The sequence below is a fragment of the Saccharopolyspora sp. NFXS83 genome (genome assembly GCF_026241095.1).
Lineage (GTDB): Bacteria > Actinomycetota > Actinomycetes > Mycobacteriales > Pseudonocardiaceae > Saccharopolyspora_C.
Map to the genome: position 1 here is coordinate 1 of NZ_JAPFGB010000001.1, position 56332 is coordinate 56332.

The 56332-nt window shown below is 70.9% G+C and carries 55 protein-coding genes, 1 tRNA gene and 1 pseudogene; 42 read left to right on the forward strand and 15 right to left on the reverse strand.

Annotated elements, in window-relative coordinates:
* Positions 1-282: 282 nt before the first annotated feature.
* Positions 283-747, reverse strand: coding sequence for a universal stress protein (locus tag OOZ19_RS00005; protein ID WP_266086799.1), 465 nt, complete (start codon positions 745-747; stop codon positions 283-285).
* A gap of 223 nt (positions 748-970) precedes the next feature.
* On the opposite strand from OOZ19_RS00005, the gene OOZ19_RS00010 reads away from it, so the two are divergent.
* On the forward strand, positions 971-1540 hold the full coding sequence (locus tag OOZ19_RS00010; RefSeq protein WP_266086801.1) for a hypothetical protein: 570 nt from the start codon (positions 971-973) through the stop codon (positions 1538-1540).
* A 105-nt stretch (positions 1541-1645) separates the two neighbouring features.
* Positions 1646-2290, forward strand: a complete 645-nt coding sequence (gene trmB, locus OOZ19_RS00015; RefSeq protein ID WP_266087711.1) for a tRNA (guanosine(46)-N7)-methyltransferase TrmB — start codon at positions 1646-1648, stop codon at positions 2288-2290.
* Positions 2291-2305: 15 nt separating this feature from the next.
* Here the strand turns inward: trmB and OOZ19_RS00020 are convergent, their stop codons facing one another.
* Positions 2306-3028 (reverse strand): ABC transporter ATP-binding protein, encoded by a 723-nt coding sequence (locus OOZ19_RS00020; protein WP_266086803.1) that lies wholly within the window; start codon positions 3026-3028, stop codon positions 2306-2308.
* Positions 3029-3206: 178 nt separating this feature from the next.
* On the opposite strand from OOZ19_RS00020, the gene OOZ19_RS00025 reads away from it, so the two are divergent.
* The 4 genes from OOZ19_RS00025 (at position 3207) to OOZ19_RS00040 (ending at position 7671) form a co-directional block, all read left to right on the forward strand.
* Entirely contained in the window at positions 3207-4925 is a 1719-nt protein-coding gene (locus OOZ19_RS00025; RefSeq protein ID WP_266086806.1) for a sensor histidine kinase, read from the forward strand.
* A gap of 35 nt (positions 4926-4960) precedes the next feature.
* Positions 4961-5620, forward strand: coding sequence for a response regulator (locus OOZ19_RS00030; protein WP_266086807.1), 660 nt, complete (start codon positions 4961-4963; stop codon positions 5618-5620).
* Positions 5621-5710: 90 nt separating this feature from the next.
* On the forward strand, positions 5711-7042 hold the full coding sequence (locus OOZ19_RS00035; protein ID WP_266086809.1) for an amidohydrolase family protein: 1332 nt from the start codon (positions 5711-5713) through the stop codon (positions 7040-7042).
* Positions 7043-7080: 38 nt separating this feature from the next.
* Positions 7081-7671: a DJ-1/PfpI family protein gene (locus OOZ19_RS00040; RefSeq protein ID WP_266086811.1), complete on the forward strand. Its 591-nt coding sequence runs from the start codon at positions 7081-7083 to the stop codon at positions 7669-7671.
* 30 nt (positions 7672-7701) lie between these two features.
* Here OOZ19_RS00040 and OOZ19_RS00045 read toward each other — a convergent pair whose 3' ends face one another.
* A complete protein-coding gene (locus tag OOZ19_RS00045; protein WP_266086813.1) occupies positions 7702-9132 on the reverse strand; it encodes an FAD-binding oxidoreductase in 1431 nt (476 codons plus the stop codon).
* Between the two features lie 206 nt (positions 9133-9338).
* Here OOZ19_RS00045 and OOZ19_RS00050 point away from each other — a divergent pair, with 206 nt between their 5' ends.
* From OOZ19_RS00050 to OOZ19_RS00060, 3 genes are all read left to right on the forward strand, one after another.
* Positions 9339-9944, forward strand: a complete 606-nt coding sequence (locus OOZ19_RS00050) for an HdeD family acid-resistance protein (protein ID WP_266086815.1) — start codon at positions 9339-9341, stop codon at positions 9942-9944.
* A gap of 246 nt (positions 9945-10190) precedes the next feature.
* Positions 10191-10535, forward strand: coding sequence for a GtrA family protein (locus tag OOZ19_RS00055; protein ID WP_266086817.1), 345 nt, complete (start codon positions 10191-10193; stop codon positions 10533-10535).
* A gap of 48 nt (positions 10536-10583) precedes the next feature.
* On the forward strand, positions 10584-11150 hold the full coding sequence (locus OOZ19_RS00060; RefSeq protein ID WP_266086819.1) for a flavoprotein: 567 nt from the start codon (positions 10584-10586) through the stop codon (positions 11148-11150).
* Between the two features lie 127 nt (positions 11151-11277).
* Here OOZ19_RS00060 and OOZ19_RS00065 read toward each other — a convergent pair.
* Positions 11278-11348 (reverse strand) — tRNA-Gly (locus OOZ19_RS00065).
* 78 nt (positions 11349-11426) lie between these two features.
* Here OOZ19_RS00065 and dcd point away from each other — a divergent pair.
* From dcd to OOZ19_RS00080, 3 genes are all read left to right on the forward strand, one after another.
* The gene (gene dcd / locus OOZ19_RS00070; protein ID WP_266086821.1) at positions 11427-12011 is read left to right on the forward strand and encodes a dCTP deaminase; all 585 of its coding nucleotides are present in this window, start codon (positions 11427-11429) and stop codon (positions 12009-12011) included.
* Positions 12012-12369: 358 nt separating this feature from the next.
* Positions 12370-13776 (forward strand): sugar porter family MFS transporter, encoded by a 1407-nt coding sequence (locus OOZ19_RS00075; RefSeq protein ID WP_266086823.1) that lies wholly within the window; start codon positions 12370-12372, stop codon positions 13774-13776.
* A gap of 148 nt (positions 13777-13924) precedes the next feature.
* Complete coding sequence (locus OOZ19_RS00080; RefSeq protein ID WP_266086825.1) at positions 13925-15088, forward strand: epoxide hydrolase family protein; 1164 nt, start codon at positions 13925-13927, stop codon at positions 15086-15088.
* Between the two features lie 181 nt (positions 15089-15269).
* Here OOZ19_RS00080 and OOZ19_RS00085 read toward each other — a convergent pair whose 3' ends face one another.
* A complete protein-coding gene (locus OOZ19_RS00085) occupies positions 15270-15527 on the reverse strand; it encodes a hypothetical protein (protein WP_266086827.1) in 258 nt (85 codons plus the stop codon).
* Positions 15528-16168: 641 nt separating this feature from the next.
* On the opposite strand from OOZ19_RS00085, the gene OOZ19_RS00090 reads away from it, so the two are divergent.
* Positions 16169-16408: a hypothetical protein gene (locus tag OOZ19_RS00090; protein ID WP_266086829.1), complete on the forward strand. Its 240-nt coding sequence runs from the start codon at positions 16169-16171 to the stop codon at positions 16406-16408.
* Between the two features lie 114 nt (positions 16409-16522).
* Here OOZ19_RS00090 and OOZ19_RS00095 read toward each other — a convergent pair whose 3' ends face one another.
* A complete protein-coding gene (locus tag OOZ19_RS00095) occupies positions 16523-18856 on the reverse strand; it encodes a (Fe-S)-binding protein (RefSeq protein WP_266086831.1) in 2334 nt (777 codons plus the stop codon).
* A 197-nt stretch (positions 18857-19053) separates the two neighbouring features.
* Here OOZ19_RS00095 and OOZ19_RS00100 point away from each other — a divergent pair, with 197 nt between their 5' ends.
* The 9 genes from OOZ19_RS00100 (at position 19054) to OOZ19_RS00140 (ending at position 27057) form a co-directional block, all read left to right on the forward strand.
* Positions 19054-19731, forward strand: coding sequence for a GAP family protein (locus OOZ19_RS00100; protein ID WP_266086833.1), 678 nt, complete (start codon positions 19054-19056; stop codon positions 19729-19731).
* Positions 19732-19839: 108 nt separating this feature from the next.
* The gene (locus tag OOZ19_RS00105) at positions 19840-20328 is read left to right on the forward strand and encodes a DUF1707 SHOCT-like domain-containing protein (protein WP_266086835.1); all 489 of its coding nucleotides are present in this window, start codon (positions 19840-19842) and stop codon (positions 20326-20328) included.
* Between the two features lie 80 nt (positions 20329-20408).
* Complete coding sequence (locus OOZ19_RS00110; RefSeq protein WP_323055067.1) at positions 20409-20732, forward strand: DMT family transporter; 324 nt, start codon at positions 20409-20411, stop codon at positions 20730-20732.
* Complete coding sequence (locus OOZ19_RS00115; protein WP_266086837.1) at positions 20729-21334, forward strand: TetR/AcrR family transcriptional regulator; 606 nt, start codon at positions 20729-20731, stop codon at positions 21332-21334. Before OOZ19_RS00110 ends, OOZ19_RS00115 begins: the two co-directional genes overlap by 4 nt.
* A gap of 82 nt (positions 21335-21416) precedes the next feature.
* Positions 21417-22187 carry a DUF4097 family beta strand repeat-containing protein gene (locus OOZ19_RS00120; protein ID WP_266086839.1) on the forward strand — a complete coding sequence of 257 codons (771 nt, stop codon included), beginning with the start codon at positions 21417-21419 and terminating at the stop codon, positions 22185-22187.
* A 245-nt stretch (positions 22188-22432) separates the two neighbouring features.
* A complete protein-coding gene (dnaK, locus tag OOZ19_RS00125) occupies positions 22433-24328 on the forward strand; it encodes a molecular chaperone DnaK (RefSeq protein WP_266086841.1) in 1896 nt (631 codons plus the stop codon).
* Positions 24325-25047: a nucleotide exchange factor GrpE gene (gene grpE / locus OOZ19_RS00130; RefSeq protein ID WP_266086843.1), complete on the forward strand. Its 723-nt coding sequence runs from the start codon at positions 24325-24327 to the stop codon at positions 25045-25047. Before dnaK ends, grpE begins: the two co-directional genes overlap by 4 nt.
* Before the next feature lie 331 nt (positions 25048-25378).
* Positions 25379-26590 carry a molecular chaperone DnaJ gene (dnaJ, locus tag OOZ19_RS00135; RefSeq protein ID WP_266086845.1) on the forward strand — a complete coding sequence of 404 codons (1212 nt, stop codon included), beginning with the start codon at positions 25379-25381 and terminating at the stop codon, positions 26588-26590.
* A 2-nt stretch (positions 26591-26592) separates the two neighbouring features.
* Positions 26593-27057, forward strand: a complete 465-nt coding sequence (locus OOZ19_RS00140; RefSeq protein ID WP_266086847.1) for a heat shock protein transcriptional repressor HspR — start codon at positions 26593-26595, stop codon at positions 27055-27057.
* Between the two features lie 29 nt (positions 27058-27086).
* Here the strand turns inward: OOZ19_RS00140 and OOZ19_RS00145 are convergent, their stop codons facing one another.
* Complete coding sequence (locus OOZ19_RS00145; RefSeq protein WP_416309369.1) at positions 27087-28256, reverse strand: globin domain-containing protein; 1170 nt, start codon at positions 28254-28256, stop codon at positions 27087-27089.
* Positions 28257-28486: 230 nt separating this feature from the next.
* Here OOZ19_RS00145 and OOZ19_RS00150 point away from each other — a divergent pair, with 230 nt between their 5' ends.
* The 6 genes from OOZ19_RS00150 (at position 28487) to OOZ19_RS00175 (ending at position 34625) form a co-directional block, all read left to right on the forward strand.
* On the forward strand, positions 28487-29191 hold the full coding sequence (locus OOZ19_RS00150; protein WP_416309370.1) for a pyridoxamine 5'-phosphate oxidase family protein: 705 nt from the start codon (positions 28487-28489) through the stop codon (positions 29189-29191).
* A gap of 122 nt (positions 29192-29313) precedes the next feature.
* Positions 29314-29808, forward strand: coding sequence for a MarR family winged helix-turn-helix transcriptional regulator (locus OOZ19_RS00155; RefSeq protein WP_266086849.1), 495 nt, complete (start codon positions 29314-29316; stop codon positions 29806-29808).
* A 176-nt stretch (positions 29809-29984) separates the two neighbouring features.
* Entirely contained in the window at positions 29985-30494 is a 510-nt protein-coding gene (locus OOZ19_RS00160) for a zinc-binding dehydrogenase (protein ID WP_266086851.1), read from the forward strand.
* Between the two features lie 95 nt (positions 30495-30589).
* Positions 30590-31144, forward strand: coding sequence for a MarR family winged helix-turn-helix transcriptional regulator (locus tag OOZ19_RS00165; protein ID WP_266086853.1), 555 nt, complete (start codon positions 30590-30592; stop codon positions 31142-31144).
* Positions 31141-33771 carry an MFS transporter gene (locus OOZ19_RS00170; RefSeq protein WP_507028798.1) on the forward strand — a complete coding sequence of 877 codons (2631 nt, stop codon included), beginning with the start codon at positions 31141-31143 and terminating at the stop codon, positions 33769-33771. Before OOZ19_RS00165 ends, OOZ19_RS00170 begins: the two co-directional genes overlap by 4 nt.
* A gap of 2 nt (positions 33772-33773) precedes the next feature.
* Complete coding sequence (locus tag OOZ19_RS00175; RefSeq protein ID WP_266086855.1) at positions 33774-34625, forward strand: YceI family protein; 852 nt, start codon at positions 33774-33776, stop codon at positions 34623-34625.
* Positions 34626-34696: 71 nt separating this feature from the next.
* Here OOZ19_RS00175 and OOZ19_RS00180 read toward each other — a convergent pair whose 3' ends face one another.
* Positions 34697-36289, reverse strand: a complete 1593-nt coding sequence (locus tag OOZ19_RS00180; protein WP_266086857.1) for an alanine/glycine:cation symporter family protein — start codon at positions 36287-36289, stop codon at positions 34697-34699.
* Between the two features lie 296 nt (positions 36290-36585).
* On the opposite strand from OOZ19_RS00180, the gene clpB reads away from it, so the two are divergent.
* Entirely contained in the window at positions 36586-39168 is a 2583-nt protein-coding gene (gene clpB / locus OOZ19_RS00185; RefSeq protein WP_266086859.1) for an ATP-dependent chaperone ClpB, read from the forward strand.
* A 213-nt stretch (positions 39169-39381) separates the two neighbouring features.
* Here the strand turns inward: clpB and OOZ19_RS00190 are convergent, their stop codons facing one another.
* A complete protein-coding gene (locus OOZ19_RS00190; protein WP_266086861.1) occupies positions 39382-40602 on the reverse strand; it encodes an MFS transporter in 1221 nt (406 codons plus the stop codon).
* 88 nt (positions 40603-40690) lie between these two features.
* Between OOZ19_RS00190 and OOZ19_RS00195 the strand changes: the two genes are divergently transcribed.
* From OOZ19_RS00195 to OOZ19_RS00230, 7 genes and pseudogenes are all read left to right on the forward strand, one after another.
* Positions 40691-41320, forward strand: coding sequence for a TetR/AcrR family transcriptional regulator (locus tag OOZ19_RS00195; protein WP_266086863.1), 630 nt, complete (start codon positions 40691-40693; stop codon positions 41318-41320).
* 83 nt (positions 41321-41403) lie between these two features.
* A pseudogene (locus OOZ19_RS00205) lies at positions 41404-42092 on the forward strand (ABC-2 membrane transporter-related protein).
* A 347-nt stretch (positions 42093-42439) separates the two neighbouring features.
* Positions 42440-43228 carry a TtfA family protein gene (locus OOZ19_RS00210; protein ID WP_266086869.1) on the forward strand — a complete coding sequence of 263 codons (789 nt, stop codon included), beginning with the start codon at positions 42440-42442 and terminating at the stop codon, positions 43226-43228.
* Positions 43229-43263: 35 nt separating this feature from the next.
* Positions 43264-44037 carry an SDR family NAD(P)-dependent oxidoreductase gene (locus tag OOZ19_RS00215; protein ID WP_266086872.1) on the forward strand — a complete coding sequence of 258 codons (774 nt, stop codon included), beginning with the start codon at positions 43264-43266 and terminating at the stop codon, positions 44035-44037.
* Positions 44038-44326: 289 nt separating this feature from the next.
* Entirely contained in the window at positions 44327-44869 is a 543-nt protein-coding gene (gene pyrE / locus OOZ19_RS00220; RefSeq protein WP_416309372.1) for an orotate phosphoribosyltransferase, read from the forward strand.
* A 25-nt stretch (positions 44870-44894) separates the two neighbouring features.
* Entirely contained in the window at positions 44895-45554 is a 660-nt protein-coding gene (locus OOZ19_RS00225) for a hypothetical protein (RefSeq protein WP_266086874.1), read from the forward strand.
* Entirely contained in the window at positions 45551-46204 is a 654-nt protein-coding gene (locus OOZ19_RS00230; protein ID WP_266086876.1) for a TrmH family RNA methyltransferase, read from the forward strand. Before OOZ19_RS00225 ends, OOZ19_RS00230 begins: the two co-directional genes overlap by 4 nt.
* Before the next feature lie 63 nt (positions 46205-46267).
* Here OOZ19_RS00230 and OOZ19_RS00235 read toward each other — a convergent pair whose 3' ends face one another.
* The 5 genes from OOZ19_RS00235 to OOZ19_RS00255 all read right to left on the reverse strand — a co-directional run bounded on the left by OOZ19_RS00235 (position 46268) and on the right by OOZ19_RS00255 (position 49715).
* A complete protein-coding gene (locus OOZ19_RS00235; RefSeq protein ID WP_266087723.1) occupies positions 46268-46930 on the reverse strand; it encodes a VTT domain-containing protein in 663 nt (220 codons plus the stop codon).
* Positions 46931-47080: 150 nt separating this feature from the next.
* On the reverse strand, positions 47081-47302 hold the full coding sequence (locus tag OOZ19_RS00240) for a hypothetical protein (protein WP_266086878.1): 222 nt from the start codon (positions 47300-47302) through the stop codon (positions 47081-47083).
* Between the two features lie 260 nt (positions 47303-47562).
* Entirely contained in the window at positions 47563-48717 is a 1155-nt protein-coding gene (gene nagA / locus OOZ19_RS00245) for an N-acetylglucosamine-6-phosphate deacetylase (protein WP_266086880.1), read from the reverse strand.
* Positions 48718-48842: 125 nt separating this feature from the next.
* Entirely contained in the window at positions 48843-49052 is a 210-nt protein-coding gene (locus OOZ19_RS00250; protein WP_266086882.1) for a hypothetical protein, read from the reverse strand.
* Positions 49053-49139: 87 nt separating this feature from the next.
* Positions 49140-49715 (reverse strand): SigE family RNA polymerase sigma factor, encoded by a 576-nt coding sequence (locus OOZ19_RS00255; protein ID WP_266086884.1) that lies wholly within the window; start codon positions 49713-49715, stop codon positions 49140-49142.
* An 83-nt stretch (positions 49716-49798) separates the two neighbouring features.
* Between OOZ19_RS00255 and OOZ19_RS00260 the strand changes: the two genes are divergently transcribed.
* The 4 genes from OOZ19_RS00260 to OOZ19_RS00275 all read left to right on the forward strand — a co-directional run bounded on the left by OOZ19_RS00260 (position 49799) and on the right by OOZ19_RS00275 (position 53034).
* A complete protein-coding gene (locus OOZ19_RS00260) occupies positions 49799-50080 on the forward strand; it encodes a YciI family protein (protein ID WP_266086886.1) in 282 nt (93 codons plus the stop codon).
* Between the two features lie 206 nt (positions 50081-50286).
* A complete protein-coding gene (gene fbaA / locus OOZ19_RS00265) occupies positions 50287-51321 on the forward strand; it encodes a class II fructose-bisphosphate aldolase (protein WP_266086887.1) in 1035 nt (344 codons plus the stop codon).
* A gap of 77 nt (positions 51322-51398) precedes the next feature.
* Positions 51399-51806, forward strand: coding sequence for a DUF3151 domain-containing protein (locus tag OOZ19_RS00270; RefSeq protein WP_266086889.1), 408 nt, complete (start codon positions 51399-51401; stop codon positions 51804-51806).
* Positions 51807-51933: 127 nt separating this feature from the next.
* The gene (locus OOZ19_RS00275) at positions 51934-53034 is read left to right on the forward strand and encodes an FUSC family protein (RefSeq protein WP_266086891.1); all 1101 of its coding nucleotides are present in this window, start codon (positions 51934-51936) and stop codon (positions 53032-53034) included.
* Positions 53035-53298: 264 nt separating this feature from the next.
* Here the strand turns inward: OOZ19_RS00275 and OOZ19_RS00280 are convergent, their stop codons facing one another.
* Entirely contained in the window at positions 53299-54585 is a 1287-nt protein-coding gene (locus OOZ19_RS00280; protein WP_266086893.1) for an adenylosuccinate synthase, read from the reverse strand.
* Positions 54586-54818: 233 nt separating this feature from the next.
* Here OOZ19_RS00280 and OOZ19_RS00285 point away from each other — a divergent pair, with 233 nt between their 5' ends.
* Together OOZ19_RS00285 and OOZ19_RS00290 are read left to right on the forward strand one after the other, a co-directional pair.
* A complete protein-coding gene (locus tag OOZ19_RS00285; protein ID WP_266086895.1) occupies positions 54819-55388 on the forward strand; it encodes a hypothetical protein in 570 nt (189 codons plus the stop codon).
* A gap of 179 nt (positions 55389-55567) precedes the next feature.
* On the forward strand, positions 55568-56206 hold the full coding sequence (locus tag OOZ19_RS00290) for an HNH endonuclease family protein (protein WP_266086897.1): 639 nt from the start codon (positions 55568-55570) through the stop codon (positions 56204-56206).
* The last annotated feature ends 126 nt before the right edge of the window (positions 56207-56332 follow it).

Here is a 56332-nt window from a genome sequence, read left to right on the forward strand (position 1 = left end):
CGCTGAGAACCCGCGGGTGGTCGGCTTTTCGACGTGGGCTATGCGCTGGCGCGCATCCAGGCACGGCCTTCGGCCGCGAGGCAGGCGGGCTTCGCCGCCCACTGCACGGCCTTCGGCCGCAAGGCACGGCTTCGCCGCAAGGCACGGCTTCGCCGCGAGGCAGGCGGGCTTCGCCGCCCACTGCACGGCTGCGCTGCTTACTTCTTGGCCTTCGGCCGGGACGCGGGCCTGTTCGCTGTGCAGGGCACGGCTTTGCCGGTCTTCGTGGGATTCGCCGTGGGGTCAGATGGTGGGGCGGACCACTAGGACTGGGCAGGCCGCGTGGCGGACGCATTGTTCGGCTACCGAGCCCAGCAGGAGGCCGGCGAAGCCGCCGCGGCCTCGGTGACCCACCACCAGGAGGTCTGCGCCTCGGGACGCTGAGAGCAGGGCCTGGGGCGAGGGGGAGTGCACGATGTGGCGCTGGATCGGGACGGGCGGGGTCTCGCCCAGGTGGTCTCGGACGATCATCTCCGTGGACTCGTCCACCGACTGCTGGTAGGCGTCCATGCTCGGCACCGCCCCGGGCGGGCAGTCCGCGGGCCGCGGCGCGGTGCGCATGCTCCACGCCCGGACCACGTGCAGCGCTCCGCTGCGCAGGTTCGCCTCGTGTGCCGCGACCTCCAGCGCGCGCAGCGACGACGGAGATCCGTCGAGGCCGACGGCGACACCGCCGTCGAGCTCGACCCGCTGCACTGTGCGTTCCACCACACCTCCACTTCACCTCCTCGCGCCCCTGCTGTCGACCCGGGCACTCGAACGAGTCCGATATGTGATGATTCGCGGCTAGGGTCGAGAACTTCACATGATCGATGCACTGTGGTAATGCATAGGTAGGACGCGTGTTTCCACACCAACGCCGCTGAGGTGCATGCGCCACGACGACCGCCACAGCGGTTCGCGTGAGTTCCCAACAGCAGATAGGTGGGTCATGGTCCATTCGACCGAGTGCTCGCCGGAGCGGCGCAACCCGCTGCTGAACCGGCGTTCCCAGACCGATGTCCAACTGGTGGCCGTGCCGCGGCTGGAGTGGTCACTGGCCACCGAAGCGCACCCGACCGTCGCCGAAGCCGCCGCGCCCGCCTCGATGCGCCGCAGCTGGATCCACACCGCTCCCGAGCAGAAGGTGCTCGAGCTCTATCGGAAGCTGCACGGGTCCGCGAGCAGGCTGCCCGCGCCGTGGTGGCTGCGCGCGCTGGACCGCGGCGAGCTCGCCTCCCGCGAGGAGGGCTTCGCCCTCGAAGACGACGTGCACCGGCTGCTGGCCGGTCGCGGCGGCTGGTTCTTCGTGCCCTGGGCGGGCGTCGGCGAGACCGGGTACTGGGAGTACGGGCCCTCCGAACGCGGGACCCGGCACGCCCCCACGACGGTGGCGCTCACCGACCGGCACTCCGGCTGGATCCACGTGGTCGCCGCCTACACCGACGGGCCGCCGCAGCCGTTGCCGCTGAGCGGTCCCGACGGCTTGCTCGCCGCGCTTCCGGTCGTCGAATCCTGGTAGCCGCCCCGCCGGACGGGTTTGCGATACTGGTCCCCTGTGAGCACTTCTGACCAGCAGGTCCAGCATCGCCGCTCGATCGTGAGCTACGTCCAGCGCGGCGCTCGGATGACCGTCGGACAGCAGCGGGCGTGGGATCGGCACTGGTCCGCGATGGGCGACTCCGTCGACGCGCTGCCCCCGGGGCAGTTGGACACGGCCGCCTGGTTCGGCCGGACCGCGCCCGTCGTCCTGGAGATCGGCCCCGGCATGGGCGAGACGACGGCGCAACTGGCCGCCGCCGCACCCGAGGTCGACCACTTGGCCGTCGAGGTCTACAAACCGGGCCTGGCGCAGCTGCTGCTGCGCGCCGAACACCTGGAGCTGGCCAACCTGCGGCTGCTGCGCGGCGACGCGGTGGTGCTGCTGCGGGAGCACTTCGAACCGGGCTCGCTGTCGGGGGTGCGGATCTTCTTCCCGGACCCGTGGCCGAAGAAGCGCCACCACAAGCGGCGGCTGGTGCAGCAGGAGACGGTGGAGCTGATCGCGTCCCGGCTCGCGCCGGGCGGGTTCGTGCACATGGCCACCGACTGGGAGAGCTACGCCGAGCAGATGCTCGAGGTGTGCTCGGCCGTACCGGAGCTGCGCAACCGGTACGCGGACGAGCCGGGCGGCTGGGCTCCCAGGCCGGAGTGGCGTCCCGTCACGAAGTTCGAGAACCGCGCCCACGACGAAGGCCGGGTCATCCACGACCTGATCTTCGAGCGGGCGTGAACCTCTCCGCGTTGATCAAGCGGCGACCGGCAGGTCCAGGACGCCTTCGCTGAGCCGGACGGAGCGCCCCGCCCGCGTGTTGCGCACCGGGCGGGGGCGTTGCGCTCGGACGGTGGACCGGGCCGGGCGCTGCGCCTGCACGGTGAGCGAAGGCTCCGCCGTCGCCAGCACCACCGCGATCCCCGCGGCGCGGGCGGTGTCGACGAGTTCGCCGATGGCGGACTCGGTGAGGGCGGGGTCGTCGGCGAAGATCACCTTCGGCCGGTGCGCCATGGCGCGGGCTACGGTCAGCCGCTGCACCTGAGCGGTGGAGAGCTGGCCGGGGAAGCGCTCCCGCATCCCGTCGAGGCCGAAGTCCCGCAGCACGCTCAGCGCGAGCGCCATCGCCTCCGCGCGACCGGTGCCCGCCAGCATCTGCGGCAGCGCGCAGTTCTCCTGGGCGTTGAGCTCGGGAACCAGCATCCCGTCGCCGAACACGAACCCGAAGTCGCGCCGGCGCACCTCGCTCAGCTCGTGGTCGGTGAGCCGGTCCAGGCGCACCCCGTCGAGCAGCACCGCCCCCTCGTCGGGGCGGCGCAGGCCGGCGAGCGCGTGCAGCAGCGCCGTCCGGGCCTCCGGGGACGGTCCGTCGAGCGCGGCGACCGCGCCGGGCGCCACGGTGAAGTCCACTCCGAACAGCTGCGGCAGCGTGGTCAGGTTCCGCGCCTCCAGCAGTGGTGCCGTCGATGCAGTCGACACTGTCCGCTCCTCTCGCCTGCCGGTTCGCACCGGATCGCCACTGGGTGTGGAGGAACCTTCTCGTGAGCGAGTGGTTCGGTGCGTCGGACGGAGGGACATCCCTCGTCGACCGATCGGCCATGCCTTTCGAGCCGTTCGGCCAAGCCGTGCGGCGCTCGCCGGGGATTAGGGTCGCGGCGTGAGCTCCAGCCCGACGCCCCCCTCGTTGGCGCAGCGACTCAGTCGTCTCGTGCGGGCGCAATGGGTCCTCGCCACGCTGATGACGTTGCTGTGCTGCGCGGACATCGCGTTCGCCGTGCAGCGCGGCGGCACCGAAGTGCTCGCCCTGCCGGGGGCCGCGCTGCTCGCCCTGCTGGCGGTGCGGGGGCGGTCGCATCCGGCGCTGTGCGGGGTGGCCGCGGCGGCGGTGCTGGTGCTGTCGTCGGGGCTGCTCCGGGTGGCCGGTGCCGAGCCGCACTCGCTGGGGATGGGCGCGATCCTGCCCACCGAGAACGCGGCGGGCGTGCTGCTGGTGCTGTTCGCGCACCGGCGGCTGCCGCCGGTGAAGGCGCTGCCGATCACCGCGGCCCTGGTGGCGGCCTGCCTGGTCTCGCTGTACGTCCGCACTCCGACGCCGGATACGACGACCCTCGCATTCGGCGTGCTGCAGCTGCTGCTGGCCATGGGCACCGGGACCTACCTGCGCGGTTGGCAGTTCACGGCCGCGCGGACGCCGCTGCTGGAGCTGTTCGGCCGCCAGTGGCCGATGATCGCCGCGCTGTCGGTGCTGGTGTTCGCGGAAGCCACCGCCTACCTGCAGGACGGCCCCGGCGCGATCGCCATGCTGCTGGGCGCGCTGGTGCTGGCGGTGCTCGCGGTGATCGCGCCGCTGCGCCCGGTGGAGGCCGCGCTGCTGGGCTCCAGCGCGCTGGCGTGCATGGGCGTGCTGAACGTGCTGATCCGGGCCGACCGGACGAACTCGTCGATCCTGCCGCCGCTGCCGATCACCGCCACCGCCGCCGGGATGCTGCTGATGGCGTACCTGGTCCGGTACGCCGCGCGCCGGAAGGCGTGGATCGGTGGTTCCGCGCTGGTCGGTGCCGTGCTGGTCGCGGTGTTCCTCGACTGGGTGCAGAAGGACCGGCCGGATATCACCGCCGGGATGCAGATCCTCGCGTTCGGCGGGTTGCTGCTGGCGCTGTCGGTCGGTTCGGGCGTGTACTTCCGGACCCGCGACGGGGAGCGGACGCGGACGGTGGAGACGGCGGTGGAGCAGGCCCAGCAGGCGGAACGGCTGGCGCTGGCGCGGGAACTGCACGACGTCGTCGCCCACCACGTCACCGGAATCGTGGTGCAGGCGCAGGCCGCGCAGATGGTGGCCGCGCAGAAACCGGAGGCCGCCGCCGAAGCGATGGAGCGCATCGCCAGCAGCGGCACCGAGGCGCTGGTCGCGATGCGCAGGCTCGTGGCGAGCATGCGCGGCGCGGAACCCGCCGGAACCAGCGGCGCCACCGAGCAGGCCACCACCGACCTGGCCGCCGACCTCACGTCCTTGGCGGAGGGCGCGGGGCCGAAGGTGCGGCTGCTGCTCGACATCGGCCGCGAGGTGCCCCAGGAGGTGGCGCGCTCCGCGTTGCGGCTGGTGCAGGAGTCGTTGACGAACGCGGGCAAGCACGCCCCGGACGCCACCGAGATCCTCGTGTCGGTGCGGTCCCCGCAGGAGCACCTGCACGTCCGCATCACCGACAACGGTTCCGGCAGGCGCACCGCACCGGTCGGCGGCTCCGGAGGATACGGTCTCGTCGGCATGCGCGAGCGCATCGAGTTGCTCGGCGGCCGGTTCAGCGCGGGCCCCGGTGAGGGCACCGGCTGGCGGGTCGAAGCGTGGCTGCCGCTGGCCGAACGCGCGGCCGGGTGAGTGCGCGCGTGGGGCACGACGAGGAGGATGGACCGATGATCCGGGTGCTGATCGCGGACGATCAGGAGATGGTGCGGGCCGGTTTCCGGATGATCCTGGAGTCGCAGGACTCCATCGAAGTCGTCGCCGACGTCGCGAACGGGCTGGACGCGGTGAGCCGCGCCAAGGAGCTGCGCCCCGACGTGTGCCTGATGGACATCCGGATGCCCGGCCTGGACGGCCTGGAGGCCACCAAGCAGCTCGCCGGCCCGGACGTGGCCGACCCGATCAAGGTCGTCGTGGTGACCACCTTCGACCTCGACGACTACGTGGCTTCGGCGTTGGCGAACGGTGCCAGCGGATTCTTGCTCAAGGACGCCGGTCCGGCGCTGCTGATCGAGGCGATCCACGCCGCGTCGCGCGGGGACGCCCTGGTGTCGCCGCAGATCACGGTGCGGCTGCTGAAGCACTTCGCGAAGCCGCCGGAACGTCCGCGCCGCACCGTGGAACCGCTGCGGGACGCGCTCACGGAGCGGGAGCTCGACGTGGTCCGGGCGACGGCGCGCGGGCTGACCAACGTCGAGATCGGCGCGGAGCTGTTCATGTCGTTGTCCACCGTGAAGACCCACTTGGCCGCGGCCCAGAACAAGATCGGCGCTCGCAACCGCGTCGAGACGGCGTCGTGGGCGTGGCGCAGCGGCCTCATGGAGGACTGATTGCCGCCCGGTGCGGGTGATCCGTCCACCTCGCGGACCCGCTGTCCGCCGCGGTTCCGGGGCCGCCGGCCGCTGCGGCAGAATGCGTCCATGTCGACCGCTCTGCGCCTGCACGCCCCCATAGCCGTTCCCTGCGACGCCACCGGTTCGGTGATCCGCGACGCCGTGGTGGACGTGGACGAGCAGGGGCGGGTGAGCTACTGCGGTCCCCGCGAGGGCGCGCCGCCGCGCGCGCAGGAGACCGAGGTTCGCGACTGCGGCGGCATCCTGCTGCCCGGCCTGATCAACGCGCACGCGCACAGCCCGATGACGCTGCTGCGCGGCATGGGCGGCGACCTGCCGCTGCTGCGCTGGCTGCGCGAGGTGATCTGGCCCGCGGAGGCTCGGCTGCGGCCCGGCGACATCCGCGCGGGCATGGAGCTCGGCGCTGTGGAGATGCTGCGCGCCGGGGTCACCACGAGCGCCGAGATGTACTTCTCCGGTGAGTCGGTGGCGGAGGCGGTGCTGGCCGTCGGGTCCCGCGTGGTGCTGGCCCCGGCAGTGATCTCCACACCGGACCTGGAGGGCATGGGTTCGTGGCAGGGCATGGTCGACGACATCAGCAAGTGGATCGACGCCGACGGCACCCGCTTCGGCCCGGCGGAGCGCGTGGAACTGGGCTACGGCGCGCATTCCGCGTACACGCTGCCGCCGGAGGCGCTGCGGTTCATCGGTGAGTCCGCCCAGCAGCGCGACGCGCTGGTGCAGGTCCACGTCGCCGAGGCCGCCGACGAGGACCGGGAGCAGCGGGAGAAGTTCGGTTCGGTCCCGGCCCTGCTCGACGAGGTGGGGATGCTGGACGGCCGGGTGCTCGCCGCGCACTGCGTGCACCTGTCCGACGCCGACATCGCGCTGTTCGCAAGCAAGGGCACCGGCATCGCGCACTGCCCCGGTTCCAACGCGAAGCTCGCCTCCGGCACCGCGCGGCTCGTCGACATGCTCGCCGCCGGCATCCCGGTCGGCCTGGGCACCGACGGGCCGTCCAGCAACGACGACCTGGACCTGTGGGAGGAGGTGCAGCTGGCGGGCATGCTCGCTCGACTGTCCACAGGGGACGCGACCGCGCTGAGCGCGCGCAGCGCGCTGCTCGCGGCGACCCGCGGCGGGGCGGCGGCGCTGCACCGCGACGACATCGGCGCGCTGGAACCGGGCCGGTGGGCCGACATCGTGCACTTGGACGTGGACAACCCGGCGTTCGCGACCGGCCTCGACACCCCCGACGAGCAGCTGCTGTCGAACCTGGTGTGGGCGGCGGGTTCGCGCTGCGTGCGCGACGTGTGGGTGGCGGGCACCGAGGTGCTGCACGACCGCGAACCGACCCGGGTCGACCGCCGCGCCGTCCAGGCCGCGGCCCGCACGGCGTCCCAGCACGTCCGCGGCTGATCTCGGGAACGACGGCCGGCGAGGATCGAGGCGGCACCATGACCAGGCACATCGGCATCCTGCTGTTCCCCGGCGTCGAAGAGCTCGACGCGATCGGCCCGTGGGAGGTGCTGTCCTTCTGGACCCGCGGCTTCCCCGACGACGGCTACGCGGTCTCGACGGTCTCCCGCGACGGCGGGCCGGTCGAGTGCGCCAAGGGCCTCACCGTCTCCGCCGGGCACTCCTTCGCCGACGCCCCCGAGTTCGAGGTGCTGCTGCACCCCGGAGGTCAGGGCACCCGGCCGATGCTCGGCGATGAGCAGCACCTCGCCTGGGTGCGCGAGCAGCGCGCAGCGGTGCCGCTGATGACCAGCGTGTGCACCGGATCGCTGGTGTACGCCGCCGCCGGTCTGCTCGGCGGGCGGCCCGCCACCACGCATTGGCGTTCGCTGGAGCTGCTCGCCGAACTCGACCCGACCATCGAGGTGCGCGCCGAGGACCGCTTCGTCGACGACGGCGACGTGATCACCTCGGCGGGCGTCTCGGCGGGCATCGACATGGCGCTGCACCTCGTCGCCCGGCTCGCGGGAACGTCCAGGGCGCGTGAGGTCCGCCGCGGCATCGAGTACGACCCGCAGCCCCCGATCTGATCGCCGCTGAGGCGGGTCCGCGAGGGGTCGTCAGCCCAGCGGCGGGATGTTGTTGTTGAGGCGGAAGCGGTTCCGCGGGTCGTACCGGGCCTTCGCGTGTCCGAGGCGTTCCAGGTTGTCGCCGTAGGCCGACGCCCGCGCGCCGGGGTCGAGCACCGCCTCCCCGCTGAAGTTCAGGTACGTCCCCGCGGCCCCGGGCATCGCCTCGGCCTCCGCCAGCACGTCCCGCACCCACTGCACGGCGGTCGCGGTGTCGTCGGCGTCGGTCCAGTTGGCGTCGACGCTGAGCATGTAGTCCGCGTCCCGGTCGCCGAACGCGGTGGCCGCGGCGGGAACCCGCCCGGCGGCTCCGCCGAGCAGCGGGACGTGCAGCATCGTCAACGGGTGCGGCCGTTCCCGGCCGCGTCGGACCACCAGGTCGAGCACGGCGTCGTCGAGTTCGCGGAAGTACAGCGACTTCCAGTAGCTGAGCAGCCCGCCCTTCGGGAAGAACGGGTCGAACGCCTGCTGCACCGCGGTGTAGGGCGCGGGCCCGCTGAGGTCCGCGAGCGGAGTGCCGAACCGGCGCATCGGTTCGAGGGCGGCCATCCCGTCGTCGACGCGTCCGGCGTGCACGGCACCGATGATGAGCACGTCCTGGTCGTGCAGTTCGGCGGGCAGCGCGGGGGACGCAGGCAGCGTCCAGAGCACGGCGCGGGTGGTGATCTCGTCGGGCAGCCCGCTCGTCCACTCCCGCCAGGAGCGCAGCACCTGCTCGGCGTCGGCCGCCGGGTACATCGCGGCCCCGTTCGCCACGACCGGCCCCAGCGGGTGCGCGTCGAACTCGAAGGAGGTGACGACGCCGAAGTTCCCGCCCGCGCCGCGCAACGCCCACAGCAGCTCCGGGTCCTCCGGTCCGGCCCGCAGCACCTGCCCGTCGGCGGTGACGACCTCCGCTGAACGGAGGTTGTCGCAGGCCAGCCCGTGCGCGCGGTGCAACCAGCCGATGCCGCCGCCGAGGGTGAGCCCGCCGACTCCGGTGCTGGACACGATCCCGCCGGGCACCGCCAACCCGAACAGCTGCGTCTCGCGGTCCACGTCGGCCCAGGTGGCGCCGCCCTGGACGCGCGCGATCCGGCGTTCCGGGTCCACGGCGACGCCGCGCATGGCGGACAGGTCGATCAGCAGCGCGCCGTCGTGGATGCTGTGCCCGGCGACGCTGTGCCCCCCGCCGCGCACGGCGATGAGCAGGTCGTGGTCTCGGGCGAGCCGCACGGCGTCCACGACGTCGGCGGTGCCGGAGCACCGGGCGATGAGCGCGGGCCGCCGGTGGAACATCCCGTTCTGCACGACGCAGGCCTGGTCGTACAGGTCGTCGCCGGGGCCGATGAGCGGGCCGCGGAATCCGGCGCGGAGTTCGTCGAGAACACCGTCTTCGAGGTTCGTCTCTTCGCTGGTGAGGGTGCGCAGCAGTACCGGCATCGCACCCACCTCCTCGTCGCAGTGCCCGGTCGAGTGCACTAGCAGCGCACACCCGCATTCGCGCCTGGAACAGTGCCGCCGGTCCGTTGACGGCACCTTCGCCGAGTGCTGACCGGCGGGTCGGCGGGGGACCTTGTGCCCTGGGGGCGCACGAATCCGCGGCGCACCGTTGCCTTGACGGATCAGCGCGCGTTCGGGGAGCAGTCATGGCGTGGTCGACGGAGGAGTCCAGCGGGGTCCACGAATCGCTGGGCCGGGTGGGGCGTTCTTGGGGCTGGTTGCTGGCGTTCGGCGTGCTGTCGGTGGTCGCGGGCATCGCGGTGCTGACCTGGCCGGGCGCGACGATCCTGGTGATCGCCCTGCTGCTGGGCGTGCAGCTGCTCGTCGGCGGGGTGTTCTGGTTCGGCAGCGCGCTCGCGTCCGAGGAGAAGGGCACGGCGGTGCAGATCATGCTGGCGGTGCTGGGAATCCTCGCCGGCGTGGTGGTGCTGCGGTACCCGGTGCAGTCGGCCGTCGCGCTCCCGCTGGTGCTGGGGTTGTTCTGGACGGTGAACGGGGTGCTGGAGACATTCCACGCGGTGACCAGGACGCACGTGACCTCGCGGGGGTGGGCGATGGTGGCCGGGCTGCTCGGCATCGTCGCCGGTGTGGTGCTGCTGGCGTACCCGGGCCTGGGCCTGGTGACGCTGACGTACCTGCTCGGCATCTGGCTGATCGTCTACGGCGGGATCACCGCGGTCCGCGCGGTGGCTTCGCGCCCGGAACCGGCCGGGAGCGCCGTGCCGCCCCCAGCGGGCGCCGCGCACGCGTGATCCCGGCCCGATCGGGTTCGCGGCTCGCGGTGGCGCGGCGGAGCTCCCCGGCCTCGGCCGACGCCCGCGAGCCCGGACCCGATCCCTCCTGAGCAGCGTTCGGACCGGTGATCGGGCTCGGCCGATCGGGTAGCGTGGAGAGGGCGGAACCGGTCATGTGGGGGCGCGTTGCCAGCGGGAACAGCGGAACGGTCCACGCGCTCGAAGCCGAACGGGCTCCTCGGGCAGCTCGTGCGGTTCGGCCTCGTGGGCGTCGTCAGCGCCACCGCCGACTACGGAAGCCTGCTGGTCATGGTCACCTTCGGGGTGTGGCAGGAACCGGCCCGCGCGCTGAGCTTCGTCCTCGGCAGCACCACCGCGTACCTGCTCAACCGCCGCTGGACCTTCGTCTCCCGCCGGGACACGAAGGAGGCGGTCGCGGTGGCCGCCGTGTACGCCGCGACCTTCGTGCTCATCCTGACGATCTACTGGCTGGTCCGGCACTCGCTGCCGGTGTCGGCGTGGCAGATCACGATCGCCTGGGTGGTGTCGCAGGGCATCGGCACCTCGTTCAACTTCCTCACCCAGCGCCTGCTCGTCTTCCGCCGCTGAGCGGTCGGCTCGGCCCGCAACGGTCGCTCGTTCGGTCATGATTGTCGGATGATCGACGCGACGCGCACTCTGGCCCTGATCGGATCGGCGGCGGGCGGGGTGGAGCACATCCGCACCGGGTTGGTCGAACCGGCGCTGGCCCGCGGCTGGCGGGTCGCGGTGACGCTCACCCCGACCGCCGGAGCCTGGCTGGCCGCCTCGGGCGAGGTCGACCGGATCGCCGAGGTCACCGGCCTACCGTGCCGGTTCGAGCCGCGGATGCCCTCCGAACCGAGCCCGCACCCGCCGATCGACTGCTTCCTGGTGTGCCCGGCGACGGCCAACACGGTCAGCAAGCTGGCGCTCGGCCTGGGCGACAGCCAGGCGATGACCACCGTGGTCGAGGCGATCGGGGCGGGCACGGCGCCGGTGGTCGTCTTCCCCACCGTCAACGCCGCGCACCACCGCCACCCGGCGTGGAAGTCGCACACCTCGACCTTGCAGGACGCGGGCGTGCACCTGCTCACCGGCGACGACCTGTGGCAGCCGCACGAACCGCGCAGCGGCCTCGACCAGAAGATCCCCTGGAACTTGATCCTCGCCAACTTGGACACCCACGTCCGGCCTCGCCAATGAAGGCCGAAGGCGTGCGGGTCCGCCGGTCGAGCGGCCGTGAATGCGGTGCGATCCGCGGTTCGAGGCCGGGAGAGAAGAAGGCCCAGGTGGAGCGACTCAACGCTCTGACCTGGGCCTTCGTTTGCTGAGCGGATGACGGGAATCGAACCCGCGTATTCAGCTTGGGAAGCTGATGTTCTACCATTGAACTACATCCGCAGTGCCGTTTCCGGCGCCGCCAACTCTAACACGGCAGGCGACGAAGATCGCTCAGGGTGTGGCCGATACGCTGTGCGCGTGCTGCTGAGTGACCGGGACCTGCGCAAAGAGCTGGACGAGGGCCGACTCGAACTCGATCCGTTCGACGTCGCCATGATCCAGCCGTCCAGCATCGACGTGCGGTTGGACCGGTTCTTCCGGGTCTTCGACAACTCGAAGTACACCCACATCGATCCTGCGCAGCAGCAGGACGAACTCACCTCGCCGGTCGAGGTCACCGGCGACGATCCGTTCGTGCTGCACCCTGGCGAATTCGTCCTCGGGTCGACCTACGAGTCGGTGCGGTTGCCGGACGATCTGGCCGGGCGGCTGGAGGGCAAGTCCTCGCTGGGGCGGCTCGGGCTGCTCACGCATTCCACCGCCGGGTTCATCGACCCCGGCTTCTTCGGGCACATCACGCTCGAACTGTCCAATGTGGCCAATCTGCCGATCACGCTGTGGCCGGGGATGAAGATCGGGCAGCTCTGCCTGTTCCGGTTGTCGAGCCCCGCCGAGCACCCGTACGGCACGACGCACGCGGGTTCCCGGTACCAGGGCCAGCGCGGGCCGACGCCGTCGCGCGCCCACCTCAACTTCCAGCGGGTCGAGACCCGCCGCGACTGATCTCGCCGGCTCTCGTTTCCGCAACGCCCGCCGCGGGGCGTCCAAGTTGATCGGCCCGCTCATCCGGTCGGATCGGCCGTTCGCGCATGGCCGTCCGGTGTAGGCGCTGCTGCGCTTCCCGGCGGAAGAGCATGCGGCCGATCGGTCCTGCTCCTTCGCATCGGCCCTGGTGAGTGCGTTGATCGCACACGTTGCGCACGCACGTGATTACCACGTGAACGATTCAGTCGCCACGGTGAGGATGCTCACCCTGAATCGTGGAAGAAAAGTGGTGGTTCAGACCCTAAAGTCCCCAGGGCCCGGCGCTCTCCCCAGGTGTGCAAGGTGGCTCACCGGCGAGCGGGCACAGGAGAACTCGATGTCGACTACGCAGTCGCGCGCCGACGGTGCCACGACCGGGCACTTGGGGCACGTTGTGATGATCGCGAGCGCGGCGGCGCTCGGCGGCTTCCTCTTCGGCTACGACACGTCCGTGATCAACGGTGGTGTCGACGCCATTCAGGCCCACTTCAACGTCGGGTCGGCCTTGACCGGGCTCGTCGTCTCGTCGGCCCTGCTGGGGTCCGCGGTCGGCGCGGCCATCGCGGGTGGACTGGCCGACCGGATCGGCCGCATCCGGGTCATGCAGATCGCGGCGGTGCTGTTCGTGATCAGCGCCGTCGCCTCGGCCGTCCCGTTCGCGATCTGGGACCTGGCGATCTGGCGGATCGTCGGTGGCATCGCCATCGGCATCGCCTCGGTGATCGCCCCCGCCTACATCGCCGAGGTCGCGCCCGCGGCCTATCGAGGCAGGCTGACTTCGCTGCAGCAGCTCGCGATCGTGCTGGGCATCGCGTTGTCCCAGCTGGTCAACTACGGCTTGGCCGCCGCCGCGGGCGGGAGCGCCTCGAACCTGCTCGGGCCGCTGCAGGCCTGGCAGTGGATGCTCGGCGTGGCCGCGGTTCCCGCGGTGGTCTACCTGGTCGTGTCGTCGCTGATCCCGGAGTCCCCGCGCTACCTCGTGGCCGCCGGTCAGGTCGACAAGGCCCGCACGGTGCTCGCGAAGATCGAGCCCGGCGACCCCGACTCGAAGATCGACGAGATCCGCGCGGCGCTCGGCGAGCGCAAGCCGAAGCTCTCCGACCTGCGGGGCAAGTTCGGCGTGCTGCCGATCGTGTGGGTCGGCATGGCCATCGCCGCGCTCCAGCAGTTCGTCGGCATCAACGTGATCTTCTACTACTCGTCCTCGCTGTGGCAGTCCGTCGGCATCCAGGAGAGCGACTCGCTGCTGCTGAGCCTGTTCACCTCGATCGTGAACATCGTCGGTACGTTCATCGCCATCGCGCTGGTCGACAAGATCGGCCGCAAGCCGCTGCTGGTCATCGGCTCCATCGGCATGGCGGTGTCGCTCGCGGTCACCGGCTGGGCGTTCAGCTTCGCGCAGGTCGTCGGCGAGGATGCGGTGCTGCCCCCGGGCTGGGGCGTCGTCGCGCTGATTTCGGCGAGCGCGTTCGTGCTGTTCTTCGCCTCGTCCTGGGGCGTGGTGATGTGGGTGCTGCTCGGCGAGATGTTCCCGCCGCGGATCCGCGCCGCCGCGCTGGCCGTGGGCACCATGACGAACTGGGTGGCGAACTGGCTGGTCACGGTGAGCTTCCCGAGCATGCGGGACTGGAACCTGCCCGCCACGTACTTCATGTACGCGCTGTTCGCGGTGATCTCGCTGGTGTTCGTGCTGCGCTACCTCAAGGAGACCAATGGTCGTTCCCTGGAGGAAATGGGCAGCTGAGCGCTCTCCCCTCCGCGAAGGCGCCCCGGGCACTGGCCCGGGGCGCCTTCGCGCGTCCGCACCCCGTCCGCGCTGCGCAGTCGATCCGGAACATCGCACGTAACGTGTACCGTACAAAGTACGTAACTGGATGCGGGAGAGGTGCGCGGTGGAGTCGTTCCGGATCGAGGTCCCCCAGCAGGAGCTGGACGACCTGGCGCAACGGTTGGCGCGCACGCGCTGGCCGGACGAGGTCGCGGGCAGCGGCTGGGAGCACGGGCCGCCCGTCGAGTACCTGAAGGACCTGGTCGAGCACTGGCGGCACCACTACGACTGGCGGGCGCAGGAGGCGCTGCTCAACGAGCACCCGCAGTTCACCACCGGGATCGACGGCCAGCGGGTGCACTTCCTGCACGTCCGCTCACCCGAACCGGACGCCGTGGCGCTGCTGCTCACGCACGGCTGGCCGAGTTCCATCGCCGAATACCTCGACGTGATCGGCCCGCTGACCGACCCGCGCGGCCACGGGGCGGATCGAACGCAGGCGTTCCACCTGGTCATCCCGTCACCACCGGGCTACGGGTTCTCCGGCCCCACGGCGGAATTCGGCTGGGGCGCCGAGCGGATCGCGCGGGCGTGGGTCGAGCTGATGAGCCGCCTCGGCTACGAGCGCTACGGCGTGCAGGGCGGTGACTGGGGCACCTGGATCTCCCGTGAAGTGGCGCTCCGCGCTCCGGAACGAGTCGTGGGCGTGCACACCAACGGGCTGGTCACGTTCCCCACCGGAGCTCCCGGCGAGATGGAGGAGCTCACCGAAGCCGACCACGCGCGGATGGCGTCGTGGGAGCGGTACGTGAACGAGCTCTACGGCTACAAGCTCATCCAGTCCACCAAGCCGAGGTCGCTGGCGTTCTCGCTGGCGGACTCCCCGGTCGGGCAACTGGCGTGGATCGTCGGCGTGCTGCGGGAGTGGACGGACTGCACCGAGGCTCCGGACGAGGCGCTGGGCATCGACCGGATCCTGACCACGGTGATGCTGTACTGGCTGACCGGCACGGCGCACTCGTCGGCGCGGTCCTTCGTGGAGACCCCCGACACCGCCGAGCACGCCGAAGCCGAGGGTGCGTTGGCCGCGCTGGAAGTGGGCGAGGTCCCGCACGGAGTCGCGGTGTTCCCGAAGGACGTGCTCGCCCCCGTGCGCCCGTTCGCCGAACGCCTCAACAACATCGTGCGCTGGACCGAATACGAGCGCGGCGGCACCTTCCCCGCCACCGAAGTCCCGGACCTGTTCACCGCCGACGTCCGCGAGTTCTTCGCCTCCCTGCCCCGCTGACCGCACCCGGGCCCGGTTTCCGGGTGAACGGCCCGTTCGTCCAACGGGATCGGACGAACGGGCCGTTCACTCGAACCGTCCTCGACGGTCCACCGGCCGATCGGGAACGGGTGAACGGCCCGTTCGTCCAACGGGATCGGACGAACGGTCCGTTCACCCGGCGGGCGACGCGGGCGCTCGCTCAGAGGTAGACGAGGACGAGGTCGTAGAGGGTGCCGAAGCGCTGGACGGCTCGGCTCGCGGAGCCGAAGGTGGCGAATCGGTTCTTGCCGCCCCCGCGCCAGTAGACGACCGCGCTGCCCGCAGGCAGTCGCACGCCCCAGGGGCGGATCTGCTCGGGGTCGGGTTCGTCGGTGCCGGGGTCGATTTCGGCCAGGCGAACGACTTCGCGCGTGCCACGCGGGCGCTCCTCCCGATCGGCGAACAGCTCGACGTTCACTGTCCACACCGGACTCCCGCGGCTCCGCTGCGAAGATGGGGAGCGTCGGAATCGGGAACCCCGCTACCGGGATCCCGTGGTGATCACGGGGACGGCATCGAAGATCGCCCGGGAGTTGCGCCCCCGATGTCCTCGACCTCGCCTCCAAGCAGGCGGGCGTACGGAGTGGAGGAACGTGGCTATGTCGACTTGGAGACCCCTCCCGGGCCGCGAACTCTCCGGGTTCAAGATCAGCCCTCCGGCCGGGCGCTCGTACTTCGCCTCGGGGACCCCGGGAATCGGCAAGCACCGGTCGGCAAGCTCAGGGGGCCACACGCCGTAGCGGTCGACCAGCGGGTCGAGCCCGGTCGGTTCGTGGCCCAACGCTGCGGCCGTGGTCATCACCCCTTCCACTTCCACGGCACTCGTGACTTCACGTTGCCGAGATGTTCCCCAGCGATCAAGCACTCGCCCCTGTGGTCGGGGCTCGGTTACGGCTCGTGCTCATCGGTTCGGAAGTGCCCCCGTTCTCGCGATTTGGGCCACCGGGTCGGGTGGCAGTGGCCGCTGGAGCGCGCTGAGTCGACCTTCACCCCGTAGGACTGATCCCGGCGATCGACACAGCGCGACGCCGAACCGACTGGAACGACGGAGAGGTACTCATGCAGCTCTCGAAGTTCGCGAAGACCGCAGCCACCGCCGGGATCATGCTCGGCCTGAGCGCCCTCGCCGCCCCCGCGGCGCTCGCCGACGGATACGTCACGAACAACCAGGACGGCACCAACGTCGGCGTGCACCAGAGCGGCGTCAACGGCAACGGCGTGGGCAACGGCAACAGCAAGGCCGGTTGGCACAAGGGCATGCCGGTGGGCGACTTCGTCGCCGGGAAGATCGCCGGCTGACCTCGGTCACCGCACGGGACCGACCGCCGAGACCCGCCACCTCACCGGGTCTCGGCGGTTGAACAAGAAGAAGGGGCAGGCCCGTCACGGGCCTGCCCTTCTTCGCGTGGTGCGTCAGCTCTCGGACTTGTCCTGGTCCGGGAGCGGGGTGCCGGTCGGTTCGGCGTCGGTCGCGGCGTCGGCCTTGCCGTTGGCCTCGGCTTCGCCGCCGGTCTCGGCCTCGCCGTCGGCTTCGGGCTCGGCGACCGGGGCGGAGGCGCCGTCGCCGCCGCGCTTCACCGACGACAGCAGCAGCTGCGCGACGTCGACGACCTCGACGTCCTCCGACGCCGCCCCTTCGTTCTGGCGGGCGGTGAGGCCGTCGTTGAGCATCACGCGGCAGAACGGGCAGCCCGTCGCGATCTTCTGGGGCGCGGTGCCCAGCGCCTCGTCGACGCGCTCCACGTTGATGCGCTTGCCGGTGCGCTCCTCCATCCACATGCGGGCGCCGCCGGCGCCGCAGCACATGGAGCGGTCGCCGTGGCGCGGCATCTCGCGGAAGTTCGCACCGGAGGCGCCGACCAGGTCGCGCGGGGGCGTGTAGACCTTGTTGTGCCGACCCAGGAAGCAGGGGTCGTGGTAGGTCACGTCCTCGGCGACCGGGGCGACCGGGGTGAGGCGCTTCTCGCGGACCAGCTTGTTCAGCAGCTGCGTGTGGTGCACGACCTCGAAGTTCCCGCCGAGCTGCGAGTACTCGTTGGCGAGGCTGTTGAAGCAGTGCGCGCAGGTCGCGACGATCTTGCGCTTGCCCGGCTCGCGGCCCTCGAACACCGAGTTCAGCGTCTCGACGTTCTGCTGGGCGAGCATCTGGAACAGGAACTCGTTGCCCGCGCGGCGCGCCGGGTCGCCGGTGCAGGTCTCCTCGCCGCCGAGCACCGTGTACTTCACGCCGGCCATGTGCAGCAGCTCGGACACGGCGCGGGTGGTCTTCTTCGCGCGGTCCTCGAAGGCACCGGCGCAGCCGACCCAGAACACGTACTCGGTGTCCTCGGCGAGCTCACCGTCGAAGACCGGGACCTCGAAGTCCAGTTCCTCGGTCCAGGCCAGCCGGTCCTTGGCGTTCTGGCCCCACGGGTTGCCCTTGTTCTCCAGGTTCTTGAACATCCCGCCGAGCTCGGTGGGGAAGTTCGACTCGATCAGCACCTGGTAGCGGCGCATGTCGACGATGTGGTCGACGTGCTCGATGTCCACCGGGCACTGCTCGACGCAGGCACCGCAGTTGGTGCAGCCCCAGAGGACCTCGGGGTCGATGACGCCCATCTCCTCGGGGCCGCCGATCAGCGGGCGCTCGGCCTCGGCCAGCGCGAGGGCGTTGATGCCCGCCAGCTTCTCCTCGGCGCCGTCACCGGTGATGCCGACCTCGTCGCCCGCCATGTCCTTGCTGCCGCCGGCGAGCAGGTACGGGGCCTTGGCGTAGGCGTGGTCGCGCAGTGAGGTGACCAGCAGCTTCGGCGACAGCGGCTTCGCGGTGTTCCACGCGGGGCACTGGGACTGGCAGCGACCGCACTCGGTGCACGTCGTGAAGTCCAGCCAGCCCTTCCACTTGAAGTCCTCGACCTTGCCGACGCCGAACACGTCCTCGTCGGGGTCGGCTTCTTCGAAGTCGAGTTCCTTGCCACCGGACATCATCGGCTGCAGCGCGCCCAGGGCGCGGCCGTCGCCGACCTCGCGCTTGAAGTAGATGTTGAAGAACGCGGTGAACCGGTGCCACGCCACGCCCATCGTGATGTTCGAGGCGATGACGATGACCCAGATCATCGCGGACAGGATCTTGAACCCGGCGAAGATCGAGATCGCGGCGGTGCTCGAAGGCAGGATGCTGCCGAGCGCGTAGGTCAGCGGCGAAGACCACAGCGGCGCCTCGAACAGGTCGGACGCCTGCTTGAACGCGCGCAGGCCCATGATGCCGAAGCCTTCGAGGACCACGACGGCCTCGACGAAGTACGCCTGGCCGAAGTTGGAGCCCTGGAACCGCGAGACGCGGCCCGCGCGGCGCGGGTGGTTGAGCTGGCGCACGGCGATCAGCCAGAAGCCGCCGAGCACCGTGGTGATGCCGAGCAGTTCGACGATCAGGTTCCACGGTCCGAACCAGCTCAGGACCGGGGTTTCGAAGGTGGGGACGAAGACCTCGAAGTAGGCCTCCAGCACGCTCAAGCTCAGGCCGCCGAAGCCGACCATGACGAACCAGTGGGCCACGCCGACGTGGCCCCACTTGAGCATCTTGGTGTGGCCCAAGACCTCCTTGAGCATGTTCCCGAACCTCGCCCCGAATGGGCCACGCCTGGTCGGGTCCGGTTGTCCGAGACGGATGGACGAGATCATCCGCCGCACGGTCTTGGTGACCATGACCACCGCGACGGCCGTGACGGCCAGGCAGATCAGGCCCAGGACCAGCTGCAGAGCACCCATGCTCGCGGCCTCCATGTTCGGGGGTTGTCCGTTTGAGGAGCGTACGCCTTATTACTAGCCGGTAACCAGCGGGGCTACGCCGTGGTGGGAACAGGGGGTGATTCTGCGCAACGGCTAGCGGAAAAACTAGTTGGCCATTCGCCCCACTTTATGTTGTACGATCGCCCAGGTTTCTGGTTTTGAGACTGGGGGCGGGCATGTCGTCGTTGCTGGGGTTCTACGGGTTGTCCCTGCTGGACGCGCTCAACCCGTCCGCGTTGGCGGTCACCTTGTTCCTGCTGATGCGAGGCGGTCCATTCCGGACTCGGGTGCTGACTTACGCCGGTGCGATTTTCACCACTTACCTCCTGCTCGGGATGTTGATCTACTTCGGGCTGGACGGTTTCCTGCGCATCGCCGACTCCGCGGTCGCCGAACGGGCCGGGTACGCGCTGGCCGCGCTGGGCGGTTCGGCGATGCTGCTCTACGCGCTGTTCGCGCCGGAATCGGCAGGTCGCGGACTCCGGTTGCCGAAGCTCCCGGAGCACTTGCCGCTGGGCGTGGTCTTCGGGGTCGGCGTGACCATCACGGTCGCGGAGTTCGGCACCGCGCTGCCCTACCTCGGGGCGCTGGGCATCCTGCGCGGCTACACCTCGGACGCGCTGATCGCGCTGCCGCTGCTGGCGAGCTACGTCGCGATCTTCGTGCTGCCGCCGCTGCTGCTCATGGCCGGGTTCGGGAGGTTCGAGGGGGCGCTGCGCCCGCGGATGCGGCGGTGGCTGGACGAGCGGGCGGAGAAGAAGGACGACACCTGGCTCTGGCTGCTCGGGATCGTCGGTTTCCTGCTCGCGAGCCGCGGGGTGGCGTACTACCTCGGCGTGTTCGGGCTCGCTTGACGGTCGATCGACGAGCCCTCCGGGGGCGGGATCTCCGCGTATTCTCGGAGTCCTCTCGGGGAGTCGCAGGCAGGCCGGTCGCGACCTCGTCGAGCTCAGGGGGACGAGATGGATGACGCCGAGCGCCCGGCGGTGCGCGCTTCCGACGCCGACCGCGAGCGGGTGGCCGAGCTGCTGCGGGTGGCGTTCGACGAAGGGCGGCTCGGGCTCGTCGAGTACGACGAGCGGGTCCGGGACGCCTACGGGGCCGTCACCCGGGCCGATCTGGTGCCGCTGACCGCCGACCTGCCGGCCACCGCGCCCGCTCCGGCGGCCGGGTCCGAGCGGGCTCCCGCCGCGCGCTCCCGCTGGCGCGGGATGGAGAAGCAGTGGCGGGAATGGGCTCAGGTCTCGTTCCTGCTGGTCGGGATCTGGTTGGTGATCTCGCTGGCGAGCGGGGAGATGATCACCTTCTTCCCGATCTTCCCGATGGGGATCTGGGGCGTGGTGCTCGTCGCGCAGGCCTTGTTCGGCGATTCCGACGAGTCCGATGACGCCGACGAAGAAGAGGGCCCCGGCGGCGTGGAAGGTCCGGGCCGGGGAGGGCTCGGCCGCTGAACGGGCCTGCCGGTGGCGCGCGGAACTGACGTATCCTGGAACAACTAGGGCACACGTTCAGGTTTCTCTGGGAGGTTCAGGTGGCGTACCTGATGCTGGTGTTGGCCATCTGCTCCGAAGTGGTGGGCACCGTGTCGCTGAAGCTCTCCGAAGGGTTCAGCAAGCCACTGCCGTCGGTGCTGGTCGTGCTCGGCTACGGCGCCGCGTTCGCCGCGCTCGGGTTGGTGCTCAAGATGGGCCTGCCGGTCGGCGTCGTGTACGCCATCTGGTCCGGCGCGGGGGTCGCGCTCATCGCGCTCATCGGCGCGGCGTTCCTCGGCGAGAGCATCACCGCCGTGCAGCTCGGCGGCCTCGCGCTGATCATCGGCGGCGTCGTGACGCTCGAACTCGGCGGTGCGCATTGACCACCGAATCCACCGACGGGCGCCTCGCGAAGGGCGAGCGCCGCCGCCGTGCCATCCTCGACGCCACCGCTCGCGTCGTGGAACGCGACGGGGTGGCCGGGGTCAGCCACCGCGCGATCGCCAGGGAGGCCGGGGTGCCGCCCGCGTCGATCGCCTACTACTTCGCCGGAATCGACGAGCTGCTGGTGGCGACGCTGCTGGAGAGCGTGGAGCTGCTCGTCGCGGACGTCGCGCGGATGCGCGCGGACACTCCGGAGGACGGGCGCGCGTGGGCGCGCGCCATCGCCGAGAACCTGGCGATCATGATCAACGAGCGGCGGGCGCGCACCATCGCGGAGTACGAGCTGTACCTGCTCGCCGCCCGCAGGCCCGCGCTGCGCCCGGCCGCGCGCCGGTGGATCGAGGTCGCGGCGGGCGAGATCAACGAGGGGCGCGGCGGCGACGCGGGCGTGGTCAAGGCGTTGTTCGCCGCGATCGACGGCCTGCTGATGCAGGCCCTCATCGCCGACGAGCCTCCGGTCGCGGCGGATTTCGAGCCCGCGCTGCACTTCCTGCTGCAACCCTTGTCGTACCTGCGGGAGGCCGGCGAGGTCACGAGCTGACCAGGTTCGGGGCATCTCGATCCCGGACGGTGGTCGCGGTCGTCGCCGTGCGGATGCGCAGTGCGACGAGGCGGGAGCGAGCATGGTGCGGACGGATCTCGCGGTGGCCGGTGCGGCCTGCCTGCTGGTGGCGGGTGCGGTCGTGAGCTGGGGCTGGGGTGAGCAGGGCGGCCGGGAGGTCGTCACCGCGCTGCCCGGCATCACCGAGGTCCGGCTCGCCGAGTCGGCCGGTGAGGTGCGCACCCGGTACGAACCCGGCGCTCGGGCGGAGGTGCGCCAACGAGCGCACGACCTGCTGGGCGACGACGCCCCCCGCCACCGGGTCGAGGGCGGCGCGCTCGTGCTTCCCGGCTGCGGTTCCGGCTGCTCGGTCGACTACGAGGTCGCGCTGCCCGTTCCGGTGCCCGTGACGGGTACCGGTGATTCGGGGTCGCTCGAGGTCGCCGGGATGAAGTCGGTGGACGTCGAGACCGCCGCGGGTTCGGTGGGCGTCTCCGGCGTGAGCGGGCCGGTGCGGGTCCACGGCTCCTCCGGCGGGATCGACCTGCGCGACGTCGACGGCGACGTGGACGTGACGACCGGCAGCGGCGGAATCGACGGCGAGGACCTGGGCGGCGGCACCGTCGTGGTCGGCACCGACACCGGGTCGATCGACCTGGAGCTGACCGGGCCCCGTGTGGTCCGGGCGGCCACCGGCACCGGCGGCATCGAACTCGGAGTGCCGGACGAGGCATACCGGGTCGACGCCGACACCCGCACCGGGTCGCAGGACGTCGACGTGGACACCGATCCGAACTCGCCGCGGCTGCTGGAGCTGAGCACCGGCACCGGCTCCATCGAGGTCGACCACTGACTCCTGCCGGGTTCGTCCGGATCCGTTGAGGTGCCGGATGGCCGTGCTGCGCGCGGCCGATCGATTTCTCCCGCCTCGTCGGGAACTTCCCGCGCAGCTCAGCCGTTGTCCAGGCAGAAACATTGAGCGACCCGCGCTCAACCCGGTTTGACGGCTGCCGATGGGTGCCGGTAAAACTTGAGTCGGCAAGGCTCAACGGACTATCGGGTCCTGGGCGCATGAGCAAGGAGCAGGAGGAACCATCCATGTCGCGAGCGGTCGGTATCGACCTGGGGACGACCAACTCCGTCGTTTCCGTCCTCGAAGGCGGTGAATCGACGGTCATCGCCAACTCCGAGGGCTCGCGGACGACGCCGTCCATCGTCGCCTTCGCGAAGAACGGCGAGATCCTCACCGGGCAGCCGGCGAAGAACCAGGCGGTGACGAACGTCGACCGCACCATCCGGTCGGTCAAGCGCCACATGGGCACTGACTGGAAGACGTCCATCGACGAGAAGGCGTACACGCCGCAGGAGATCAGCGCGCGAGTGCTGATGAAGCTCAAGCGCGACGCCGAGGCCTACCTGGGCGACGACGTCACCGACGCCGTGATCACCGTCCCGGCCTACTTCGAGGACGCCCAGCGGCAGGCCACCAAGGAGGCCGGCCAGATCGCCGGGCTCAACGTGCTGCGCATCGTCAACGAGCCGACGGCCGCCGCGCTGGCCTACGGCCTGGACAAGGGCGAGAAGGAACAGACGATCCTGGTCTTCGACCTCGGTGGCGGCACGTTCGACGTGTCCCTGCTGGAGATCGGCGAAGGCGTCGTCGAGGTCCGCGCCACCAGCGGTGACAACCACCTCGGTGGGGACGACTGGGACGAGCGCATCGTCGACTGGCTGGTCGAGAAGTTCAAGACCTCCAACGGCATCGATCTGACCAAGGACAAGATGGCCTTGCAGCGGATCAAGGAAGCCGCGGAGAAGGCCAAGATCGAGCTCTCCAGCTCCTCCACGGCCAACATCAACCTGCCGTACATCACGGTGGACTCCGAGAAGAACCCGATGTTCCTCGACGAGACGCTGACCCGTGCGGAGTTCCAGCGGATCACTTCCGACCTGCTGGAGCGCACCCGCAAGCCGTTCGAGGCCGTGGTGCGCGACGCGGGCGTGAAGATCGCCGACGTCGACCACGTCGTGCTCGTCGGTGGTTCCACCCGGATGCCCGCCGTCACGGACCTGGTCAAGGAGCTCACCGACGGCCGCGAGCCGAACAAGGGCGTGAACCCGGACGAGGTCGTCGCCGTCGGCGCCGCCCTGCAGGCCGGTGTGCTGCGCGGTGAGGTCAAGGACGTCCTGCTGCTGGACGTCACCCCGCTGTCCCTGGGCATCGAGACCAAGGGCGGCATCATGACCAAGCTGATCGAGCGCAACACCACGATCCCGACGAAGCGCTCCGAGACCTTCACCACGGCCGACGACAACCAGCCGTCCGTGCAGATCCAGGTCTTCCAGGGCGAGCGCGAGATCGCGGCGCACAACAAGAAGCTCGGCATGTTCGAGCTGACCGGTCTGCCGCCGTCGCCGCGCGGCGTGCCGCAGATCGAGGTGTCCTTCGACATCGACGCCAACGGCATCGTGCACGTCAACGCGAAGGACCTCGGCACCGGCAAGGAGCAGTCGATGACCATCACCGGCGGCTCCGCGCTGCCGAAGGAGGACATCGACCGGATGGTCTCCGACGCGGAGGCCCACGCCGACGAGGACAAGCAGCGCCGCGAAGAGGCCGAGTCCCGCAACCAGGCCGAGACCCTCGTCTACCAGACCGAGAAGGTCCTGACCGACAACGACGAGCAGCTGCCCGAGGAGACCAAGACCAAGGTCAAGTCGGCCGTCGACGAGGTCAAGGAATCGCTCAAGGGCGAGGACGTCGCCGCCATCAAGGCCGCGGTGGAGAAGCTCGCCACCGAGTCCCAGGCGCTGGGCCAGGCCCTCTACGCCGACGCCGGTGCGGAGGCCGCGGGCGCGGCCGGTGCCGCGGGTGCCGCGGGTGCCGCCGGTGACGCGGGCGCGACCGCCGGAGCCGGTGCCACCAGCGGTGGAGCCGACGACGTGGTCGACGCCGAGATCGTGGACGACGAGGACGAAAAGAAGAAGAAGTGACCTCCGAGAGCTCAGGCAACTCCGACCGGCAGCAGTCGCCGCAGGACGGCGAGCAGGAGCCGGTGGTGGTCCGGGACCGCAGGCGGATCGATCCGCAGACCGGTGAACCCCGGGCCGCCACCGAGCAGGGGCAGGTGGCAGAGAGCATGTCCGGCACGCTGGACGAGGAACTGGCCAAGGTCGCCGAAGGCACGTCCGTCGAGGGCGCGCCGGAGGAAGCCGACGCCGACGGTGCGGACTCGGGCCTGCGCAAGCAGGTCGACGAACTCACCGAGGACCTCAAGCGCGTCACGGCCGAGTACGCCAACTACCGCAGGCGCGTCGAGCGCGATCGGGAGTCGGTGGTCAGCGCCGCCAAGGCGTCGGTCGCCGGTGACCTGCTCACCGTGCTCGACGACCTGGAGCGGGCCGAGTCGCACGGCGACCTCACCGGCGCGTTCAAGGCGGTGGCCGACAAGCTGACGGGTTCGCTGACCAACGCGGGCCTGGAGGCGTTCGGCCGGGAAGGCGACGAGTTCGACCCGTCGGTGCACGAGGCGGTCCAGCACACGACCTCTCCGGAGGTCGCGGGGCCGACCGTCACGACCGTCATGCGTCGCGGCTACCGGTTCGGCGACCGGGTGCTGCGGCCGGCGATGGTCGCGGTCACCGACCACGAACCGGAAGCCGCGGCACCGCCGGAGAGCGGTGCCGAGACCGGCGAGGACACGGCACAGTGAGACCACGACCCCGCTCGGCGGAACGCGACTTCACCAGCACGGGAGGTCGCGTTCCGCGTGGCCTCGCCCGGCCGTGGCCGGGCGGGGTCGGGTCCGCGAGGAGTCCTTTCGGAATGGTCCGCGCAGGTGCGCGGGTAGCGGAACCGCAGCGGCTCGCTCGCTGCGGTTCCGATTTCCGGGTGACCCGCCGGTGGTCGGCTCGCTCGGGTGGTCGCTGCTCAGCGGTTTCGCCGCTGGCAGGACAAAGATCGAAGACCACGTTGCGAGGCGGAGCGACACCCGCACCGGCCGCCGGTGCGGCGCGGCAGCGAAGTGAGAGGAGGGGCGCCCGGTGAGTGCCAGGGAATGGCTCGACAAGGACTTCTACGGCGAGCTGGGCGTTTCGTCCGACGCGACGACCGACGAGATCAAGAAGGCCTACCGGAAGCTGGCGCGGGAGAACCACCCCGACGCCAACCCCGGCAACAGCAAGGCCGAGTCGAAGTTCAAAGCCGTCTCCGAGGCGTACGGGGTGCTGTCCGACCCGGAGAAGCGCAAGCAGTACGACGAGGCTCGCCGCCTGTTCGGCAGCGGCTTCGGCGGTAACCAAGGCGGGTTCGGGGGCTTCGGCTCCGGAGCGGGCGCCGGTGGCGCGGGCGGATTCGACCTGGGCGACCTGTTCGGCGGCGGCGGGCCTCGGCCCGGTGGCTCCGGAGCGGGCGCCGGCGGGCTCGGCGACCTGTTCGGCGGGTTGTTCGGCGGTGGCGGCGCGGGCCGCCGCGGTGGCGCGTCCACCGCGAGCAGGCCGCAGCGCGGCGCGGACGTCGAGACCGAGGTCCGCATCGACTTCGCCGAGGCGGTGCGCGGCGCGACGGTGCCGCTGCGGCTGTCCAGCCCGGCCACCTGCCTGACCTGCCACGGCTCGGGCGCGAAGGCCGGTACCCGGCCGCGCACCTGCAGCACCTGCTCCGGCGCGGGTCTGGTGACCCGCAACCAGGGGGCGTTCGCGTTCAGCGAGCCCTGCCCGGACTGCCGAGGCAAGGGCCAGATCATCGACGACCCGTGCCCGGACTGCCGGGGCGAGGGCGTCGCCACTCGTTCCCGCACGTTGACCGTGCGCATCCCGGCCGGCGTCAACGACGGCCAGCGCATCCGGCTGGCCGGTCAGGGCGAACCGGGGCGCAACGGCGCGGCGGGCGGCGACCTGTTCGTGGTCGTGCACGTCAACGCGCACCGGGTGTTCGGACGATCCGGTGATGATCTCACGGTGACCGTTCCGGTGACTTTCCCCGAGTTGGCGCTGGGCACTACTTTGACCGTGCCGACCCTCGACGGGAAGGTCTCGCTGAAGGTGCAGCCCGGTACCGCCAGCGGGCGGACGCTGCGGGTGCGTGGCAAGGGCGTGGGCCGGAAATCCGGTGGCAGCGGTGACCTGCTGGTCACCCTGCAGGTCGTCGTCCCGTCCACTTTGGACGATTCGGCGGCTGAGGCGCTGCGGTCCTACGCGGAGGCCACGGCGGAGCACGATCCGCGTGCGGAGTGGGACGAGCTGCTCGGGAGGTAGGCATGGGTGACGGTCCACGCAGCGCTCGGCTGAACGTGACGATCGGTTTCCCACCAGGGGCCAATGAGGACTCACCGGTATTCGTGATCTCAGTGGCCGCGGAGCTTTCCGGGTTGCACGCGCAGACGCTGCGCAGCTACGACCGGCTCGGCCTGGTGTCACCGGGCCGCACCCCGGCCGGCGGGCGGCGCTACTCGGCGCGGGACATCGCGCTGCTGCGCGAAGTGCAACGGCTCTCCCAGGAGGAAGGCGTCAACCTCGCCGGGATCAAGCGCATCATCGAGCTGGAGAACGAGGTCGACGCGCTGCGCGACAAGGTGCAGGGCCTGATGGACGAACTCACCGCCGCCTACGCGTCGGTCGAGCAGACCGCGGCCCAAGTCCACGCCTCGTACCGCCGAGACCTGGTGCCGTTGCACCAGGAAACGGCCCTGGTTGTCTGGAAGCCGGACTCCCGCCGCCGTTGACGAGCAGCGCCCCGCAGCGGGGGCGCTGCTCAGTCCAGCGCGAACGGGTCGTAGTGGATCTGGTCCAGCGGAACTCCGGTGATCAGCAGTTTCGAGACCGTGGCCCGGACCATCGCGGGCGAACCGCTGATGAGGACCTCGTGCCGGGACCAGTCGTGGCGGGCCACCGCTTCGGCCAGCGTGCCCTGCTCGGCGCCGGTGGCGGCCTGGTCGTCCTCCAGCACGGGGGTCACCGTGAACCACGGGTTGGTCATCGCCACCCGCTGCAGGTTCGCCAGGTCGTAGAGGTCTTCGCGGGTGCGGCCCCCGTAGTACAACCGGACCTGCGGATTCTCGCCGTACTGCGCCAAGTCCTCGACGATCGACCGCATCGGGGCGAGCCCGGTGCCCCCGGCGATCATCAGCACGTCCCGCTCGTTCTCGCGGTCCACGTGCAGCTGCCCCATCGGTGAGCCGATGCGCCACCGGTCGCCGCGCTGGGCGTGCCCGACCAGCGCGCGGCTGACCCAGCCGCCCTCCACGGTGCGGACGTGGAACTCCAGGACGCCGTCGTCGCCGGGCTGGTTCGCGGGGGTCAGGTAGCGCCACAGCCGCGGGCGCTGGGGCACTTCGACGCTGACGTACTGCCCCGGGTGGTAGGGCACCGGGTAGTCGGTCTGCACCCGGATCACCGCGAGATCGCGGGTCAGCCGGGTGTGGCCGATGACCTCGCCGTCGTACCAGGCGGGCCCGTTGTCCTCGTTGGCCGCGCTGATCATCGCGGTGGCCAGCACGGTGTACGCCTCGGCCCAGGCGCGTTCCACCTGCTGGGTCCAGTGGGGGCCGGAGTGCTTCTTGATGGCCGCGAGCAGTGCGGTGCCCACCGCCTCGTAGTGCGTCGAGACCACGCCGAACTTGCGGTGGTCCCGGCCGAGCTGGTGCAGGAAGGGCAGCAGGTCGTCGGGCCGGTCGATCATCTGGATGATGTGCACCAGCGCCCGCATCAGCCGGTCGCGCTGGGATTCCATGTTGGCGGCGAACAGCTCGCGGGTGTGGGGCGCGATGCTGAACAGCATCGCGTAGAAGAACCGGGCCACCTCGTCGGAGCGCGCCTCGACACCCGCCCAGCTCTCCCGGATCAGGTGGACCATCTGGCTCGCGCGTTCCGGCGTCGGCCGGTTCGGGCGGGGCCCTGGGCTCAGTACGGCGTTCGCTGACATGGTTCGGTCGTGGTCTCCACGAAGTCGGGTGGCATCCGGTCAGGTGCACACTGCTGCTGGCATTTGATGTCCCCCGACGTGCAGGACCATAACGCCTCGTCGTGCTCTCACACTATTGATGCCACGTTTGCGGGCGTTTCGACTACTCCTAGTCGATCGTCCCGGATATGTAGCGGGGAAACCTGCATCTGATGGTGTGGATCTCACGGTGTGCATGACACTGTGTGCGCGTGCGCCCCGAAACTCACACCGCCTACCCGGCCGCCGCGAACTCCGCCGGAGTCCGCGCGGACGAAGCGTTCCGGCGCGAGCCGAACCGCCCCGGCCCGGACGCCGATCGGCGGGACGCGGCCGACCTGCCCGGATCCGCGGGCGAGCACCTGCTGCAAACCGCCTACGGAACCGAGAAGCGGGCACGGCGCTTCTACGACGACCAGGTCCTCGACCACCTCAACGACCGGATGCGCGAGTTCATCGCTCGGATGGAACTGGCCTTCGTTGCCACCTCCGACGGCCACGGCGAGTGCGACTCCAGCCTCCGCGCCGGACCGCCCGGCTTCATCGAGGTCCTCGACGACCGCCACCTCGCCTACCCCGAGTACCGCGGCAACGGCGTGCTGGCGAGTCTCGGCAACATCAGCGAGAACCCGCACATCGGCATGCTCATGGTCGACTTCACCGAGGACCTGATCGGCCTGCACGTCAACGGCGGCGCGCGGATCGTCGAAGACGCCGAGCTGCGCGAGCTGCACCCCGACCTGCCCGTGGAGTTCGACCGCGGCCGGACCCCCGAGCGCTGGGTGGTCGTCGAGGTCGAAGAGGCCTACATCCACTGCCGCAAGCACATCCCGCGGATGGTCCCCGTGCTGCGCAAGCGCAGCTGGGGCACGGACGACCCCCAGCGCAAAGCCGGTCACTACTTCGTCTCCGAGTGATCCGCGCCGCGAGCGCGGCGTGCCGGGAGGCCCACCCCTGGGGAACGGGATACTGGACGGAAGGGACACTGGTGGGGCGTGGAAGCATCGCGCCAATGCACCGACGGCGGGCGGAGAGTGCCGTGATCGAGCGGATCGAGGCGCCGGCGGACGGTCCGGCCACGAGCTCCGGCAGGGCGGAGCACCGGGAACGGCGAGGCGCGGCCGAAGCGGTCGAACGCGAGCTGGTGATGATGTTCCGCCGCGCCCGCAACTTCTCGATGACCGTGGCCTCCCAGGTGCACCCCGATCTCGACCCGGCCTCCTACAGCCTGCTGCTGATGGTCGACGACGCGGGCTCGCTGCGCGGCATGGACGTCGCCGACCGCACCGGGCTGGACAAGTCGACGGTGAGCAGGCAGATCGCGACGCTCGTCGAGCTGGACCTGCTGGAACGGGTGGCGGACCCGGACGACGGCCGGGCGCGGCGCATCCAGCTGTCCGCCTCCGGGCGCTCGCGGCTGGCCCAGGTCCGCAAGCAGCGGCGCAAGCACATGCACGGCGAGTTCGCGCACTGGTCCACCACGGACCTCCAGGACCTCTCCCGCCTGCTGGCCCAGCTCAACCGGATGTTCTGAGGGCGCACGCCGCTCTCTAGGCTGCCGTTCGTGCGCGACGAGTCGAGACCGCCGCACCGGGCGGGCCCGGACGCGGTGATCACCCCCGGCGACCTGCGCCACCGCGACGGTGGTCGGCGCGGTGCGCCGCGCCGACCCGGACCCGTCGGGCGTGGTCGCGGTGCAGGGCTGCCGGGATGTTCGGGCTGACCGCCGTCGCCTACCTGCGGGACCTCGGCGTGCGGTCGATCGTGGCGTGCGACCCGGATGCGGGGCGCCGCCGCGCGACCGGTGAGTTCGGCGCCACCGAGGCGACCGGCCCGGAGGGCGTGGCCGCGGCGGTCCGGCGGCTCAGCGGCGAGGAGGGCGCGGTGGCCGTGCTGGAGCTCTCCGGCAGCAACGCCGCGATCCGCTCGTCGTGGGAGCTGCTGGCCGTCGGCGGTCACTTGGCGCTGGTCGGGTCGGTGTCACCTGCGGAGCCGGTCGGGTTGAGCCCGGAGTCGGTGGTGCGGCGGCTGCTCACCGTCAGCGGCTCGCACAAATACGGCGTGGGCGACCTGGTGGAGGCGGTGGACTTCCTCGCGCGCGCCAGGAGGAGCGCTGATTTCGCGGCGCTGGTCCCGCGCTCCTTCCCGCTCGGCGAGGTGGCCTCGGCGGTGGCGTTCGCCGAGCGCACCCGCGTGCCGCGGGTGGCCCTCGTGCCGTAGCGCCATCCGGAGGTCGTGGGGTAGGCCACTCCCCAGTAAGTTGCCTTCTGCAACTAACATAATTATAGTTGCGTGCAGCAACTAAAGGAGTGGCTGTGGGACCGACACCGGAAACGTGCAGCGAACTGCTGCGGCCCCTCCGCGCGCTGATGGGCCTCAAGCAGGTCGCGGTGCAGACCCTCAACCAACACGCCCGGACCGATCTGCCGTACGCGGCGACCGGGCTGCTCGGCGAGCTCGTGCACTGCGGGGAGTCACGAGCCTCCGACCTCGCGGCGCATCGCGTCGTGGACGCCTCCGTGGTCAGCAGGCAGGTCTCCCAGCTCGAACAAGCCGGGCTGATCAGCCGCCGCGCCGACCCCCAAGACCGCCGGGTCTCCCTGCTGCGCGCCACCGAGGAAGGCGAGCAGGCGCTGGCCCGCATCGAACAACACCGCGCCGAGTGGCTCAGCGAAGCGCTGCGCGACTGGGATGAGACGAAAGTGCGCGACCTGGCCGAACTGCTCGACGTCGCCGCCGCCGACATCCGTCGCGCGGTGCTGCCCGAGCACCAGGCGACGCACGCCGAGACCTCGCACCCGGCCGTCGCCCGGCCGGTGCCCGCCGATGACCGACGCCCCGCTGCGTCGTCGCAGAAAGGAATTCGATGACCCGCTCGACGATCGGCGAAGCCGCGCCGGCGAGCTCAGCATCGATCGGCCGCTCGACCGGCCGATCCGACGCAGGACAGGACGGCGGTCGCCACCAGGTCGCGTCCGACTCGCCGATGACGCATCGCCAGATCCTGGAGGCGATGTCCGGGCTCATGCTGGCGCTGCTGGTCGCCATCCTGAGCTCGACCATCGTGTCCAACGCGCTGCCGCGCATCCTCGCCGACCTCGGCGGCAGCCAGAGCCAGTACACCTGGGTGGTCACGGCGATGCTGCTGACCTCCACGGCCTCCACCCCGATCTGGGGCAAGCTCTCCGACCTGTTCAGCAAGAAGATGCTGTACCAGATCGCGATCACCGTGTTCACCCTCGGCTCGGTGCTGGGCGGCTTCGCGCAGACGATGCCGCAGCTCATCGCGTTCCGCGCCGTGCAGGGCATCGGCATGGGCGGGTTGCAGGCGCTGATCCAGGTCGTGATCGCCGCCATGGTCGCGCCGCGGGAACGCGGTCGCTACAGCGGCTACATCGGCGCGACCTTCGCGGTGGCCACGGTCAGCGGTCCGCTGGTCGGCGGGCTCATCGTGGACACCTCGTGGCTCGGCTGGCGCTGGTGCTTCTGGGTGACCGTGCCGATCGCGGTGATCGCGTTCATCGTGCTCGGCCGCACGCTGAAGCTGCCGGTGATCAAGCGGCCGGTGCGCATCGACTGGTTCGGCGCGCTGTTCCTGGTCGGCGGGGTGAGCCTGCTGCTGGTGTGGGTCTCGCTCGCGGGCAAGCAGTTCCCCTGGGCCTCGCCTGAGACCGCGGCCTACGTCGGCGGCGGGGTGCTCGCACTGATCATCGCGGTGATCATCGAGTCGAAGTTCCCCGAGCCGATCGTGCCGCTGAGCATGTTCCGCAACCCCACGGTGACGCTGGCGACCATCGGCACCATCGCGGTCGGCACCGCCATGTTCGGCGGTTCGGTGTTCCTCGGGCAGTACTTCCAGATCGCCCGCAGCTTCAGCCCCACCCACGCCGGGCTGATGACCCTGCCGATGGTGCTGGGGCTGTTCCTGTCCTCCACCATCTCCGGCCAGATCATCTCCCGCGGCAGCGGCAAGGTGAAGCCGTTCCTGATCTTCGGCTCCATCGTGCTGGTGGCGGGCATGGGCCTGCTCGCGACCATGGACCACACCACGAACCTCGTGCTCGTCGGCGTGTACCTGGCGATGATGGGCATCGGCGTCGGCTCGCTGATGCAGAACCTGGTGCTGACCGTGCAGAACGTCACCACCGGCAAGAACGTCGGTTCGGTGACCTCGGTCGTCACGTTCTTCCGCACGTTGGGCGGCTCGGCGGGCGTGTCCGTGCTCGGCGCGGTGCTGGCAGCGCGGGTCACCGACTACGTCAACGAGGGCCTCGCCAGGATGGGCGTGCCCGCCGGGGCGGGCGGCGGCAGCGGCTCGCTGGACGTCGGTGCGCTGCCCGGCCCGATGCAGGAGGTCGTGCGCGCCGCCTACGGCGACGCCATCGGGGACATCTTCTTCGTCTCCGCCTGCGTCTCGGTGATCACGTTGCTGGCCGTGGTGTTCATCAAGGAGGTCCCGCTGCGCAGGACCATCGAATCCCAGGACGAGGTGCTGGCCGAAACTGTGGACAACCAACCGCTTCCTGTGGACAACTCGGTCGGGCAGGAGACCACGCCCCTCACGCGCCAGAGTGGTTCCGCGCAGCTTGCGGGGGTGCCGCACGCGGCGGCCCCGCACTTCGGCGAGCCTGTGGACAACTCTGTGGGCAACCACTCCCGTTCCTGGTCAACGACGCCCGCGTCGAACGGCCACGGCTCCGCGGGACGCCACTTGGCCGGCGACCTCGCCGACGGTGGCGCCGAGGGCAGCGGACTGTTCGTGCACGGCTCGGCGCAGGACTCCTCGGGCAACCCCGTCGCGGGGGTGGTGCTGACGCTGACCGACTCGCTCGGCAGGCAGGTCGAACGAGCCCGCACCGACCACGACGGCGGCTACCGGCTCGACCTCGTGCGCGGCGGCACCTACGTGCTCATCGCCGCGGCGGGCACCTACCAGCCGACCGCCTCGATGGTGGTGGTCGGCGACCGGCCGGTGCGCCACGACGTGCGGATGTTCGGCTCCGGCGGCGTCGCGGGCGTCGTGCGCTGCGGGGACCGCGAGATCGACGGTGCCACCGTGGTGCTCACCGACCTGCGCGGCGAGGTGGTGGGCTCGAACGCCACCGGTGAGGACGGGCGCTACGCGTTCACCGACCTCGTCGGCGGTTCCTACGCGCTGACCGCGACCGCCGAGGGGTTCCGCCCCGTCGCCACCCCCGTGGTCGTCGCCGACGGCGAATGCGCCGCGCTCGACGTGGCGCTGCAGACCGGTGCGGCGCTGACCGGTGTCGTGCGCTCGGCGAACCTCGGCCACCCGGTGCCGGACGCGCGGGTCACGCTGCTCGACGCGAGCGGCGAGGTGGTCACGGCGGTCACCACCGACGCCGACGGCACCTACGCGTTCACCGACCTGCCCGACGGCGACTACACGGTCATCGCCACCGGCTACCCGCCGGTCGCGACGCCGCTGCGGCTCGACGGGCAGCGCACCACGCACGACGTCGAGTTGGGGTACTGAGCATGACCGCGGTCCAGGACGGGAGGAGCGACGTGGACGACGGCGGCGGAACCGGCGCGGTGACGGCGACGGTGCGCACCGGGGACGGCTGGCCGGTGCCGGGAGCAGCGTTGACGCTCATCGACGGCGGCGGCGCGCAGGCGGCGCGGGCGCAGAGCGGTGAGGACGGCGTGGCCGTCGCCACCGGGATCGCGCCCGGCTCCTACACCGCGATCGTCTCCACGCTCGGCTACGAACCCGTCGCCCGCACCGCGTTGGTGCGCGTCGGGCAGGACTCCGCGCTCGGCGTGCTCGAACTGCGCCGGGCCGGTGGCACCGAACTGCCCGAGCCGGGGCGCTGGGAGATCGACCCGGTGCACTCGTCGATCCGGGTCAGCGCCCGGCACCTCGGCATCACCAGCATCCACGGGCGGTTCACCGAGTTCAGCGGCGACGTGTCGATCGGCGACCCGATCGAGACGACGGGCGTGTCGGTGCGGATCGACGCGGCCAGCGTCGACACCGCCAACGCGCAGCGCGACGCGCACCTGCGCCACGCGGACTTCCTCGACGTCGAGCGCTACCCGGAGATCACCTTCACCGGCACCGGGCTGCGGCCCGCGGGCGGTGAGCGCTGGGAGCTGACCGGGGACCTCACGCTGTGCGGGGTGACCAAGCCGGTGGTGCTGGACACGCACTACGCGGGCGTCGGCCCGGACCCGTGGGGCGGTTCCCGCGCCTCCGCCTCGGCGACCACCGAGCTGCGGCGGGAGGACTTCGCGATGACGTTCAACCAGGCGTTGCGCACCGGCATCGCCGCGATCGGCACGACGCTGCGGGTCGACATCGACATCCAGGCCGTCCAGCGGAACTGACGCACCACCCCGCCACGAGAGGGGCCGTCCACCACCGGTGGACGGCCCCTGCCCGTTCGATCGGGAAGGCGTCAGCTCACCTTCTCCAGCTCCTCGTCCACCGGGGCGATCTCGCCGGTGCGCAGCTTCTCGCGGAAGCTCTTGAGCTCCCGCTTCACCACCGGCAGCAGCAGGTACAGGCCGATGATGTTGAACAGGGCCAGCGCGAACAGCACCGCGTCGGCGAAGTTCAGCACGCTGGTCAGCGTCAGCACCGAGCCGATCACGGTGCTGATGCAGAAGATCACGTTGTAGGTGATCTCCTTCGCCTTGCTCTTGCCGAACAGGAACAGCCAGGCGCGCTGACCGTAGTAGCCCCAGGTGATGATCGTGGAGATCGCGAACAGAGCCACGGCCAGCGTCAGCACGTACGGGAACCACGGCAGCACCGTGGCGAACGCGTCGGAGGTCACGATGACCCCGTCCGGGGGCTCGCCGCCGTTGATGACGTCCTGCTGCGCGCTGGTCCAGAACTCCGTCTTCGCGATGACGATGGTCAGCGCCGTCATGGTGCAGACGATCACGGTGTCGACGAACGGTTCCAGCAGCGCGACGAAGCCCTCGGTGACGGGGTGGCGGGTCTTGACCGCGGAGTGCGCGATCGACGACGAGCCCACTCCGGCCTCGTTGGAGAACGCGGCCCGCTGGAAACCGATGATGAGCACGCCGATCGCGCCGCCGAACCCGGCGGCGGGGGTGAAGGCACCGCTGATGATCTCGCCGAACGCGGCCGGGACCACAGTGATGTTGACCGCGATCACGGTCAGGCAGGCGCCCACGTAGATGATCGCCATCGCGGGCACGAGCTTGCTGGTGACCGCGCCGATGGACTTGATGCCGCCGATGATGACCACGCCGATCAGCGTCGCGAGCACGACGCCGAACACGAGGGCCGCGCCGTCGCTGGCGAGCCAGCCCTCGTCGCCGCCGGTGACGTTGCGGAGCTGCGCGAAGGTCTGGTTCGCCTGGAACATGTTGCCGCCGGCGATGCCGAAGAACAGGATCATGATCGCGGCGATCACCGCGAGGGATTTGCCCAGCCCGACACCGAACGCGCCGGGGAACCGCTCGGCGATGCCCTTGCGCAGGTATTGCATCGGACCGCCGGTGACCGTGCCGTCCTCGTGGATCTCCCGGTACTTCACGCCGAGGGTGCACTCCACGAACTTCGTGCACATGCCGAGCATGCCGCAGATGATCATCCAGAAGGTGGCACCCGCACCGCCGACGGTGACCGCGACGCCCACGCCCGCGATGTTGCCCAGCCCGACGGTGGCCGAGACTGCCGAGGACAGGGCTTGGAAGTGCGTGATCTCGCCGGGGTCGTCGTCGCGCGAGTACTTGCCGCGGAGCAGCGCGAGCGACAGCCCGAGCGAGCGGAACTGGATGAAGCCGAAGGCGACGGTGAACACGGCCGCGGCGATCGCGAGCCAGGCCACGATCCACGGGAACGTGACGCCGAACAGCGTGAGCTCGCCGAACACGAGGTTCGAGAACCCGTCGGAGATCGGTTCGAAGACGGTGTTGATCGTGTCTTCGACACTGGAGAGGGGGCCGCTTTCAGCGGCGAGTACGTCGGTGTGCGCGGGTGGGCTCGTGTGCGACGAGCCGAATGCGGGTGGCATGGCGAAAGTTGAGCAATCAGACTTTCAAGACTCAATCCTTTTAGGGGATTCACCCGCCAATTGACACCTGATTTGAGACTGAGCGTGATCAGAGTTCGACTGAACGGGCGATCGCATCAAGCCGTGCGGCCGAAGCTTCTCTCCCGGCGCTACGAGGATGTAAGCTTGAGCGCAACAGGCTCAACTTTCCTGCCGGAGAACCTGCGCTCACCGAGCCGGGGCTTCTGCGGGTGTGCACGATGGAGGTTCGGCGCGAGCATGGTGGCTCGCGAGCGATGCCCTGGCGAGGTGGAGGAATGGACGCTTTCAACCCGACGACCAAGACCCAGCAGGCGATCTCCTCGGCGGCGCAGGCCGCCACGGTGGCCGGAAACCCGGACGTCGGTCCGGCCCGGCTGCTCGGCGCCCTGCTCGCGCAGGGCGACGGCATCGCCGCGCCCCTGCTCACCGCGGTCGAGGCCGACCCCTCGGAGGTCCGCCGCGAGGTGGAGGGGCTGATCAACGCGCTGCCCGCCGCCTCCGGCTCCACGGTCTCCGCGCCGCAGCTGTCCCGGGACGCGCTCAAGGCCGTGACGCACGCCCAGCACCTCGCCACCGAGATGGGCGACGACTACGTCTCCGCCGAGCACCTGATGGTGGGGCTCGCCGCCGAAGGCGGGCAGGTCGGCGACCTGCTGCGCAGGCACGGCGCGACTCCGGACGCGCTGCGCGAGGCGTTCACCGAGGTGCGCGGCTCCGCGCGGGTCTCCAGCCCGGACCCGGAGGGCACCTTCAAGGCCCTGGAGAAGTACGGCCAGGACCTCACCGACCGCGCCCGCAACGGCGACCTGGACCCGGTGATCGGGCGCGACTCCGAGATCCGCCGCGTCGTGCAGGTGCTGTCCCGGCGGACCAAGAACAACCCGGTGCTCATCGGTGAGCCCGGTGTCGGCAAGACCGCCATCGTCGAAGGCCTGGCGCAGCGCATCATCGCCGGTGACGTGCCGGAGTCGTTGCGCGGCAAGCGCGTCGTCGCGCTCGACCTCGGCTCGATGATCGCGGGCGCGAAGTACCGCGGTGAGTTCGAGGAGCGGCTCAAGGCCGTGCTCAAGGAGATCACCGACTCCGCCGGTGAGGTCGTCACGTTCATCGACGAGCTGCACACCATCGTCGGTGCCGGCGCCACCGGTGAGGGCGCCATGGACGCCGGGAACATGATCAAGCCGATGCTGGCGCGCGGCGAGCTCCGCATGGTCGGGGCGACCACGCTGGACGAGTACCGCGAGCACATCGAGACCGACGCCGCGCTGGAACGCCGCTTCCAGCAGGTCATGGTCGGCGAGCCCAGCCCGCAGGACACCGTGGCGATCCTGCGCGGGCTCAAGGAGCGCTACGAGGTGCACCACGGCGTGCGCATCACCGACGGGGCGCTGGTGGCCGCGTCGACGCTCTCGGACCGCTACATCACGGCGCGGTTCCTGCCGGACAAGGCCATCGACCTCGTCGACGAGGCCGCGTCCCGGCTGCGCATGGAGATCGACTCGCGACCGGTGGAGATCGACGAGGTGGAGCGCGCGGTGCGCCGCCTGGAGATCGAGGAGATGGCGCTGGCCAAGGAGGCCGACGCCGCCTCCGTCGACCGGCTCGCCACCCTGCGCGGCGAGCTCGCCGACCGGCGCGAGCAGCTCTCCGGGCTCACCGCCCGCTGGCAGGGCGAGAAGGAGTCCATCGACAAGGTCCGCGACCTCAAGACGCAGCTGGAGCAGCTGCGCGGCGAGTCCGACCGGGCCGAGCGCGACGGCGACCTGGGCAAGGCCGCCGAGCTGCGCTACGGCCGCATCCCCACCTTGGAGAAGGAACTCGCCACCGCCACCGAGGCGCAGAGCGAGCGCAAGGCGATGCTGCAGGAGGAGGTCACGCCCGACGACGTCGCCGACGTGGTCAGCGCCTGGACCGGCATCCCCGCCGGGCGGCTGCTCGAAGGCGAGACGGCGAAGCTGCTGCGCATGGAAGACGAGCTGGAGCGGCGCGTCGTCGGCCAGGCCGAGGCGGTGCGCGCGGTGTCCGACGCGGTGCGCCGCACCCGCGCGGGCGTCGCCGACCCCGACCGCCCCACCGGCTCGTTCCTGTTCCTCGGACCCACCGGCGTCGGCAAGACGGAACTGGCGAAGGCGCTCGCCGGGTTCCTGTTCGACGACGAGCGGGCGATGATCCGCATCGACATGAGCGAGTACTCCGAGAAGCACTCGGTGGCCCGCCTGGTCGGCGCCCCGCCCGGCTACGTCGGCTACGACCAGGGCGGGCAGCTCACCGAGTCGGTGCGGCGCAGGCCGTACTCGGTGGTGCTGTTCGACGAGGTGGAGAAGGCGCACCCCGATGTGTTCGACGTGCTGCTGCAGGCGCTCGACGACGGCAGGCTCACCGACGGCCAGGGCCGCACGGTGGACTTCCGGAACACGATCCTGGTGCTCACCTCGAACCTCGGGTCGCAGGCCATCGCCGATCCGAACCTGTCCGAGCAGGAGCGCGACGACGCGGTGCTCTCGGTGGTGCGCAAGCAGTTCAAGCCGGAGTTCCTGAACCGGCTCGACGACATGGTGGTGTTCCACTCGCTGAACACCGAGGAGCTGACGTCCATCGTGGACATCCAGGTGGAGCGGCTGGCGCAGCGGTTGAGCGAGCGGCGGCTCACCTTGGACGTGCGCCCCGCGGCGCGGGACTGGCTGGCGATCAACGGTTTCGACCCGGTCTTCGGCGCCCGTCCGCTGCGGCGGCTGGTGCAGTCGGCGATCGGCGACCAGCTGGCGAAGCAGCTGCTGGCGGGCGAGGTCCGCGACGGCGACAAGGTCCTGGTCGACGTGGCCGACGACAACTCGGCCCTCACGGTGAGCCCGGCCTGACCGTCCTGCTGGGACGGTGACGAGCAGGGCGGGGGTGTCGGTGTCCCGTCAGCGGCGAAGCCGCTGACCACCCTCGACACCGCCACCGCAGCGGGCTCTCGGCGGTCTTCTCGCGCGGACGGCGATGTCGGGTGTGGCGCGGAGCCACCCGCGAGATCGATCCCGCGGTGAGAAGACCGCTGGGGGTCGGCCACGCCTCTGCGCAGAACGGGTTCAGTGCCGCACGTAGGTGCCCGCCCAGGCGATCGCGGCGAAGAGCGCGGCGATGGCGGCGAAGACGAGGGTCGAGGTGATGAGCCCGGCGTAGGTGGTCAGCACTCCGAGGCTCACGCTGGGCACCGTCGCCGACAGGTACGCCACGATGTAGATCATCGACGCGGTCGCGGCCCGGTTCCGCGGATCGGCCAGCGCGGTGAGCAGCCGGAACCCGCCCATGAACATCAGTCCCCAGCCGACGCCGACGACCGCGGACCCGGCGAAGAACGCGACCGCGCTCCCGGACAGCACCGCCCCCGCCACCGCGACGAGCCCGATGATCAGCGCCGGAGCGCCGACGCGCACCGCCCGCTGCCCGAGCCAGCCGGACGCGCTGAGCTGGGCGATGGCCCCGACCCCGGTCACGGCGACGACGGCGAACCCGCCGATCAGGTAAGGCGTGCCGTCGACCAGGCTCTTGGCCACCGACGGGCCCAGCGACATGAACATCCCGCCGATGGTCCAGGCGGACAGCATCGTCGTCGCCAGCAGCGCGAACGCCTTGCCGCGCCCGGCGGGCACGCCCGGCCGCTGCGGTCGCAACGCCTTCCGCAGCGCGATCGGGCCGGTCCGCACCGGCTCCGGCATCAGCCACACCAGCGGCAGCGCGACCAGGAAGGCGACGACGAGCAGCAGGTAGGCCAGTTCGGTGGGTGCGGGCGCGAACTGCACCAACATCCCGGCGACGCCGGAGCCCACCGCCATGCCGAGTCCCGCCGCCACCCCGTTGAAGGTGGCGCCGCGGCTGGTGCCGGGCGGCTGGAAGTCCAGCAGCGAGCCGCTCATCGCACCCGTCGCGGCTCCGGTGGCGACGCCCTGCAGGAACCGGCCGAGGAACAGCCATCCCACGTCGGGCGCGAAGGCCAGCACGAGCAGCGACACGATCTCCAGCGCCAGCGAGCCGAGCAGCACGGGGCGCCTGCCGACCCGGTCGGACAGGGCGCCGAACAGCACCAGCGCGACGAGGATGCCGATCATGTAGGCGCCGAACACCTCGGTCAGCACGGTCGCCGAGAAGTGCCAGCGCTGCTGGTAGATCGCGTACATCGGTGATGGCGCGGTGGAGGCCATCAGGAACAGCGCCAGCAGCGCGCCGACGAACCAGAACGCGCGTTGCGGGGTGAGCAGCGCCCGCGGGGCGCGGGCAGGGCGGTCGACGGCGAGCTCGGGCGCGGTCATGCCCCTCCTCTGTGCGCGGGCGGGTGGTTCCGCTCGGGGCCAACCGTCGAGCGGAGCGGAACATTCCGCTCCGGCGTACGCTGTGTCCATGACCACAGCCCAGCGATCAACCGGCTACGCCGAACGGGTCATCGCAGCCGCCCGCGAGGTGTTCACCGAGCAGGGCTTCGGCGCGCCGATCTCCGAGGTCGCGCAGCGCGCCGGTGTGGGCGTGGCCAGCATCTACCGCCGCTGGCCGAGCAAGACCGAACTGGCCGAGCAGGTGCGGATCAGCTGCCTGCGCCGGATCGTCGCGGAGGCCCGCTCGGCCGCCGCCGAGGAATCCGATCCGTGGCGGGCGTTCACCCGGTTCCTGTTCCGGTGCTTGGCCGAGGGCAGCGGCGTCGGCACGGTCCTGCCGCCGGACGAGCCCGGCCGGTCGCACTCCGCGGAGTACACCGAGATCCGCCGGGAGATGACCGACTCCGTCGAGGCGCTGGTGCGTGCGGCGCACGAGGCCGGCGAGCTGCGCGCCGACTTCGCCGCCGCCGACGTGGTGCTGCTGTTCAAGCACCTCAACCCGGCGTTGCCGATCGCGGAGCCGAGGCGCGCGGACCTGCGCGCCCGCTACCTGGCGCTGGTCGTCGAAGGCCTGCGCGCCGGGGACCGCGCCGAGCTGCCCGGCGCGGCGCCGGACTGGGCCGAGGTGCACGCGATGCGGCGGCCCGAAACCGCCTGAGGTCCCCGCATGATCTGGCTGAACTGGCGCCGGCGCCGCGTCGCCGTGCTGGGCTCGCCGTGCTCTTCCTCGGCCTGGCCGGGATGTACGCGGTGGCCGCCGGACCTGAGGTCGTCTACGCGCCGGCGAGCGGATTTCCCCGGCAGCTCAAGTTCTTCGAGGACCTCAACAACCTGTTCTCGCCGCTGCCCGCGCTGATCGGCGCGTTCGTCGGAGCTCCGCTGGTGGCGCGGGAACTGGAGCAGCGCACGGTGCGCTACGCCTGGACGCAGGGCGTGGACCGGGATCGCTGGCTGGCGGCCAAGGTCGCGTACCTGGGGTCGTGATCTCGGTGCTCGCCACGGTGTTCGCGGTGGTGCACATGCGGTGGTTCGCCCCGCTGGCCGCGGAGGGCGGCTGGTTCACGACCTTCACCCAGGGCGTGCCGGTGTTCCCGGCGAACTGCCTGTGCGGCTTCGCGATCGGCGTGGCGTTCGGCGCGGTGCTGCGGCGGACCGTGCCCGCGATGGCGGCGACGCTGGTCGGCTCGGTGGTGTGGTCGCTGGTCGTGTGGATCGGGTTGCGACCGCACTACCTGAGCCCGGTGATCTCGCGGCCGACCGAGGCGGTGCGCGACTCGTTCATCGTCGGACATCCGGGGATCGACCTCGTGAGCTGCCACCCCGCCGAGCGGTTCTGGCTCTTCCAGGGCATCGAGGCCGGTCTGCTGGTCGCGACCGCGCTCGCGCTGTTCGCGTTCACCGGTTGGTGGCTCCGGCGGATTTCTGTCTGACGTTCACCCGATCGGCCGCTACAGAGACAGGATCAGCCGGTCGATAAGAGAAGGAGACAAGGACGGGAACGGTTCGCCGCTCCCGTCCTTCTTCGTTTCCGGCCCTCGTCGCCGCGCCGCGTTCGAACCGGTTCGCGGCGGGCCGCGAGCCCCTTCCGCCGCCGCTCCCGTTCACCCCGGCCGCTGCGCGAAACGGGTTCGCGGAACGGGCCCGCGAGGCCCGCTCGTATCCGGAGCGGCACCCTCCCGGAGCATCCGTGCTGCGCACCTCGCACGGATGGCGCAATTCGCGGCGGGAGACCCCGGCGATCTTCGCGGGAGATGACGACGGGACTACCCTGCGCGGTGTGGGTATCCCTGCCTGGGTCTGGTTCCTCGTCGCCGTCCTCGCGATCGCTGCGGGCGTCGCGCTGCTGATCGCCGACCGCACACGACGCGCCCCGAACAACCGGGAGCGACGCCGCTGGGCGGCGCTGCGCGGTTGGCAGTTCGCCGAAATCGATCAAGTGCTGCCGACGCGCTGGGAACGCGGCGCGCTCGCGCAGCACAGCGGCAGCACCGCCACCGACGTCGTCGCGGGCTCCACGTTCACCGCCGACGGCCGCCGCCAGGTCTACGTGCTCGACCTCACCGTGAACAACAAGGTCGCCACCGTGCTCGCCGGCGTGCGCTGCCGCCGCAGCATCAGCACCACCCTCGAACTCTGGCAGCCGGACGTGCCGGTGCCGCAGGACTCCGGGCTGGACCTGCTCGGTCCCGTCGGCTCCCGGTACGCCTTCGTCACCGAGGTCGCCGCCGCTCGTCCGCTGGTCACGCCGTCGCTGGTGGAGGCGGCCGAAGAGGTCGGGCCCGACGTCACCGTGGTGTGGCTGGAGCAGGACTGGGTGCTGGCCGCCATCGAACCCGACGGCGCCGACCCGGCCCGCCTGGAACGCCTGCTGCGCTCGCTGGGCGAGCTCGCCGACATCATCGACCCGTTCGAAACCGACCCGAACGAGTCCCTGGACGAGCCGGAGCCCGCCGCGGACGCCGAACCCACCCGGCAGCTCAAGGGAGCGACCGGGGCGACGTCCCCGGCGGACACCAACGAGACGATCCGCGTCGAGCGGGCCGAGCACTCCGAGAACCAGTCCTGACGGAAGCCGGTCGGCAAGGCGATACGGTGCGAGCCATGCCTACCGCACTCGTCACCGGCCCCACCGCCGGAATCGGCAACGCCTTCGCCCGCAGGCTCGCCGCCGAGGGACACGACCTGGTGCTCGTCGCCCGCGACGGCACGAGGTTGGAGGCGCTGGCCGAGGCGCTGCGCGCCCGCCACGGCGTCACCGTCGAGGTGCTCGTGGCGGACCTCGCCGACGAAGCGCAGCTCGCGGAGGTGGAGCGGCGCGTCGCCGACGAGCGGCGGCCGGTGGACCTGCTGGTCAACAACGCGGGTTTCGGCACCTCCGGGGCGTTCTGGGACACCGACCGGGCCACGCTGGGCAAGCAGCTCGACCTGAACGTGGCCGCCGTGCTGCGGCTGACGCACGCGGTGGTGCCGGGGATGCGGGCGCGCGGCGGCGGCGACGTCATCAACGTGTCCAGCGTCGCCGGTTTCTTCTCGGTGGCCGGTTCGAGCTACGCCGCCACCAAGTCCTGGGTGACGACGTTCTCCGAAGGCCTGGCCGCGGCGCTGACCGGCAGCGGGGTGCGCGTCATGGCCTTGTGTCCCGGCTTCACCCGCACCGAGTTCCACGAGCGCGCCGGGTTGTCCATGGGCCGCCTCCCGAAGGCGTTCTGGCTGCGAGCCGACGACGTCGTCCACGAGGGCCTCTCCGACCTGCGCCGAGGCCGCTCGGTCTCGATCCCGAGCCCGCAGTACAAGGCGCTGGTCACCGTGGGCCGCCTCATCCCCCACCGCCTCCAGCGAGCAGTGGTCACCCGTGCGGTCCCCGGCCGAACCTGAGCCACCGCGGAAGCAGCCGGCCGAGCCCATGCCTCGCGGCGAAGCCGTGCCTTGGGCGGCGAAGCCCGCCTGCTTTGCGGCCGAAGGCCGTGCTCGTATGCGCGCCAGCGCACAGCCCACGTCGAGAACTCGACCACCCGCGGGTTCTCAGCTGTCTTCTCGCGAGGACGGCTTTTTCCCTCGTGGCGGAGCCACTCGGGAAAAAGATCCCGCAGCGAGAAGACGGCTGAGGTTCCGCCACCCGACCACCCCAGCAGAACGAGCCCAGCCCCCCAGTAGGATCAAAACCGTGATTGACCAGCAGCGACGTGTTGAACTTGCCCGGCTAGTCACCGAACTCGCCGTGGTGCACGGCAAGGTGACGTTGTCCTCCGGCAAGGAGGCGGACTACTACGTCGACTTGCGTCGGGCGACGTTGCACCACGCCGCGGCGCCGCTCATCGGCGGCCTGCTGCGGGAGCTGACCGCGGACTGGGAGCACCACGCCGTCGGCGGCCTCACCTTGGGCGCGGACCCGGTCGCGACCGCGATGATGCACGCGCCCGGCCGCCCGCTGGATTGCTTCGTGGTCCGCAAGAACGCGAAGGCCCACGGCATGCAGCGCCGCATCGAAGGCCCCGGTGTCGCGGGCCGCAAGGTGCTCGCCGTGGAGGACACCTCCACCACCGGTGGCAGCGTGCTCACGGCGGTGGAGGCGCTGCGCGAGGAGAACGCCGAGGTCGTCGGCGTGGTGACGGTGGTCGACCGGGGCACCGGTGCGAAGGAGGCCATCGAGGCCGCCGGGTTGAGCTACCGTTCGCTGCTGAACCTGGCCGATCTCGGCTTGAGCTGACCCCGTTGGAGAACGGTCGTACCTCGTGGAAGCAATCGTCCCGCTCGCCTTCGTCCTGATCGTCCTGGTCCTGGTGGGCGGGGTGCTGCTCGCCGTGCTCGGCCGCAAGCGCTCCGCCGGGAACTTCCAGCGGCTGCTGCGGTCCGGGCCGGGCTGGCGGCAGGTGCCGGGCAACGAGCTGTGGCGGCAGGTGCGGGTGCTGCGGGAGTTCGCGAGTTCCCGCGGCCTGCACGACTACTTCCACTTGGCGGGACAGCACCGCGGCCGGTCGTTCGAGGCCGTGCAGTACCGGCGTCCACCGGGGCTCGGGCAGCGGGTGTTCACCTTCGGGTTCGCCGTGGTGCTGCCGCGCCCGGTGCCCGGACCTGAGCTCCGGCTGGCGCGTTCAGGCGTGTTCGGCGCGCTCGGCCAGGACTTGCGGGTCGCTTCGGGCGACCCGGAGTTCGACCGCGCGTACCTGCTGACCTCGCCGGACGCGGAGTTCGCGCGCCGCGCGGTCCCGCCGGGCCTGGCGCGCGCCCTGCTCACCGATGAACGCATGAAGGACGTCGTGCTGGAGTTCGCGCCGGATCACGTCGTCGCGTTCCGGGGCGGCTCGGCGAAGCCGGAGACGGTGCTGCCGGTGCTCGACCTGCTGGTCGACGTGCACGGCGGCGTTCCGTGGGGGGAGCTGTCCGGGCGATGAACCAGGAGACGGACGTGCCCGGTCCCACCGAGTGGGGGACCGGCGTCGGCGTGGGGCCCTGGGAGGGGCCGTGGCCGGACGACGAGCGCTACGACCCGGAGCTGCTGGCCGAGGGTGACCGGCGCAACGTCGTGGACCACTACCGGTACTGGCACCGGGACGCGGTGGTCGCCGACCTCGACACCCGGCGCCACGACTTCCACGTGGCCATCGAGAACTTCCAGCACGACCACAACATCGGGACGGTGGTGCGCACCGCGAACGCGTTCGCGGCCCGCGCCGTGCACATCGTGGGCCGCCGCCGCTGGAACCGGCGCGGCGCGATGGTCACCGACCGGTACCAGCACGTGCACCACCACCCGGACCTGGGCTCGTTGCGCGAGTTCGCCGCCGAGCAAGGGCTGGCGATCGTCGCGGTGGACAACACGCCGGGCGCGACGCCCATCGAGCGCACCGCGCTGCCGGAGCGCTGCGTGCTGCTGTTCGGCCAAGAGGGGCCGGGGTTGCACTCGGACTCGCGGGACACCGCGGACGCGGTGGTGTCCATCGCGCAGTTCGGGTCGACCCGTTCGATCAACGCGGGGGTGGCGGCGGGCATCGCCATGCACGCCTGGATCGCGCAGCACGCGGACCCGTCCCGCGCCTGGTGAGGGCGTGAAAAAGCCCGGCCGGCGCGGGTCGTCCGCGTCCGGCCGGGCTCAGGTGCCAGTGGTTCAGGCGGCGTCCTTCGCCTTGGTCCGGCGTCCTCGCACGTACTCGATGATGATCGGGAGGATCGAGATGAAGACGATCAGGATCGCCATCGCCTCGAGGTTCTCCTTGATGATCGGGATGGTGCCGAGGAAGTAGCCCAGCACCGTCATGCCCGCGGCCCAGGCCACGGCGCCGATGGCGGAGTAGGTGAAGAACTTCCGCTGGTCCATCTGCCCGATGCCGGCGACGGCGGTGATGAACGTGCGCACGATCGGCACGAACCGGGCGAGGATGATCGCGCGGGCGCCGTAGCGCTCGAAGAACTCGTGGGTCTTGTCGACGTGTTCGGTCTTGAACAGCTTCGAGTCGGGCTTGTTGAACAGGGCGGGCCCGACCTTCCGGCCGATCCAGTACCCGGTCACGTTGCCGACGAACGCGCACACGGACAGCAGCAGGCAGGTCAGCCAGATCGGCGTGGAGATCGCACCGGTCGCCACGAACAGACCCGTCACGAACAGCAGCGAGTCACCGGGCAGGAAGAACCCGATGAGCAGGCCGCACTCCGCGAAGATGATCAGGCAGACACCGATCAGCGCGAACGGGCCGAGCGAGCTGACGATGTTCTCCGGATCCAGCCAGGACGGCAGCAGGGCGAGCGTGGACGTGCCAGCGGCGTTGAGCATCGCGGGGAGTTCGGTCGTCACGCTCGCCAACGGTACCGGTGCCCGTTGGGCGTGAACCGCCAGCCCGACCCCCGCCGCTCGGGGCGGGGCAAGTCGCCGCGCCGGACGAGTTCTGGTGACGTCCGACTCGTCGGGCGGTGCGACCGCGGATCAAGCGAGGGTGAGCACTCCGGCGAGGCCGCCCGCGGCGATGCCGAGCAGCAGGGCGAACAGCAGCACCGGTCCGACCGGCAGCCCGCGCGGCGCGGGCTGCCGGGCAGGTGGTGGGGGCTGCGGCGAGGGCGGGGCGACGTTGCCGGGCTGCCCGCCGACGGCCTGCGCGCGCAGCGCGGCGGACAGCAGGTTCTCCGGGGTGTCCCGCGAACTCTCCATGCCTGCCAGCGTAGGAGGTTGTTCTCTCGCTCGTCCGGCTCGGGTGGCCGGGTGGCGGAACCTCAGCGGATTCCTCGCTGCGGGATCAATTTTTCGAGTGGCTCCGCCACACGCAAAATTGCTGTCCTCGCGAGGAAACCACTGAGAACCCGCCGGTGGTCCGGCTGCGCGCGTGGTCGCTGCTCAGCGGCTTCGCCGCTGACACGACGACGATCACGCCCGGAACGGTGCGGGCTCTCGCCGGTCGCGGCGGTGCGGGCTCACCGGCTGGTCGAGTGCCAGGTCCCGGCCTTCATGACGCGCCGCAGGTTCAGGTCGTCGTCGAGCAGCACGAGGTCCGCGGCCAAGCCCGGCCGCAGCGAGCCGACCCGGTCGGCGGCGCCGAGCAGCTCGGCGGGCCGGGTCGAGGCGGCGTGCACGGCCGCCGTCACCGGCAGCCCGCCGCCGTGGACGAGGTTGCGGAAGGCGGCGTCCATGGTGAGCGTGCTGCCCGCGAGCGAACCGTCGGCCAGCCGCGGTTCCCCGTCGACCACCGTCACCGGGAGCTTGCCCAGCTCGTAGGTCCCGTCCCCGGCGCCGGTGGCGCTGATCGCGTCGGTGATCAGCACGGTCCGGCCGGTGCCTGCGTGCCGCGCGGCGAAGCCCACCACGGCCGGGTGCAGGTGCACGAGGTCGCAGATCAGCTCCACCGTGATGCGCTCGTCGTCGAGCAGGGTGCCGACGGGGCCGGGCTCGCGGTGGTGCAGCGGGCGCATCCCGTTGAACAGGTGGGTGGCGACCGTCGCCCCGGCGTCGACCGCGGGCAGCACCTGCTCGCGGACGGCGTCGGTGTGCCCGATGGCGGCGATCACGCCCTGCTCGGCGAGGGTGCGCACGGCGGGGATCGCGCCGTCGAGCTCCGGCGCCAGCGTCACCATCCGGATCGAGCCCTTGCCCGCCTTGAGCAGGGTGCGCACCGCCTGCTCGTCGGGTTCCCGCAGCAGCGCCGGGTCGTGCGCGCCGCAGCGCGCCGCGGACAGGAAGGGGCCTTCCAGGTGGATGCCGTCGAGCAGGCCGTCGACGACCAGCTCGTGCAGCGCGCCGACCTGCTTGGCCAGGTCGGCCAGCGGGGCGGTGACGAGGCTGGCGAGCGTCGTGGTGGTGCCGTGCGAGCGGTGCGCGGCGAGTGCGGCGCGCGTCTGGTCGGCTTCGAGCCCGGTGAACGAGCCGCCGCCTCCGCCGTGGCAGTGGATGTCGACGAAACCGGGCACCAGCCAGCCGTCGCCGAGGTCGGTGGCCCCGGCGGGCGCGGGCCCGGTGCCGAGCTCGTCGATGACGGAGCCGGACAGCCGGATCCAGCCGTTCTCCAGCACGCCGTCCGGGGTGACGATGCGGCTCGCGGTGAGGGTGCGGGCCCCGGTGTCGTGCGCGTTCACTGGCTGTCCCCACTTTCGTTGTCGCCCGCGCCGCGGTGTCGCCGGGGCCGCGGGCGAGGCCGCGTCGGGCGGCGATGGCTGCGGTGGTCGGCGCTGCCATCTTCCGGCACCGACCCGTTAATGGTCTACACCAGCATGGTGTGGTCTTCGCTGCCGCGCCGTCGGATCATGGGGTGCCGCCCGGTGCCCTGCGGCAGGAGGGTGAAAACCCGATGTTGATCGGGTGATCTTGGTGGTAGCCCGAACGGCCGCTCCGGAAGCGTCGGCGCCTCGGAGGCACCTCGCGCCGACGGCACGGCGATCTCCCCGGTCGTCGCCGTCCGCAGCTCGCTCACCTGATCAGCGGACCCGCGTCGGGGTGATCACTCTGAGGGGTCGCCGTTGACCCGGCTCAGGGCGGCTGCGCGGGGCGGGAACCGCGCTCAGTGCGAGCGCATGACCTTCTGCAGGGCTTCCAGGCCGCGGCTGGCGGTGGACTTCACGGTTCCCTTCGAGACGCCGGTGGCCTCGGAGATCTCGGCCTCGGTGAGGTTGCCGTAGTAGCGCAGCACCAGCACCTCGCGCTGCCGCGGCGGCAGTTCGCCCAGCGCCGCCACCACCGCCTGGTGCTCCGCGGTGAGCATCGCCAGCGACTCCGCGGAGCGCGCGTCGGCCTGGTGCGGCGGCTGGTACTCGCGGGCCGTCTTGCGGCGCCGCAGCACCGAGCGGCTGCCGTTGACCACGGCGGTGCGCAGGTAGCCGATGGCGGCCTTCGCGTCGCGCAGGCCGGACCAGTTGCGGTAGAGCCCGGTGAACGCCTCCTGCACCACGTCCTCGGCGGTCGCCGGTTCGTCGACCAGCAGGATCGCCAGCCGGACCATGCGCATCCGCTGCTGGCGGTACAGGTCTTCGAGGGTGAGCGGTTGGTCGGTGGCGGTGGATGCGGTGTCGATCGCGCGGAGGTGGCCCAGTGTCTGCTCGACGCTGCGTTCGACCCCCGCTGAGGAATCCCCGAACATGATCTGAAAGTACCGGCTTCGCCCGGCGGCTGTCCCCCGGCCGGGTAGCGTCCGGAACAGGCTCGTGATCAGGGAGGTCCGAAATGGCGAAGTTCGTGGTCGAAATGGTTTACGGCGACGACGAGGAGCGCCGGTTGGCCGTGCGGCCCGACCACCGCGTCTACGCCAAGTCACTGGCGCAGCAGGGGATCCTGCTGGCCGGGGGTCCGTACGAGGACGGCGCGGGCGCCCAGCTCGTCTACGAAGCGGCGGACGCGGCGGCGGTGCAGCGGCTGCTCGACGAGGACCCGTACCTCAAGGAGGGCGTGATCGCCTCGACCACCGTCCGTGAGTGGAACGCGATCACCGGTTCCTGGGTTTCATGATCCACTAGCCTGTTCGGGCGACCCCGCACATCCATTGGTGTGAGGATTGCGACAGCGGTGCAGATCCGCACCGATCCAGTGGTTTTCCCTATGACGCGAACGGGTAGCGCTGACCTCCACAGGCCCGCGCGGACCTCGCGCGCCCTCGTAGGATTCGGCGCGGCTCCCCGCTGCCAAGAACGACTCCACCCCGAGGAGGACGACCGATGCCCATCGCTACCCCCGAGGTCTACGCGGAGATGCTGGACCGGGCGAAGTCAAGTGAGTTCGCCTACCCGGCCATCAACGTGACCTCGTCGGAGACGCTCAACGCGGCGCTGCGTGGCTTCGCCGAGGCCGAGAGCGACGGCATCATCCAGGTCTCGACCGGTGGCGCCGAGTTCGCCTCCGGTACGAAGGTCAAGGACATGGTCACCGGGGCCACCGCGCTCGCGGAGTACGCGCACGTCGTGGCCGCCAAGTACCCGGTGAACATCGCGCTGCACACCGACCACTGCCCCAAGGACAAGCTGGACGGCTACGTCCGGCCGCTGATCCAGATCAGCCAGGAGCGGGTCGACCGCGGCGAGAACCCGCTGTTCCAGTCGCACATGTGGGACGGCTCGGCCATCGAGCTGCACGAGAACCTGCAGATCGCCTCCGAGCTGCTCGACACGGCGGCCAAGGCGAAGATCATCCTGGAGCTGGAGGTCGGCGTCGTCGGCGGCGAAGAGGACGGCGTCGCCAACGACATCAACGACAAGCTCTACACCGCCGCGGGCGACTACGAGCACACCGTGGACGCGCTCGGCGCCGGGGAGAAGGGCCGCTACCTGCTGGCCGCGACCTTCGGCAACGTGCACGGCGTGTACAAGCCCGGCAACGTCAAGCTGCGCCCCGAGATCCTCAAGCAGGGCCAGGAAGTCGCCTCCCAGAAGCTGGGCCTGCCCGCCGGGTCCAAGCCGTTCGACCTGGTCTTCCACGGTGGATCCGGTTCGCTGCTGGAGGAGATCCACGAGGCGGTCTCCTACGGCGTCGTGAAGATGAACATCGACACCGACACCCAGTACGCCTTCACCCGGCCCATCGCCGAGCACATGTTCAAGAACTACGACGGCGTGCTCAAGGTCGACGGCGAGGTCGGCAACAAGAAGGTCTACGACCCGCGCAGCTACCTGAAGGCCGCGGAGCAGGCCATGGCCGCCCGCGTCGCCCACGGCTGCGAGACGCTGAAGTCCGCGGGCCGCATGCTGGCCGGCTGACACCGCACCGCACCTCGAACGCCACCCCGGACCGAGCACCGGGGTGGCGTTCGCGCGTCGGATGACAGGATGACGCCATGACGAACCTGCTGGAGCCACCGGAAACGCTGCTGCCGGAGAACACCACCGCACAGGCCGCGCTCGACGCCGGAACCGACCCGGCGAAGGTCGCCGCGGAGTTCCCCGCGTTCAGCGCCGCCTGGGCGCAGCTCGGCGAGGCCGCGCTGGAGCGCGAGGAGTTCATCGCCGCCTACGCCTACGCGCGCACCGGCTACCACCGCGGCCTGGACGCGCTGCGCAAGTCCGGCTGGAAGGGCTTCGGCCCGGTGCCGTGGCGGCACCGCCCCAACCAGGGCGTGCTGCGCGCCGTCGCCGTGCTGGCCAAGGCCGCGAGCGCGATCGGCGAGACCGAGGAGTTCGACCGCTGCCGCCAGCTCCTGCTCGACAGCGACCCCGCCTCGGTGGAGGCCACCGGAGTGGCGTGACGCCATAGCGGAGGGTCCGGTGCGCCGGACCCTCCCGAGCAGGGTGCTTCCTCCGGGAACCCGACCGGCAGCGGCCGGTACGACCTGGGTGATCGCCTGCGCGCTCCTCGTGGCGCAGAATGAGCGCGTGCAGCGGGTGCGGCAGGAGTTGAGTCGGCGGTTGCGGCGGTTGTTCCGGTCGGGCGTGCCGATCGTGCAGTGCGCCGTGGCCGCGGGTCTGGCGTGGGCCGTGGCGAAGCACCTGGTGGGGCATCCGGCGCCGTTCTTCGCGCCGATCGCCGCGGTGGTGTCGCTGGGCGTGTCGCTGGGGCAGCGGATGCGGCGGTCCCTGGAACTGGTCGTGGGCGTCAGCATCGGCATCGGTGTCGGCGACGTGCTGATCTCGATGATCGGCACCGGACCGTGGCAGATCGCGCTGGTCGTCGCGCTCGCCATGAGCACGGCGGTGCTCGCCGACAGCGGCGCGATCATCGTGCTGCAGGCGGCGTCCTCGTCGGTGCTGGTGGCCACGCTGCTGCCGCCCGCGACGGTCGGCGGCTGGACCCGGATGATCGACGCGGCCGTGGGCGGCCTCGTCGGATTCGCGGTCGCCGCGTTGCTGCCGGCGAACCCGCTGGCCGTGGCGCACCGCAACGGCCGGTTGGTGCTGGGCGCGCTCACCGAGGGGCTGCGCGGGGTCGCGTGGGCGGTGTCCCGGCGCGACGTCGACGTCGCCTCCGACACGCTGGCCGCGGCGCGCAAGAGCCAGAAGCTCGTGGACGAGTTCCGGACGGCGCTGGAGGCGGGCGGCGAGATCGCCAAGTTCGCCCCGATCCGGTGGCGGCGACGCGGCGACCTGGAGCGCTACGAGTCGGCGGCCACGCCGATCGACCGGGCGCTGCGCAACACGCGGGTGCTGGCGCGGCGCGCGATGGCGGCGCTGCGCGACGGGGAACCGGTGCCGCGTCCGCTGCCGGGACTGCTGGAGGAGCTGGCCGGTTCGGTGGTGCTGCTGCGCGACGAGCTGGCCAGCGGCACCGAACCGTTGCAGGCGCGCGACGCCGCGCGCTCGGTGGCCCGCCGCTCCTCGGTGGAACTGCTGGGGGAAGGCGACTTCTCGATGCAGGTGGTGGTGCTCCAGGTCCGCTCCATCGCGGTGGACCTGCTCCAGGCGACCGGCCTCACCCGGACCGAGGCGATCGCCGCCCTCCCGCCGTTGCACCCCCGCCGCGAAGGCGACCACAGCTGACCTGAGCGGTCTCGCGCCCTGCCTGTTGTCAACGGCGAAGGCCGAGCCTCGTGGCCGAAGGCAGTGCCTCGCGGCGAAGCCGTGCTTGTCATCGCGCAGCGATCAGCCCACGTGATCAAGCCGACCACCGGCGGGTTCTCAGTGAGCCTCTCGCGAGGACAGCTTTCCCTCGTGGCGGAGCCACTTGGGAAGAAGATCCCGCGGCGAGAGGCTCACCGAGGTTCCGCTACCCGGACACCTGTGCAGATCAAGCGGAACGAACGGTCACGCCATGGTGTGGCGGACGATCGTCTGGTCCCTGCCCGGGCCGACGCCGATCGCGGAGATGCGGGCACCGGCCAGCTCCTCCAGGCGCAGCACGTAGTTCTGCGCATTGGTCGGCAGGTCCTCGAAGGCGCGCGCCCCGCTGAGGTCCTCGAACCAGCCGGGCACCTCCTCGTACACGGGCACGGCGTGGTGCACGCCGGTCTGCGTCATCGGCATCTCGGTGACGCGCTGCCCGTCGACGTCGTAGGCGACGCACACCGGGATGGTCTCCAGCCCGGAGAGCACGTCGAGCTTCGTCAGGAAGTAGTCGGTGATGCCGTTGACCCGCGTCGCGTAGCGCGCGATCACCGCGTCGAACCAGCCGGTGCGCCGCGAGCGCCCGGTGGTGACGCCGAACTCGCCGCCCTGCTTGCGCAGGTTCTCGCCGGCGTCGTCGGTGAGCTCCGTCGGGAACGGGCCCGCGCCGACGCGGGTCGTGTACGACTTCAGGATGCCGATCACGGCGTTGATCCTGGTGGGCCCGATGCCGGAGCCCGCGCACGCGCCGCCGGAGGTCGGGTTCGACGAGGTCACGAACGGGTAGGTGCCGTGGTCGACGTCGAGCAGCGTGCCCTGCGACCCTTCCAGCAGCACCGTCTCGCCGCGCTCCAGCGCCTCGTTCACCAGCAGCTTCGTGTCGGCGATGCGCCCGGCGAAGCGCTCGGACTGCTCCAGCACGGTGTCCACGACCTCGTCGGCGTCCAGCGCGCGGCGGTTGTAGACCTTGACCAGCAGCTGGTTCTTGAACTCCAGCGCGGCCTCGACCTTCTGCCGCAGGATCTTCTCGTCCAGCAGGTCCTGGACGCGGACGCCGACGCGGGCGACCTTGTCCTGGTAGGCGGGGCCGATGCCGCGGCCGGTGGTGCCGATCTGCTTCTTGCCCAGGTAGCGCTCGGTGACCCGGTCGATCGCCACGTGGTACGGCATGATCATGTGCGCGTCCGCGGACAGCAGCAGCCGCGAGGTGTCCACCCCGCGCTCCTCCAGACCGGCGAGTTCGTCGAGCAGCACGCCCGGGTCGACGACGACGCCGTTGCCGATCACGTTCGTCACGCCGGGAGTGAGGATCCCGGACGGGATGAGGTGCAGGGCGAAGTCCTGCCCGTCGGGCAGCACCACGGTGTGGCCCGCGTTGTTGCCGCCCTGGTAGCGCACGACCCACTGCGCCTGCTCACCGAGCAGGTCGGTCGCCTTGCCCTTGCCCTCGTCGCCCCACTGGGCTCCGATCAGCACGATCGCCGGCATGTGAAACTCCAACCTGGACTGTGGGTCCGCGCGAGCGACTTCCCGCTTCGACGCGACACTGATGCCGGTCGATCAGGGTAAACCAGGAGCGAAACGTGAGTACCACTGCACTGTCCTGCACAAACAACGATGACACCACGCGTGCGCGCGGTGACGCAGCGTGGCACTTCGTCTCTCCCGCTCCTGGGAAGGCCGAGGTCGATGCGCTCTTGCCCGACGGCCCCGGGCGAGTCGTGGTCGAGGGTACCGATGCGGATCTCGCCGCGGTGGTGCTGCGGCTGCTGCGCAAGAACCGCATCGCCGACCTGGCGGTGGGCTACGTCCCGGTGGCGGAGTCGCCCGCGACGCGGCTGTGGGGGCTGCCCGTCGGGCCGGAAGCGCGGCGGCTCGCGTTCGAAGGCGAGGCTCGTCCGGCCGCGCTGGTGCGGGACGACTCGGGCGGGTTGCTGATCGCGTCCGGGCGCGTCGAGCCGATCACCGGGCAGGTGTACTGCGACGACCAGCGGGTGCTGCACGGCCCCGCGCGGAGCCTGGAGATCAGCCCCGACCCGGAGGCGACGCCGCTGCCGGAGCCCACCGCCGATCCGATGTCGGCGAACCTCGACCCGGCCGCCGACGGCCTGCGCGTCACCACCGTGCGCCGCGGCCTGCTGCGCACCCGCCGCGAGGTGACCAGGGGACGCGCCGTGCAGGCGGGGTTCCGCGAGGCGACGGTGCTGCGCGACGGGGTCGCGCACCCCAGGCCCGTGGGCAAATGGGCCTGGTACCGCCACACCGAGGACCTGCTGCTCGTGCGGCCGTGACGACGCCGCCGACAGCGGCGAAAAGCCCTGCGCACACACAGATTCACCAGATGTGGGCGCCGGGACGTGGCGCTTTCACGACAGGTCACCGCCTAGTCACTTCGGGGCATTGCCATGGCCACCTCGCTCGATGAGGGTCAGGATCGACATCGGCGAGATCAGCCACAGCGGAGGACCCCATGACGCCGAAACGTTCGCTTCGCGCAGCCCTGACCGCGCTGCCCCTGGCCGGCGCACTGTCGCTCGGCCTGGCCCTGCCCGCCGGTGCCGAACCGCCCGGCATCCCCGACGGCGCCACGGCGCAGACCCAGCTCGACGAGCTGAAGGTCGCGCCCGAAGGCTCCTCCGACGGCTACGACCGCGACAAGTTCCCGCACTGGAGCGAAGGGGCCGACGGGTGCAGCACCCGTGAGGCCGTGCTCAAGCGCGACGGGGAGAACGTCGAGGTCGGCTCGGACTGCTACCCGACGTCGGGCACCTGGAACAGCCCGTACGACGGCGGTTCCTGGACCCAGCCGTCCGATGTGGACATCGATCACGTGGTGCCGCTGGCCGCCGCCTGGCGTTCCGGCGCGGCGGCGTGGACCGACGAGCAGCGCGAAGCGTTCGCCAACGACCTCGAAGGCCCGCAGCTCATCGCGGTCACCGACAACGTGAACCAGGAGAAGAGCGACCAGACCCCGGACCAGTGGATGCCGCCGGAAGCGGGCTACCACTGCACTTACGCCTCGATGTGGGTCGGTTCGAAGCACAAGTACGAGCTCACGGTCACCGAAGCCGAGAAGACCGCCCTCAAGGACGCCCTCGGCACCTGCTGAGCCGCGAATCCGGAGAACGCCTCACTCGCCCGCGCAGGGCGGGTGGGGCGTTTTTCCGCCTCCGCCGGGGTTTTCGCGATGGATATCACCTGGTGGGATGGTTTTCCCGGGCGTTGACGGGGGGTT

Coding starts and splice junctions, on each gene's coding strand:
- clpB (WP_266086859.1), top strand. CDS start 36,586: ATGGACGCTTTCAACCCGACGACCAAGACCCAGCAGGCGATCTCCTCG.
- OOZ19_RS00030 (WP_266086807.1), top strand. CDS start 4,961: ATGATCCGGGTGCTGATCGCGGACGATCAGGAGATGGTGCGGGCCGGT.
- OOZ19_RS00240 (WP_266086878.1), bottom strand. CDS start 47,302: ATGGAGAGTTCGCGGGACACCCCGGAGAACCTGCTGTCCGCCGCGCTG.
- OOZ19_RS00035 (WP_266086809.1), top strand. CDS start 5,711: ATGTCGACCGCTCTGCGCCTGCACGCCCCCATAGCCGTTCCCTGCGAC.
- OOZ19_RS00280 (WP_266086893.1), bottom strand. CDS start 54,585: ATGCCGGCGATCGTGCTGATCGGAGCCCAGTGGGGCGACGAGGGCAAG.
- OOZ19_RS00180 (WP_266086857.1), bottom strand. CDS start 36,289: ATGCCACCCGCATTCGGCTCGTCGCACACGAGCCCACCCGCGCACACC.
- OOZ19_RS00270 (WP_266086889.1), top strand. CDS start 51,399: ATGACGAACCTGCTGGAGCCACCGGAAACGCTGCTGCCGGAGAACACC.
- OOZ19_RS00090 (WP_266086829.1), top strand. CDS start 16,169: ATGCAGCTCTCGAAGTTCGCGAAGACCGCAGCCACCGCCGGGATCATG.
- OOZ19_RS00195 (WP_266086863.1), top strand. CDS start 40,691: ATGACCACAGCCCAGCGATCAACCGGCTACGCCGAACGGGTCATCGCA.
- OOZ19_RS00170 (WP_507028798.1), top strand. CDS start 31,141: ATGACCCGCTCGACGATCGGCGAAGCCGCGCCGGCGAGCTCAGCATCG.
- OOZ19_RS00160 (WP_266086851.1), top strand. CDS start 29,985: ATGTTCGGGCTGACCGCCGTCGCCTACCTGCGGGACCTCGGCGTGCGG.
- OOZ19_RS00050 (WP_266086815.1), top strand. CDS start 9,339: ATGGCGTGGTCGACGGAGGAGTCCAGCGGGGTCCACGAATCGCTGGGC.
- OOZ19_RS00255 (WP_266086884.1), bottom strand. CDS start 49,715: ATGTTCGGGGATTCCTCAGCGGGGGTCGAACGCAGCGTCGAGCAGACA.
- OOZ19_RS00215 (WP_266086872.1), top strand. CDS start 43,264: ATGCCTACCGCACTCGTCACCGGCCCCACCGCCGGAATCGGCAACGCC.
- OOZ19_RS00095 (WP_266086831.1), bottom strand. CDS start 18,856: ATGGGTGCTCTGCAGCTGGTCCTGGGCCTGATCTGCCTGGCCGTCACG.
- fbaA (WP_266086887.1), top strand. CDS start 50,287: ATGCCCATCGCTACCCCCGAGGTCTACGCGGAGATGCTGGACCGGGCG.
- OOZ19_RS00235 (WP_266087723.1), bottom strand. CDS start 46,930: ATGCTCAACGCCGCTGGCACGTCCACGCTCGCCCTGCTGCCGTCCTGG.
- OOZ19_RS00175 (WP_266086855.1), top strand. CDS start 33,774: ATGACCGCGGTCCAGGACGGGAGGAGCGACGTGGACGACGGCGGCGGA.
- OOZ19_RS00190 (WP_266086861.1), bottom strand. CDS start 40,602: ATGACCGCGCCCGAGCTCGCCGTCGACCGCCCTGCCCGCGCCCCGCGG.
- OOZ19_RS00120 (WP_266086839.1), top strand. CDS start 21,417: ATGGTGCGGACGGATCTCGCGGTGGCCGGTGCGGCCTGCCTGCTGGTG.
- OOZ19_RS00010 (WP_266086801.1), top strand. CDS start 971: ATGGTCCATTCGACCGAGTGCTCGCCGGAGCGGCGCAACCCGCTGCTG.
- OOZ19_RS00105 (WP_266086835.1), top strand. CDS start 19,840: ATGGATGACGCCGAGCGCCCGGCGGTGCGCGCTTCCGACGCCGACCGC.
- trmB (WP_266087711.1), top strand. CDS start 1,646: ATGACCGTCGGACAGCAGCGGGCGTGGGATCGGCACTGGTCCGCGATG.
- OOZ19_RS00040 (WP_266086811.1), top strand. CDS start 7,081: ATGACCAGGCACATCGGCATCCTGCTGTTCCCCGGCGTCGAAGAGCTC.
- OOZ19_RS00145 (WP_416309369.1), bottom strand. CDS start 28,256: ATGTCAGCGAACGCCGTACTGAGCCCAGGGCCCCGCCCGAACCGGCCG.
- OOZ19_RS00060 (WP_266086819.1), top strand. CDS start 10,584: ATGATCGACGCGACGCGCACTCTGGCCCTGATCGGATCGGCGGCGGGC.
- OOZ19_RS00290 (WP_266086897.1), top strand. CDS start 55,568: ATGACGCCGAAACGTTCGCTTCGCGCAGCCCTGACCGCGCTGCCCCTG.
- OOZ19_RS00230 (WP_266086876.1), top strand. CDS start 45,551: ATGAACCAGGAGACGGACGTGCCCGGTCCCACCGAGTGGGGGACCGGC.
- OOZ19_RS00260 (WP_266086886.1), top strand. CDS start 49,799: ATGGCGAAGTTCGTGGTCGAAATGGTTTACGGCGACGACGAGGAGCGC.
- OOZ19_RS00045 (WP_266086813.1), bottom strand. CDS start 9,132: ATGCCGGTACTGCTGCGCACCCTCACCAGCGAAGAGACGAACCTCGAA.
- OOZ19_RS00075 (WP_266086823.1), top strand. CDS start 12,370: ATGTCGACTACGCAGTCGCGCGCCGACGGTGCCACGACCGGGCACTTG.
- OOZ19_RS00140 (WP_266086847.1), top strand. CDS start 26,593: ATGGGTGACGGTCCACGCAGCGCTCGGCTGAACGTGACGATCGGTTTC.
- dnaK (WP_266086841.1), top strand. CDS start 22,433: ATGTCGCGAGCGGTCGGTATCGACCTGGGGACGACCAACTCCGTCGTT.
- OOZ19_RS00100 (WP_266086833.1), top strand. CDS start 19,054: ATGTCGTCGTTGCTGGGGTTCTACGGGTTGTCCCTGCTGGACGCGCTC.